The organism is Paraburkholderia sp. J69-1 (genome assembly GCF_905220255.1).
Classification (GTDB): domain Bacteria; phylum Pseudomonadota; class Gammaproteobacteria; order Burkholderiales; family Burkholderiaceae; genus Paraburkholderia.
Genome location: NZ_CAJMZG010000032.1, coordinates 1 through 57,671 on the forward strand (window position 1 = coordinate 1; position 57,671 = coordinate 57,671).

At 59.6% G+C, this 57,671-nt stretch carries 52 protein-coding genes and 3 pseudogenes (1 of these 55 running past the window's edge); 29 read left to right on the top strand and 26 right to left on the bottom strand.

Annotated features, from left to right (window positions below; translation table 11 throughout):
• Positions 1-249, bottom strand: a 249-nt coding sequence (locus U5A67_RS37320) for a transposase (protein WP_321818328.1), incomplete at its 3' end; no start/stop codon positions are given.
• Between the two features lie 699 nt (positions 250-948).
• Here U5A67_RS37320 and U5A67_RS37325 point away from each other — a divergent pair.
• Positions 949-1,227, top strand: coding sequence for a hypothetical protein (locus tag U5A67_RS37325; RefSeq protein ID WP_321818329.1), 279 nt, complete (start codon positions 949-951; stop codon positions 1,225-1,227).
• Positions 1,228-1,510: 283 nt separating this feature from the next.
• Here the strand turns inward: U5A67_RS37325 and istB are convergent, their stop codons facing one another.
• Together istB and istA are read right to left on the bottom strand one after the other, a co-directional pair.
• Positions 1,511-2,332: an IS21-like element helper ATPase IstB gene (gene istB / locus U5A67_RS37330; RefSeq protein ID WP_321818330.1), complete on the bottom strand. Its 822-nt coding sequence runs from the start codon at positions 2,330-2,332 to the stop codon at positions 1,511-1,513.
• Entirely contained in the window at positions 2,329-3,828 is a 1,500-nt protein-coding gene (gene istA / locus U5A67_RS37335; RefSeq protein ID WP_321818331.1) for an IS21 family transposase, read from the bottom strand. The genes istB and istA overlap by 4 nt, the downstream gene beginning before the upstream one ends.
• 887 nt (positions 3,829-4,715) lie before the next feature.
• On the opposite strand from istA, the pseudogene U5A67_RS40815 reads away from it, so the two are divergent.
• From U5A67_RS40815 to U5A67_RS37380, 9 genes and pseudogenes are all read left to right on the top strand, one after another.
• Positions 4,716-4,985 (top strand): annotated as a pseudogene (locus U5A67_RS40815) (DUF3592 domain-containing protein); the annotation flags it as partial.
• A gap of 351 nt (positions 4,986-5,336) precedes the next feature.
• Positions 5,337-5,771 carry a DUF3592 domain-containing protein gene (locus U5A67_RS37345; RefSeq protein WP_321818333.1) on the top strand — a complete coding sequence of 145 codons (435 nt, stop codon included), beginning with the start codon at positions 5,337-5,339 and terminating at the stop codon, positions 5,769-5,771.
• A complete protein-coding gene (locus tag U5A67_RS37350) occupies positions 5,771-6,346 on the top strand; it encodes a hypothetical protein (RefSeq protein ID WP_321818334.1) in 576 nt (191 codons plus the stop codon). The genes U5A67_RS37345 and U5A67_RS37350 overlap by 1 nt, the downstream gene beginning before the upstream one ends.
• A gap of 299 nt (positions 6,347-6,645) precedes the next feature.
• Positions 6,646-6,960, top strand: a complete 315-nt coding sequence (locus U5A67_RS37355) for a hypothetical protein (RefSeq protein WP_321959807.1) — start codon at positions 6,646-6,648, stop codon at positions 6,958-6,960.
• Between the two features lie 132 nt (positions 6,961-7,092).
• Positions 7,093-7,890, top strand: coding sequence for an ankyrin repeat domain-containing protein (locus tag U5A67_RS37360; protein ID WP_321818336.1), 798 nt, complete (start codon positions 7,093-7,095; stop codon positions 7,888-7,890).
• A gap of 15 nt (positions 7,891-7,905) precedes the next feature.
• Positions 7,906-8,226 carry a hypothetical protein gene (locus U5A67_RS37365; protein ID WP_321818337.1) on the top strand — a complete coding sequence of 107 codons (321 nt, stop codon included), beginning with the start codon at positions 7,906-7,908 and terminating at the stop codon, positions 8,224-8,226.
• 72 nt (positions 8,227-8,298) lie between these two features.
• Positions 8,299-8,829: a hypothetical protein gene (locus U5A67_RS37370; RefSeq protein WP_321818338.1), complete on the top strand. Its 531-nt coding sequence runs from the start codon at positions 8,299-8,301 to the stop codon at positions 8,827-8,829.
• Between the two features lie 16 nt (positions 8,830-8,845).
• Positions 8,846-9,004, top strand: coding sequence for a hypothetical protein (locus tag U5A67_RS37375; protein ID WP_321818339.1), 159 nt, complete (start codon positions 8,846-8,848; stop codon positions 9,002-9,004).
• 12 nt (positions 9,005-9,016) lie between these two features.
• Positions 9,017-9,478 carry a hypothetical protein gene (locus tag U5A67_RS37380; protein WP_321818340.1) on the top strand — a complete coding sequence of 154 codons (462 nt, stop codon included), beginning with the start codon at positions 9,017-9,019 and terminating at the stop codon, positions 9,476-9,478.
• A 547-nt stretch (positions 9,479-10,025) separates the two neighbouring features.
• Here the strand turns inward: U5A67_RS37380 and U5A67_RS37385 are convergent.
• Both U5A67_RS37385 and U5A67_RS37390 read right to left on the bottom strand, forming a co-directional pair.
• The gene (locus U5A67_RS37385; protein WP_321818341.1) at positions 10,026-10,643 is read right to left on the bottom strand and encodes a hypothetical protein; all 618 of its coding nucleotides are present in this window, start codon (positions 10,641-10,643) and stop codon (positions 10,026-10,028) included.
• Positions 10,644-10,803: 160 nt separating this feature from the next.
• Entirely contained in the window at positions 10,804-12,102 is a 1,299-nt protein-coding gene (locus U5A67_RS37390; RefSeq protein WP_321818342.1) for a tyrosine-type recombinase/integrase, read from the bottom strand.
• A 772-nt stretch (positions 12,103-12,874) separates the two neighbouring features.
• On the opposite strand from U5A67_RS37390, the gene U5A67_RS37395 reads away from it, so the two are divergent.
• Positions 12,875-13,693 (top strand): pentapeptide repeat-containing protein, encoded by an 819-nt coding sequence (locus U5A67_RS37395; protein WP_321818343.1) that lies wholly within the window; start codon positions 12,875-12,877, stop codon positions 13,691-13,693.
• Between the two features lie 80 nt (positions 13,694-13,773).
• On the opposite strand, the gene U5A67_RS37400 is transcribed toward U5A67_RS37395, so the two are convergent.
• Positions 13,774-15,228 carry a fatty acid desaturase gene (locus U5A67_RS37400; protein WP_321818344.1) on the bottom strand — a complete coding sequence of 485 codons (1,455 nt, stop codon included), beginning with the start codon at positions 15,226-15,228 and terminating at the stop codon, positions 13,774-13,776.
• Positions 15,229-15,333: 105 nt separating this feature from the next.
• Between U5A67_RS37400 and U5A67_RS37405 the strand changes: the two genes are divergently transcribed.
• Together U5A67_RS37405 and U5A67_RS37410 are read left to right on the top strand one after the other, a co-directional pair.
• Positions 15,334-16,044, top strand: a complete 711-nt coding sequence (locus U5A67_RS37405) for a hypothetical protein (protein ID WP_321959808.1) — start codon at positions 15,334-15,336, stop codon at positions 16,042-16,044.
• A 6-nt stretch (positions 16,045-16,050) separates the two neighbouring features.
• On the top strand, positions 16,051-17,178 hold the full coding sequence (locus tag U5A67_RS37410; RefSeq protein ID WP_321818346.1) for a hypothetical protein: 1,128 nt from the start codon (positions 16,051-16,053) through the stop codon (positions 17,176-17,178).
• Here the strand turns inward: U5A67_RS37410 and U5A67_RS37415 are convergent.
• Positions 17,166-18,083, bottom strand: coding sequence for a hypothetical protein (locus U5A67_RS37415; RefSeq protein ID WP_321818347.1), 918 nt, complete (start codon positions 18,081-18,083; stop codon positions 17,166-17,168). The two genes, U5A67_RS37410 and U5A67_RS37415, sit on opposite strands and share 13 nt — an antisense overlap.
• Before the next feature lie 125 nt (positions 18,084-18,208).
• On the opposite strand from U5A67_RS37415, the gene U5A67_RS37420 reads away from it, so the two are divergent.
• The 3 genes from U5A67_RS37420 to U5A67_RS37430 all read left to right on the top strand — a co-directional run bounded on the left by U5A67_RS37420 (position 18,209) and on the right by U5A67_RS37430 (position 21,917).
• Entirely contained in the window at positions 18,209-19,150 is a 942-nt protein-coding gene (locus U5A67_RS37420; RefSeq protein ID WP_321818348.1) for a fatty acid desaturase family protein, read from the top strand.
• A gap of 122 nt (positions 19,151-19,272) precedes the next feature.
• Positions 19,273-20,748 (top strand): GH3 family domain-containing protein, encoded by a 1,476-nt coding sequence (locus tag U5A67_RS37425; RefSeq protein WP_321818379.1) that lies wholly within the window; start codon positions 19,273-19,275, stop codon positions 20,746-20,748.
• A gap of 143 nt (positions 20,749-20,891) precedes the next feature.
• Positions 20,892-21,917, top strand: coding sequence for an aromatic ring-hydroxylating dioxygenase subunit alpha (locus U5A67_RS37430; RefSeq protein WP_321818349.1), 1,026 nt, complete (start codon positions 20,892-20,894; stop codon positions 21,915-21,917).
• A gap of 144 nt (positions 21,918-22,061) precedes the next feature.
• Here U5A67_RS37430 and U5A67_RS37435 read toward each other — a convergent pair whose 3' ends face one another.
• The 3 genes from U5A67_RS37435 to U5A67_RS37445 form a co-directional block, all read right to left on the bottom strand.
• Positions 22,062-22,550 (bottom strand): hypothetical protein, encoded by a 489-nt coding sequence (locus tag U5A67_RS37435; protein WP_321818350.1) that lies wholly within the window; start codon positions 22,548-22,550, stop codon positions 22,062-22,064.
• A 2-nt stretch (positions 22,551-22,552) separates the two neighbouring features.
• Positions 22,553-23,080: a hypothetical protein gene (locus tag U5A67_RS37440; RefSeq protein ID WP_321818351.1), complete on the bottom strand. Its 528-nt coding sequence runs from the start codon at positions 23,078-23,080 to the stop codon at positions 22,553-22,555.
• A gap of 93 nt (positions 23,081-23,173) precedes the next feature.
• Positions 23,174-23,374, bottom strand: coding sequence for a hypothetical protein (locus U5A67_RS37445; protein WP_321818352.1), 201 nt, complete (start codon positions 23,372-23,374; stop codon positions 23,174-23,176).
• Positions 23,375-23,572: 198 nt separating this feature from the next.
• On the opposite strand from U5A67_RS37445, the gene U5A67_RS37450 reads away from it, so the two are divergent.
• The 8 genes and pseudogenes from U5A67_RS37450 to U5A67_RS37485 all read left to right on the top strand — a co-directional run bounded on the left by U5A67_RS37450 (position 23,573) and on the right by U5A67_RS37485 (position 33,257).
• On the top strand, positions 23,573-24,997 hold the full coding sequence (locus U5A67_RS37450; RefSeq protein ID WP_321818353.1) for a cytochrome P450: 1,425 nt from the start codon (positions 23,573-23,575) through the stop codon (positions 24,995-24,997).
• Between the two features lie 177 nt (positions 24,998-25,174).
• Entirely contained in the window at positions 25,175-25,930 is a 756-nt protein-coding gene (locus tag U5A67_RS37455) for a lysozyme (RefSeq protein WP_321818354.1), read from the top strand.
• An 18-nt stretch (positions 25,931-25,948) separates the two neighbouring features.
• Positions 25,949-26,746 (top strand): hypothetical protein, encoded by a 798-nt coding sequence (locus U5A67_RS37460; RefSeq protein WP_321818355.1) that lies wholly within the window; start codon positions 25,949-25,951, stop codon positions 26,744-26,746.
• Positions 26,747-26,775: 29 nt separating this feature from the next.
• Positions 26,776-27,056, top strand: a pseudogene (locus U5A67_RS37465) (PAAR domain-containing protein).
• Between the two features lie 1,124 nt (positions 27,057-28,180).
• Positions 28,181-30,868 (top strand): type VI secretion system Vgr family protein, encoded by a 2,688-nt coding sequence (locus U5A67_RS37470; protein ID WP_321818356.1) that lies wholly within the window; start codon positions 28,181-28,183, stop codon positions 30,866-30,868.
• A gap of 16 nt (positions 30,869-30,884) precedes the next feature.
• Positions 30,885-32,060: a DUF2515 family protein gene (locus U5A67_RS37475; protein WP_321818357.1), complete on the top strand. Its 1,176-nt coding sequence runs from the start codon at positions 30,885-30,887 to the stop codon at positions 32,058-32,060.
• Positions 32,057-32,962, top strand: a complete 906-nt coding sequence (locus tag U5A67_RS37480) for a hypothetical protein (RefSeq protein ID WP_321818358.1) — start codon at positions 32,057-32,059, stop codon at positions 32,960-32,962. Before U5A67_RS37475 ends, U5A67_RS37480 begins: the two co-directional genes overlap by 4 nt.
• Before the next feature lie 10 nt (positions 32,963-32,972).
• Positions 32,973-33,257, top strand: coding sequence for a PAAR domain-containing protein (locus U5A67_RS37485; RefSeq protein ID WP_321818359.1), 285 nt, complete (start codon positions 32,973-32,975; stop codon positions 33,255-33,257).
• A gap of 33 nt (positions 33,258-33,290) precedes the next feature.
• On the opposite strand, the pseudogene U5A67_RS37490 reads toward U5A67_RS37485, so the two are convergent.
• The 12 genes and pseudogenes from U5A67_RS37490 to U5A67_RS37545 all read right to left on the bottom strand — a co-directional run.
• Positions 33,291-33,466: pseudogene (locus U5A67_RS37490) on the bottom strand (AraC family transcriptional regulator); the annotation flags it as partial.
• A 411-nt stretch (positions 33,467-33,877) separates the two neighbouring features.
• Positions 33,878-34,459: a hypothetical protein gene (locus U5A67_RS37495; RefSeq protein WP_321818360.1), complete on the bottom strand. Its 582-nt coding sequence runs from the start codon at positions 34,457-34,459 to the stop codon at positions 33,878-33,880.
• A gap of 25 nt (positions 34,460-34,484) precedes the next feature.
• The gene (locus tag U5A67_RS37500; protein WP_321818361.1) at positions 34,485-35,429 is read right to left on the bottom strand and encodes an amidohydrolase family protein; all 945 of its coding nucleotides are present in this window, start codon (positions 35,427-35,429) and stop codon (positions 34,485-34,487) included.
• A 1-nt stretch (position 35,430) separates the two neighbouring features.
• A complete protein-coding gene (locus U5A67_RS37505; RefSeq protein ID WP_321818380.1) occupies positions 35,431-36,744 on the bottom strand; it encodes an MFS transporter in 1,314 nt (437 codons plus the stop codon).
• A gap of 21 nt (positions 36,745-36,765) precedes the next feature.
• A complete protein-coding gene (locus tag U5A67_RS37510; RefSeq protein ID WP_321818362.1) occupies positions 36,766-38,028 on the bottom strand; it encodes an MFS transporter in 1,263 nt (420 codons plus the stop codon).
• A complete protein-coding gene (locus tag U5A67_RS37515; RefSeq protein ID WP_321818381.1) occupies positions 38,025-39,311 on the bottom strand; it encodes an MFS transporter in 1,287 nt (428 codons plus the stop codon). Before U5A67_RS37515 ends, U5A67_RS37510 begins: the two co-directional genes overlap by 4 nt.
• An 8-nt stretch (positions 39,312-39,319) precedes the next feature.
• Positions 39,320-40,369: an amidohydrolase family protein gene (locus U5A67_RS37520; protein WP_321818363.1), complete on the bottom strand. Its 1,050-nt coding sequence runs from the start codon at positions 40,367-40,369 to the stop codon at positions 39,320-39,322.
• Between the two features lie 11 nt (positions 40,370-40,380).
• Positions 40,381-41,544, bottom strand: a complete 1,164-nt coding sequence (locus U5A67_RS37525) for a porin (protein ID WP_415768214.1) — start codon at positions 41,542-41,544, stop codon at positions 40,381-40,383.
• A gap of 82 nt (positions 41,545-41,626) precedes the next feature.
• Positions 41,627-43,003, bottom strand: a complete 1,377-nt coding sequence (locus U5A67_RS37530) for an MFS transporter (RefSeq protein WP_321818364.1) — start codon at positions 43,001-43,003, stop codon at positions 41,627-41,629.
• A gap of 92 nt (positions 43,004-43,095) precedes the next feature.
• Complete coding sequence (locus U5A67_RS37535; protein ID WP_321818365.1) at positions 43,096-44,025, bottom strand: SMP-30/gluconolactonase/LRE family protein; 930 nt, start codon at positions 44,023-44,025, stop codon at positions 43,096-43,098.
• A 25-nt stretch (positions 44,026-44,050) separates the two neighbouring features.
• Positions 44,051-45,001: a hydroxyacid dehydrogenase gene (locus U5A67_RS37540; RefSeq protein ID WP_321818366.1), complete on the bottom strand. Its 951-nt coding sequence runs from the start codon at positions 44,999-45,001 to the stop codon at positions 44,051-44,053.
• Positions 45,001-45,702, bottom strand: a complete 702-nt coding sequence (locus U5A67_RS37545; RefSeq protein WP_321818367.1) for an RraA family protein — start codon at positions 45,700-45,702, stop codon at positions 45,001-45,003. The genes U5A67_RS37540 and U5A67_RS37545 overlap by 1 nt, the downstream gene beginning before the upstream one ends.
• A gap of 195 nt (positions 45,703-45,897) precedes the next feature.
• Here U5A67_RS37545 and U5A67_RS37550 point away from each other — a divergent pair, with 195 nt between their 5' ends.
• Positions 45,898-46,614, top strand: coding sequence for an IclR family transcriptional regulator (locus U5A67_RS37550; RefSeq protein ID WP_321818383.1), 717 nt, complete (start codon positions 45,898-45,900; stop codon positions 46,612-46,614).
• A 294-nt stretch (positions 46,615-46,908) separates the two neighbouring features.
• Here U5A67_RS37550 and U5A67_RS37555 read toward each other — a convergent pair whose 3' ends face one another.
• The 3 genes from U5A67_RS37555 to U5A67_RS37565 all read right to left on the bottom strand — a co-directional run bounded on the left by U5A67_RS37555 (position 46,909) and on the right by U5A67_RS37565 (position 50,668).
• Entirely contained in the window at positions 46,909-48,144 is a 1,236-nt protein-coding gene (locus U5A67_RS37555) for a porin (protein WP_321818368.1), read from the bottom strand.
• Positions 48,145-48,211: 67 nt separating this feature from the next.
• A complete protein-coding gene (locus U5A67_RS37560) occupies positions 48,212-49,540 on the bottom strand; it encodes an MFS transporter (RefSeq protein WP_321818369.1) in 1,329 nt (442 codons plus the stop codon).
• A 66-nt stretch (positions 49,541-49,606) separates the two neighbouring features.
• Positions 49,607-50,668, bottom strand: coding sequence for a lactonase family protein (locus tag U5A67_RS37565; RefSeq protein ID WP_321818370.1), 1,062 nt, complete (start codon positions 50,666-50,668; stop codon positions 49,607-49,609).
• Positions 50,669-50,924: 256 nt separating this feature from the next.
• Between U5A67_RS37565 and acnA the strand changes: the two genes are divergently transcribed.
• From acnA to U5A67_RS37580, 3 genes are read left to right on the top strand one after another with little or no spacing between them, the layout of a single operon-like run.
• On the top strand, positions 50,925-53,561 hold the full coding sequence (acnA, locus tag U5A67_RS37570) for an aconitate hydratase AcnA (RefSeq protein WP_321818371.1): 2,637 nt from the start codon (positions 50,925-50,927) through the stop codon (positions 53,559-53,561).
• Positions 53,562-53,595: 34 nt separating this feature from the next.
• Positions 53,596-54,489: a GntR family transcriptional regulator gene (locus U5A67_RS37575; protein ID WP_321818372.1), complete on the top strand. Its 894-nt coding sequence runs from the start codon at positions 53,596-53,598 to the stop codon at positions 54,487-54,489.
• 36 nt (positions 54,490-54,525) lie between these two features.
• Positions 54,526-55,260: an ABC transporter substrate-binding protein gene (locus U5A67_RS37580; protein ID WP_321818373.1), complete on the top strand. Its 735-nt coding sequence runs from the start codon at positions 54,526-54,528 to the stop codon at positions 55,258-55,260.
• Between the two features lie 612 nt (positions 55,261-55,872).
• Here U5A67_RS37580 and U5A67_RS37585 read toward each other — a convergent pair.
• Entirely contained in the window at positions 55,873-56,883 is a 1,011-nt protein-coding gene (locus tag U5A67_RS37585; protein WP_321818374.1) for a quinone oxidoreductase, read from the bottom strand.
• Positions 56,884-56,961: 78 nt separating this feature from the next.
• Between U5A67_RS37585 and U5A67_RS37590 the strand changes: the two genes are divergently transcribed.
• Positions 56,962-57,671, top strand: the 5' portion of a protein-coding gene (locus U5A67_RS37590) for a LysR family transcriptional regulator (protein ID WP_321818375.1). 220 nt of this gene lie beyond the right edge of the window; only the first 710 of its 930 coding nucleotides appear in the window; the start codon lies at positions 56,962-56,964; the stop codon falls past the right edge of the window.

Consider the following 57,671-nt stretch of genomic DNA (forward strand, 5'->3'; position numbering starts at 1 on the left):
ACCGTCCTTTCCGCCTGCTGGCGGCGACCGAAGGTCGAGGGCGGGGAGGATGTCAACCGGCGTGATTGCCTTGCTCTGCGGCGTGACGCGCTGGCGTTCCATCTGAAGTTGCGGCACCCAGCGGCGCAGCACCGCCTCGCTTACGCCGACCGAGCGGCTTGCTTCCATATGGCTATAACCCTGGTCGAGCGCCAGACATGCGGCTTGTTGTTTGAACTCCGGCGAAAACGTACGTCGTTGCTTGTTCATCAGACACCTCTTCATGGCGACCATTCTCGCCTTAAATCAGCGACCGAATTCATTAGACAATTAGACCACTACACCGTCTCTTTAGAGTGGTCGCGATGCCGCTTGGTTATTGAAGTCGTGTTCGCGCGTCCAGGCGCACAGCTCGATAGCTGTCAGTTGTCGAAGAGCTCGCGTGCCGCCAATAGGCTGCTTGTGTCGAGATTCCCCTGTTGGTGTGTACTACTAATGTATCGGCTGGAATCACGAACTTATCTTTTCAATCGTGCGTCGTAAGTCTGTTGGGCGAGATCGCCGGTCAGCGCAAGCCAAAGGAACGGACTCAAATACCCTGCCTGCTCATGGGCCGGTCTTCGACACTGCGTAAGTTTTAATCCATCAAAACATGCCCTAAACCCTGAAAAAGCGGACATTTGAACGTGGCCCCGAAGCGGACATCTGAAAATAGCCTGGACATTGTTTGTTGTGTGTAATAGCTGCACGGTAATGCCCGCTGGACATCTCAAAATGGCTTTGAAATTGTGGGTGACCCGTATCAGCAGATCTATGAGTGGCGGGGTGCCTTCAACGCGATGTCGCAGATTACGGCCCCTGAATGCGCGCTCACCGAATCAATCCGTTTCGGCGCGACCAACGCGGCGCTGGCGAGCCGACTGCTTGGGCGAGTCGGTGCCGCTTCGCGGGAAGGATGCCATCGGCTCAATGCTGGTCGAGGATTCTTCGCTCGCGCCGCCGGTCGACACGGTTCTGTGCCGAAAGAATGTGACGGCGATCTGGCAACTCGCAGCGGGGCTCGAAGCTGGCCACCGGCCGGCCATTCGCATGAGCCCGCTGGAAATTGCCGCTTTCGCCGATGGCGCGGATCTTCTACTCGCCGGGCAGCGCGCATTCAAGCCCGCGGCATTTTCCCTGTTCGAGAACTGGGCCGATGCCCTGGCGTTCTCGCGCACGCCGTTCGGGCGTGAGCTGCGCGCGCGCTGAGCATTCAAAACGCATGTCCAGGCCGGACGGAATGGAGCGTTTGCGCGAGGTAGCCCGCCTCCATGGTGGAAAGTGTCTGTCGATAGGCTATACGAAGCTAACGGAATGTTATCGCTTCCGGTGTGCTGAGGGGCATGAGTGGGAGACGATTGGTTCGGATGTTATGCGTGGCGCATGGTGCGGGGTTTGTGCAGACCAGAGGAAGGTTCATGTAGATTGTCAATTACGATGGCCGCCCGAACGACAACTATCTTGGCCGGTCGGCGGGGTTAGTTGTCGCTGTTCAGCTCGCCATAGTTGTCGTTCCTTCCGGTTCGGGTTGGGGTAATTGACGCCGCCGCGCGCGCTTGTTGTCGTCGGCGCTGCGGCGTCGGTAGCTTTCTACGTTCAGCTCGAAGATCGTCGAGTGATGGACCAGGCGATCGATGGCAGCCACCGTCATCGACGGATCGGGGAACACGTCGCTCCAGCCGGAGAACGGCTGATTGGCCGTGATCAGCAGACTGCGCCGCTCATAGCGTTCGGCAATGAGTTCGAATAGCACGCTGGTTTCCGCTTGATCCTTGCGCACGTATGACAGGTCATCGAGGATGATCAAGTCGAAGTGATCGAGCTTGGCAAGCATCGATGGCCATTGCAGGCTCTGGCGGGCCGCCTGCAGCTTCTGCACGATTTCGCCGGTGCGTGTGAACAGCACACGGTATCCGGCGTCGATCAACGCATGGCCGATGCCACAGCCCAAATGGCTCTTGCCGGCACCTGGTGGCCCGAACAGCAGGATCGTGGCGCTTTTCTCGAGCCACGAGTCGCCGCTGGCAAGCGCCATTACATGCGCCTTGGAGACCATCGGCACCAAGCCGAAGTCGAACGTCTCGAGTGTCTTGCTCGGATCCAGATGCGATTCGACACGGTGCCGCTCGATGCGTCGTTTCGCGCGTTCGGCCAGTTCATGCTCGAGCAGCGCGCCGAGCAGGCGCGTAGCCTGCCAGCCTTCCTTGTCGGAGCGCTGCGTGAACTCAGGCCATAGCCGCGCGATCGTCGGCAAGCGCAGCTCGGTGAGCATCAGCCCCATACGGGCGGCGTCGTAGGTTGCAGGCGCGTTCATACCGATACCTCCTCGCCGATCAGCGTGTCGTAAAGGGCCGCTGCCGGCATGTCGACCGCCACGTGCGGACACTGCGCCTGGCGCGGCGCAAATTCCTGCTGCAGTTGCTTCAGATCGGGCAACTCGCCTGCGGTGAACAACGCGTCGAGCCGCTCGGCAAGGACCGCCTCGACGCCATGATTGGCCGCCAGCTCAAGCAGCCCAACCATGGCCTTGCAGGCTTCGCGCTGAGTGAGCTGCGCCTCGAGCCGCTCCCATGTCCGGCGGTACGCCTCGCGCGGGAACAAGTCGTCGCGAAACGCCAGCCCTTTGAACGCCTGGGGCTTGCGCTTGAGCGCCTCGATGAAGTGCCGATAGTCGAGCTTGCGGCGGCGGCTATTGGCGGCATGCGAGCCTCGCGCGGTGCTATGCACGAGCGCGCCGGACAGATAGCAGTCGAGATGATCTGCGTAGACGCGAACCTTCAGACGGTGGCTGATCAGGCGTGACGGCGCGCTGTAGAGAATGCCGCGCACGGTGAAGGTGCCGCAGCGTGTCACGCGTGCTTCCTCTTCGATGAAGTCGGTCGTGCGATGCGCCGGCAGATCCTGCAAATGTTCGCGCTCGGCGTTGAACGCGGCCGCGTTGCGGCGGTTACGTCGCATGACGACCTCGCGAACAAACGCTTCATAGGCGGCCCGATCATCGAAGTCGCGATGGCCACGCAGCATCAGCGCTTGATCGACCGCCTCCTTCAGATGACGGTGCGAGGATTCCACGCTGCCGTTCTCGTGGGCCACGCCAACGTTGTTGCGTGTGCCGGCCATGCCGTAATGAACCAGCAGCGCGTCATAGCGAGCCGTGAAGTCCTCTTCTGTCTGCAGATTCTTGAACGCTGCCGATAGGCTGTCGGTGCGGTGCTCGTGAGGGCAGCCGCCAGCCTGCCACAGCGCGTTCTGCAAGCCCGTGGAGAGGGCCTCGAAGCTCTCGCCGCCTTCGACGACATAAGCGTATTCCCAGTGCGAGAACGCGAGCACGAAGTGATAGAGCCGGTGGTCCAGGGGCGCGCCGGCGATCGTCACGCGCAGATCCCGCATGTCGGTGAAGTCCGACAACCCCTGCACCCCCGGCAAGTGTTGCTGCGGGAAGAATATCTCCTTGCCGGGGCCCTCCAGGGCTCGCCATTGACTGACGCGCCGCTCGAGCGTGCGTCGTATGCTGTCAGGGAAGAGGCCGGGATGCGCTTCCTGCAGCTTGCACAGCAGCGTGATGGCCTTCAGCCGAGGAGCGTGGCGTAACAACGGCACGACCTCGCTCTCCCAAACATCGGCGAAAGGGTCAGTTCGAGTGCGCCACGTGCGCGGCGGCTTCTGCGACGGCAGACGCCCGTCATGCTCGATGCGCCGGGCCGTGCGAACGCTCATACCCGCCATGGCCGCGGCGACTTCCTGAGTGTGATGTTTGCGCTTGCTCATAAAGAGTCGGACCTGCTGGTCCGTCACGTAGGTTCCGGGCATGGCTGTTCGCTTCTTGTTGGACGCGATCAGCCATCGTAAAACCCCGCTACTCCGGCGCCGCCGGTAGCTCGTCGTCTTCGGCGGCTACGCCGCCTCCGACTCCTCACCACCGGCCAAGGTAAATGTCAAAGGACCGGCCAAGGTAATTGTCGTTCTCTAGGTTCATGCGTATCGCCACAAGGATGGGCTGGGACGGCTGCGCGCATGTGCTGAAAGTCACGGTGGCGTCTGTCTCTCCCTGACATACGAAGGCAGCAAGGGCCGCTACCGTTTCCGTTGCAATGCCGGCCACGAATGGGAAATGCGTGGCGCGAGAATCTTCAGGGGCGCGTGGTGTCTGGAGTGCCGGCACGAGGCAAAGCGCTTCGGAATAGATCGCATGCGCCAATTGGAAACCGTTCAGGGGGGCTGTGCCTCTCTGAAGTTTATCGGAATGCGGCAACCAGGCTGGAATGGGAGTGCAGGCAGGGCCATCGCTGGTGGGCGATACCGGCCGCGATTGCCCGTGGACACTGGTGCCCGGTCTGTAGCCATGAGACTGCGAAGCTGGGAATCGACCTCATGAAGAGCCTGGCGAGAGAGCGAGGCGGGAAGTCCATCTCAACGACGTACGTAAATAGTCCATCGCGCCTGGAATGGGAGTGCACAAAAGGCCATCGGTGGCTTGCAACGCCGAACACGATTCGCAGTGGGCACTGGTGTGCACGCTGTTTCTTCATTAGCATCACGACTACCGAGAGGACACGTCGCCAGCATCGACACGAAGCAGTCTGAATTCAACAGCGGAAACTTCAGATGTCAAATGAAATTGACCGTTCCAATTAAATGGCCACGTGGCAGAGTATGCTAGCGTGTTTGCTCTAGAATCTCGCCCAGTCTGGTGGTGTGCGGTCCCCGCACCTGGAGAGGTTGTCAGTTTGAATGCGGGTGGCAGTCATCCCCAGATTGAATTTGTCACGAAAGCAGGCGATCGTATCTCGTACGCGCAAGGCGGAATGATTTATGGAGCGAAGGTCGGTGACAAGGTCACGGTGTTGTATCGGCCGGAGGAACCATCGCGGGCCCCTACGATAGATCGCTTTGGGGCAGTGTGGAACTGGCCGCTGATGGCGTTGATTTTGGGTGCCGGTTTCAGCTTGTTTGCATCGCTGAACTTAACCGTATCTGGGTGCGGGCGGGCAGTGTCGATTCTATTTTGGCGTATTCGGGACAGCAAAATATTGCCCGTTTGTTTGGGCTGGAATTCACATGTACGGAGATGTTTGCTGGAGCGTAGGGCACAAAAACTGGTCTTTCACCCATGTAAACAATCGCAATTTTTGATGTGCTCGCCGACTTCACCCGATGCGAGTATTGGACTTGGAGTCGGTGCGAGGATGTATCCTTCCTCGATTAAGGCGCTCAATTTTCTCCCGCTCACAATGTTAAATAATGCAACGTGGGCAGGCGTATTTGATGCGTCCAGATATCCTGACGCCGGCACAGTTTGAATCTGGAGCGAGGGCATAGTGGCGGAAAATTTTGAAAAAACACGGAGCATATTTGGAGCTCTCATTGCATTTCTGGCAGCGGTGGTGTTCCTGTTTTCGGCGGTCAGCGCGACGTCTGACACGCTTGACTTTCTCCGGTCGTCTACTCTTGTTTCAGGCCGGGTGGTGGATCTTCCCCATGGGCCGAATCACCCAAAAATCACTTTCATTACGAAAGCAGGGGAGCAAGTGTCCTATACCCAAAACGGATTCGATTTTGATATGGGTGTCGGGGATGAAGTTCAGGTCCGCTATCTTCCGGAAGATCCCAAGTCAAGTGCAAGACTGGATAGGGTTGGCGCGATGTGGGAGAGTTCGATCGGTTGGGGCATCCTCAGTATCGGGTTTGCAATCTATGGGACAGTCTGTTTGTTGAAGCTTCGCCGTGACCGGTTCAAGGAGAACAGTCGGTGATGACATTGAGACCAAGCAAATGGGGTTACGACACAGGCTCGACAGGTGGGATTGGTGTTGGTGCATTGCTTGCGTCCGGGGGGAAGTTTTTCCTGACTGACCCTGCCGAGCAGGATCAGGAATTTTCTTATGCAGGCACAGGCATTGGATCGGGGAGGAGTGTCGTCGGCTTTTTGAAGATTTTTGATATCGGGCTTCCGAAATTTCTCCACCTTCCCCGTGAGGTTGCAGGCACTGGTTCGACGCTCGACTACACCAGTTCTGGATCTGTCTATATGACCAGCGCATTTCATGGCTCAGAGTTGAAGCGATCCGATTTTGTTGGTGGAACTATCTATATTGATGCGGGAGTCGGTGTTGTAGCAGACGGATACAGTGCGACGGTTATGTTGTTGGGGATGAACTCTGCCTTGATGATGATGGGTATTTCAATGCCGCAGTTGCCGTTTTTCAAGCTCGCGATCAGTCAGGCTCCAGCAGTTCTAGTGATGAGAGGATTCAAAACCGGCCTGCAATCCGGTGCGATGACGCCAGGAAAGCAGCAACTGGGAGCGGGTGCGGGGCCGGGATTCTGATCGGGCTTGTGCAATAAGCGAAGTCGATATTTCAGACGATCACTCGCTATCGTTGCGCGGGAACACGTTGCTCACGAGTTGCCCGAGCGCTTCACAAGTCGAGGCATCCTGCGCAGGAGCTGGCGGCGCCATTGATCATTGTCATCGCTGTCGACGCTATTGCTCAATGTGCATTTCGCCCGACGAAAGTGTTTAGGAATGCTTCGTTTGTTACGTGCGCTTGCCTGCGCTGACTAGACCAGTGAGTGCGTCCCCGACTGCGGAGCGCAGGTCAGCATGATCTTGCCCGTGGGTGCGGAGTGGAAAATCACCTGTACATAACTGTTCGCTGGAGCGTAGGGCGAAAAAAAACTGGTCAATTACCCGTGCAAACAGGCTCAGTGAAATGTTACGCATCGCACTTTCGTCGTGTCGACGGAGAAGTCCTGACGGGTCTTCAGGAAAGCCGCTTCCTCAAGAGTCAGATGCCGCAGGCGGTTGGTACACCGCATGTCGTTTCGGGAACAGGCTGGAATCCCGTCGGTCGTCACGGAATGAACCAGATGATCGACGGAATCGAGGAACAGAAAAAGCAGGATCAGGCAACGATCCTCAACGTGTTGATCCCGGGTTGATGCCAACTGGCACATGTGACCATGATTCGAACACCCAGCGCAGGTTGTGTCGGTGCGCGCACAACCAGATGTCTCTTTAGATCAATTTTAGTCGTGACGACTCTTGTGTCGCTCGCAATGACTGGATGCGATATGAACGCGAACGCAGCAAACAAATTCTTTTCTGGACGATATGTCGAGGCGGCCGAAGCTATCGATAAACATGATGCCGAGCGGCTGTCGACGGCCTTGAAGGGACTTGATCCAGACACGCCAGGTCGTGAGCACATGACGCTGATGTGGTATGCGATCCAGAAAAAAGACTATCAGGCGATCCAGAGGCTTGTACGTGCAGGTTCCCGGGTCGATCATCAGGCGGTTGAGAATCTCGGTACGCCGCTGCAGTTCGCGTTGATGGACAAGGATCTACAGTTGTTGGGCGCAATGCTGGATGGTGGTTTGTCGCCGGACTGCCAGGAAGCCGATGGTACCAACCTGCTTCAGCTGGCGATGAAGAGCGATCATGCTTTTGACGCGGTGAAGCTTCTGGTTGCTCACCACGCGAGCGTCAATGCGCGAGACGGAATTGGCGGATCGGCGCTAGATGAAGCCGTGGATACGATGCAGCCAGACATAGCGATCTATCTGCTCGAGCACGGCGCCGATGCCAACGGACACATGAACAACGGTTCCAGCACGGCCTGGGCAGTCCAGCAGACGATTTCGCGGCTGAATCCCGAAGCCGCTGGCACATCGGTCACCGATCTTTCGATGGACAAGAATGATCAGCCTGTCGCGACAAAACAGACGCAGCCTGCGCCCGGGGCAACAGCAGAAGGGCATAAGCAACTGCAAAAGTTCGAACAGCTTCGTGCGTTGATGATGGCGAAAGGTGTCCGGTTTCCGGCTGATCCGCCAGCAAAAGTCCGAGAGCAGATGCGTCAAAGATAAGCTGCGGAGCACATCGTGAGTGATCAAGGGAACACAGTCGGCAGGCTTTACGGGCAAACGGCCAGATTGGGTGCCCCTGCGTCGTCAGCGAACCCGCCTGTAAAGGCCGAAACTCCAGAGGAGGAAGGAGGGCTGTCCAAATGGTGGAGCAACACCAAGCACGAATTGAATGAGGCGGTAGATCATCCGTGGGAGGCGACGAAGGGTGCCGTCAAAGGGATCGCCAATATACCCTCGGATATTGGCGAAATGCTGATGAAGGGCGCAACGCTGCAAAGCGCCGGAGAGATGGAGCAAGCGGCAGCGATGCAAGGTGCTTTCGGCCAGGCACAATAGGCTGCTGAACTCTCGCAAGGCGCGCAAGAAGTTAGAGCGAGCGCGAACTCGATCGAGTTGCCTAAATTCAAGATGAGCAATGCCGCACAGGCTGGCGGGGACAAGATCGCGACGGCCGTATCGCTTGCTGCTGGAGGGGCGGGCTTAGTAAAGGGTGGGATTAGAGGTGTCGCAGCCTTGGGCAAGGCGGGTGCTGCAGAAGGCGCAGAGCTGAGTAAGACAGCCGTAGCTACTGGGAAAGCCATTGAGACTGAAGGAGCAATCGTCGAGGGAACGAAGACTGCGGATGTCTCAGCGAATGCAGGCAAAGTGGCCGACGTAAAAGATGGGGCCAAGGTGGTCAAGCCCGCGAAGCTAAAGCCCGGGTCTCTCGAGCACAAAGCGTCCAGGTGGGAAAAATACAAGGCAAGGGGTGGCAAGAAGGACTACGAGGCGTGGAGCAAGCAATACGACACGAATATGCGCAACTACCAATTTGGTGCTGCGCGTGAATCTGCATACCGCGACGCCATGGACGCCTCCGAAGGCACTCTGAAGACCCCACTCACGAATCGTCAGATTGACATTTTGAAGGCAGATGAAATGTACGCCGGACAGGCTTAAAACAGGACCGGTAAGCTTGACAAAAGAAAATATCATCGCGATTCAGAAGGGTGGTGAGTTGGTCAACCAAGGTTGGCAAGTCGAACAAATTCTTGAACAAGGCGCGTCGAAGCCGTATCTTGATGCTCTGGAAAAAGCAGGTGTGGATGCGCACATTGGTCCTAAAATTCCTTAAGTGGAACTTGATATGAAATTCGATAGAAAAGCTGCTGAAGAAACATTTGACGATTTCTTGGCAGAAATGGACGATCAACTGGATTGGTTGTCTGATGAAGCGAAACGTCAAGGAATTAGACTAAGCGTTGAATTGGATGATCTGTCGAAGTTAGAAAAATTATTCGACATTCTTTCCAATGGGAAGGATAGGGACTACGTGTCGGGACTTGTCGTCACATTTGCGCGCTTTCTCGGAGAGATTGTCAGGGAGAACTGCGGTGGAAAATGGACGCTACCTCTTGATGACGATAAAAATGTTAACTTCAATACCCCAGTTATTGTTGAACATACACCTATCGAAGGGCTTGAGTTTGCGCCGATTTCAGTAATGCGGGCCTATGCGCTTCGTCGAAAGCCAGGAACAATAAAGCGTGCAGTGGATGCTCAGATCAATCCCAAGCCAATCGACTTGAGTGGTTTCGCGGAAGAGTGAGAGAGGCGGTTTGGTGGCGACTAGTAAGGGTTCCGTCTGACCCGATCAAGTTCGGGAACACCATTGGTGGAAAATTAAATTGAGAGTTGAGGTCGTAAGCGCTGTAGTTGCGCTCGCCAAGGCCCGATGACGACGAAATCCGGTTGCTTTACGTGGCTATCACGCGCGTGCAGCATATCCTGGATAGACGAGCTGGTCCGGCAAACTCATCGTTGATACAGTGTTGCCGCGACACAAAATAGGGCGTAAAAAAGCCCCGTGAAAACGGGGCTTCATATGTTGCATACTAGCCGGACACAATAAACAGGGCCGGCGAGCGGCTTTGGTTACCTTGCATGAGTACGACGGCGCAACGGTCCGGCGAGGACCGTCACGTGTTCCGGGAACGGTACGTCAGACGATCGCGTCGCCTCTGCGCGCGTGAGCATAGCAAAGTGGCGCAGGCGAGCCCGAAGCTGCTCCGATGTTTCCGTCGGTGGCAACGCCAGGCGCTTTCGCTTAGTTAGCTTGGCTTGCATGGCCTTCTCCTTGATTTTAAACAGAATTATCACGTTTGACCACTTGCGTCAAGTCCTGCGGCGTGTAGCATGTCGTGCGGCAAATCCTGTTCGAGACGGATAAGGCGCGACCCTCTAGTCAATTCTCGCTTGTATCCCTTGTCGCGATAATATTCGACGAGTTCGGGGTGTGGTCGATTGATCGAGTAGATCGGGCATCGGGCCGCCGCAGCAAGGAACTGCATGTAGCGGCTGGTAGCATCCACGAATGCCCGGCCGGTCGCCTGACCGGGATCACGTTCGATGAAATGTATTGAAGCCACGACCCGGCTGTTGCTAATGCGCCCTAGAATCAGGCCCCATAAACGAGTGCCGATATCCGAGTTGATATAAAAGGCTGCATCAACCCGACGCGGCCGTCGGCGGTAGCGTCTCACCTGGTCTGTCCAGCTCCAGCCGGGCACGTGCTCTGAACGATCATCCTCGTAGTACCAACAACTGGCTTCGGCCGCGGCAGCGTCCGAAATTTCCGCAATGGATACGGCAAATCCGAGTTCGATCGTCAGCGTTTCCGAGGCCACTGTTGCAACGTCACGACGAAGTTGCGCGAAGCGGATCCTAGCGTCTTCAGGCACCAAGGTGGCTGGGACTGAACTGTTTCTATTCATGCATCGTTTCTCCTTGCCGCGGTGCGGCCAACATAAAGGAGGCGCAGACTCGTTTCGGAAGCAATCCTCGCGAAACGGGGCTGTCAAACGATGCGTAGTAAGTTCAGTTGGTATTGCCGATCTAACGGCTCATCCGATTGTACCCTGGCGAGTATGCCGTTCAACGCCAGTTCATGCGGTGACCCTGGGTCGTCTCGTCGTGGCGCTGATCATCTTCCTCGTGCGCATACCGGCTCGTGGTGTTGATCGACTCGTGACCGAGATTGTCGCGAACGGTCCGAAGATCGATCTGGCTGTCGAGCATGTGCGACGCCGCAGTGTGGCGCAGCCAGTGTGCTGACGCCTCTCGGATGTGGGCGGCGTGTTCGATGTGCTCGCCGCCCAGAGCCTCGGTCCAGTCCGCTGCCTTCATGAAGATTGCCTTGATGGCGTTGTGCACGGTCTTGCGGTCGACGCCTTCGCCAGCGAGATTGCCCTGGCGGCGCCGGTATGGCAGCAGCAGGGGCGTGAGCTCCCCGCGCGCAGGCAATGGCTCGCAGCCATGTGCCCGACGGTAGCGCATGAGTTCGCCCAGCAGTTCATCCGACACCGGAATGCGGCGGTATTTCAGGCCCTTGCCCGTGACCTCGAGCCACCAGCGTCGGGCGCCGTCGGCGGCCAGATCCCGGATGAAATGGCCCATTGTGCCGGCGGCGACTTCCGACAGGCGCATGCCCATCAGATAGAAGAGGGTGATCAGCCACCTTGCACGCGCTTTGTCGCGCTGCTGCAGTGGCCCGTCCTCGGGCATGGCAGCGACATAGTCCTTGACGTGCTGCCACATGACGGCAGGCAGATAACGTGTGACGCGCTGCGACGGCCGTCGCCGGCGCTGGCGCAGCAGGCTCAGTGGATTTGCGCGCAGCCAGCCCGCGTCGACGAGCCAGCCGAACAGGCTGTCGAGGATGACCATGGCCTGCTTGACGCTCGCTGGCTCGAGCCGGGCTGCGAACGGCCGCCAGCGGGCGTCGCTGGTTGCATAGCGGGCGCTGCCTTCGGTAATCCAGGTAGCCGCAGGCTGCGGGTCGGCGAGAAACGCCCGGTACCGTGTGAGGTCCTCGTGCGTGAGCGAGGCGACGGGCCGCAACTGCGCGATGACACTCCAGATGGGATCGGTGTGCTGCGGGTCGGCCAGGAAGGCGCGGAACGCACGCAGGTCGTCCTGACGGATCGTGGCCGGACCGTCGAGAGCGTCGGCGAGCGCCCAGAGCAGCAGCCGGTCGGCTTCCTTGCGGTAACTCGCGTAAGTCGCCGGGCTGTCCTGGTAATTCGCGAGCCACAGCGCGATGGCGTCGAGATCGGTCTCGGCGCGGATCTGGCAGCGCGCCGGCTCGGCCTGGTTGTAGCCGAGGCCACCGGGTGTTGCGGCACGAGTCTGGATGGCGGCTGATAGCCGCGCCGGCAGTTGCGGGGTCGTCACGGGGGCGTTCCGGGTTCATCTGGAGGTAGGTTCATTGTGCCAGACCCCAATTCTCTGTCAACTTCCCATAATGGGCATAATGTGAATTATGAAAATCAAATAGTTATTTTTGTTACGTATTACGTTGAATTATTGACTATTGATGGTCTGAGAGTTCTTGGTTGGAACTGATGCATCACGTACTCCTCGCCAGGTCGCTTCCGGTTGCGAGGCAAGGGGCCCTCTTTTGAATTGCCTGATTTCGTCGTTCAACAACAAGCCTTAGCCACCGACAGCTCTATCGGTTGCTTGTCCTGCAGTTCGACATTCCGCCGACAGCCAATGGCCTCTACCATCTGGCTACGCGAACCGCGTTGGAATGCCGACACACACAAGCTCGGCTGGACATACGAGAACACCACCATGGGCGGTACGGTGGATTGGTTCAGGAGGCTGCGGATCTCAATGCGATCTGGATGAGCCGGCCAAGTGCAGTGACGCTGCAAATCGAACTAGCCGGCGATCAGGATCGTGCGCGTACTGCCGTTGTTTGCGCTTGTCATGGCGGCGTGAGGGCGCCTGCAATCGAAGAAGCGCAAGCAGGAACAGAGCCCGGAGCAAATGCAGGAGCAGAAGCCAGAGTAGAGACGCGTCCTAACTAGAATGCCCGGGAGCAAATTGCGATTCCAGGCAGGACCAATCCTGAGCAGGTGTACGAAGCGGTCAGAATGGGCCGGGGTTTGAGGCCAGCCCGGCTGGAAAGGTGATCCGAAAAAAGTGATTGGGGATGGGTATGCAGATCAACGATGTCGAGTTGCAGGCATTGCGCGAGCGCTGGTGCGAAGGCAAATACAGGGCTATACAGCACTCGCTTGAACAAATCGTGCCACAGGCCGATTGGATGGATCTATGCGACGTCATCGATCATCCGGCCGGCAAACGGCTGGCAAATGACCTGCGGGGCGTGCAACTGCTTGCACAGGATTTGAAGAACCTCGATTTGGGCGACAGCTTGTTCGATTTTGCCGTATTCGATCACAGCAGGTTTGACGGCGCACAGTTCCAGTGGTCGATCATGAATGGCGCGTCGTTTCGCGAATGCACGTTGCGCCTGACGCAGATGATCATCGTTTTCGGCGAGGCCATCGACTTTCGTGGGGCGACGTTTGAGCGAGCCTATATCGAACATGCGCAGATTGAAAAATCGAACTTCTCGACAGTCGTGATGCAGGGGGGAACCCTGAGCAATTCGAACGTAAAGCACTGCGATTTTTCCGGCATGCAGTTCGCGAACGGGAAGTTTGAATCTAACGATGCGCGTCGCGGCAATTTCTCGGCAGCGCGTTTCGTCGACTGTAATTTTTCTCAGTCGCTGCTCAACGAGGCGCGCCTCGTTGGGACGTCGTTCGACGATTGCGATCTGAGCGGCGTCGACTTTCGCGGCGCGAATCTGGACGGCGTGGATTTTCGCGCCGGTACGTTCTGGAGCGCGCCAGACGGTACGTTGATGGACCGCACCCGATTCGACGATACCCCGGCGGCACGACGCGCGATTGAACGCAGCACGGCGTTGGGGATGGAAGATATCGAATGGTGCATAGCTGCCACATGAAAGTGGTGAACAAGGACGATGACTGGAAAGGCTCGCAGACCTTCGTAACCCGACGACTGACTGGCGTGTCGCCGCGGGCGTTATCTGTCCGGTTCGATCCAGAGGTGATCCTCGCTTTGGCGATTTCCTCGCGACCACAGCAAACGTAAAAGATCGCGCGCCGGTAGTTGAGTTGTATCTGCGCCTAGCGTCGACGGTAACGCATGCCACGGAATAGCAGGGCTACGATGATGTTGCTGATGCAGATTGATGTGATACGGCCAAAGGATTAGGCGACCGACCCAGCCCACACGCCAAGAATAGGTCCAGTCATCCCAGCCTTCCGTTACTTGCGGGCCGCCGCTATGCTCGGCCATGCTGCGGATCTTCTGGATCATCGCCGAAATTGTCAGCAAAGGCCCAAACCAGAGAGCCGCGATGATCGCGAGCGTGGGCGCGGAACAGAGGATCACGAGCACGGCGACAATGCCAGACCATACGAACGCGGCGGCATGAAATGGGCTGGACAGTCGAAGCGGCTTTGCGCCGGATCGGCGATAGGCGGCCATGTTGCGCACCATGTTCAGCACAAATAGATCCCCGAGTATTTGACGCGCGAGTGCAAACGCTCTCAGTGGTCGAAACTGCCATGGTTGGCCGACATACAGAAAGCGTCGCTCAGGATCGTCTGGCGTACCGACGTTGCGATGATGATCGAGATGCAGCGGACGATAAAATTCGATCGGCACAAGCCCCGGTACGCCAATCGCCGTATTGATCAGGAAATCGTTGAGGGCGCGCCGGCGAGTGAGGTTGTAGTGCGTCGCGTCGTGGTAGAGGATGAAGAGCGCGTGCTGGCGGCTCGCGACAACGAGCATGGCGGCCATATAGACGTACCATGCGTTGACGGCGATGGCGATGCGTATTGCAAATAGCAGGCAGACCCATTCGATCAGCAATGCGCCCATCGTGCGCAGATTTACGTCGAATCGCACGCATGCAAGCGTGGCGAACGCAGCGGCGAGCCCCACGACCGCGCCGGCTGCGACGTCCGCGAGATAATGTTGGCCCGTGGTGAGGACTGTGATGGCCAGCAAGGCGGTCCACACCGCGAACAATCCGGCCACGCGGCGACGCAGGCCGGCGAGCGTCGCGGCGATCGCCATCGGCAACGCGATATGTCCGCTGGGGGAGGCGGCCAGCGGTGAATCGGCACGCTGTAGCCAGTCAAGCCATGCATCGTGCGCGTTGGGCCGCGCGATCATCGTAGGATGGAAAAGATGGCAGACCAGGCAGCCGATTGCCGCAACCGAACCGGCGAAGAATGCGGGTAGTAGCCAGTCTTGTTCGCGCCCGACACCCACGAGCACCGGCATGATCAGCAGATAACTCAGATAGAGCGGTACGGTGGCGGGAATCACAGAGATGCGACGATCGGCCCAGCCGGGCTCAATCGTCTGGATCTGGCCGAGCGGGAAATGCGTAACGAATCCGTATAGCATGCCTGTCACGACCAGATAGGCGACGAGAAGCGCCCACGGGCGGTTGATTGGCAAGGCATTAGCGCCGGACCTTCGGAAGTCGTGTGTCATGGCTGGAAAGGCACGAATGACCGGCTATCATAGCAAGTTGTCTTGTTTCGTCCTGCAGGAGTGGTATCGATGGAACTGCGCGCCAGCGCTGCTGAACTTTCGACTTTGCTTCCGTCTGAGATAGAGCGCATGTATGCGCTCTATGCGGCGTCGTATCGCGACACCACGTACGCACGTTTTCGCGTGGATCTCGACGATAAAACGCATTGCATCGTACTGCGTGGCGTAGATGGCGCGATTCACGGGTTCACGACGCTCAAGCGCTACGCGACGCGCTGGCAGGAAACCGATATACGCGTCATTTTTTCGGGCGACACGATTATCGATCCGGCGCACTGGGGCTCGCAGCAACTGGCATTCGAATGGATTCGCCACGCAGGGCAGATGTGGCGTGAAGCGCCCGATTTGCCGCTCTTCTGGTTCCTCATCGTCAAGGGACACCGGACTTATCGTTATCTGCGCGCCTTCGCGCGCGATTACGCGCCGCGAGCTGGTGTCGCCGAGGCCGAGGGAACTCGCGCCTTGATGGATCATCTCGCGACGCAGCGCTACGGCGGCGCCTATGACCCGTCGACGGGCCTGCTCAAGTTTGAGGAACCGATGGGGCGTCTCGCACCTGCGCTTGCCGAAATTCCCGCTGCACATCGCCAGTTGCCGGAGGTGGATTTTTTCCTGAAACGCAACCCGCAATACGCACGTGGCGACGAACTTGTGTGCCTGTGCGAACTCAAGGCGTCCAATCTGCGGCCACTCGCGCGGCGTCTTTTTGATGCGTTCTGACTCGTCATGCTGATCCGCAAGGCCTCCCCCTCCGATAACGAGCGCATCCTTGCCTTTCACGCACAGCATGCGATGCGCGGAAAGCTGCCCTTGCGCTTCGATCGCACACCCGATTATTTTGCATTGCATCGCTGTCACAGCGATCAGCATGAAATCTGGATTGCTGAGGGCGGGCTCGAAGAGATCAAGGGTGTTGCCAGTCTTGTTGTGCGCAATGGGTATATCGGCGGTCGTGTGCGAAGGATCGCGTATCTCGGCGATCTGCGTCTCGTGCCTGACCGTCGTTTGTCACGCGAATGGACCGGCGTGGTGCGCAATCGTCTTGAAGCGCTGCGGCGCGAGCAGGGTGTCGAACATGCCTTCTGCTGCATGATTCGCGACAATGCGATCGCCGTGCAATCGCTCGCGCGCTCGCGGCGTCCTGATCGACTTCGCTTTGGGCATTGGCATGGTTACGACAATGTGTCGATCTATGCGCGCCGGGGATTTTCCCGCGGACAGGCGGCACCAGACGGCATTCGCATCGTCGAAGCGCGGCCTCAACATGCCGATGCGTTACGCGAGTTTCTCGACGCCATGTCGCGCGAGCAGGCATTGGGCTGCGTGTTTTCCGAACAGGAATTTGAACGGCGCTTGACGGCGTGGCCGGATTTTGGACTGTCGTCGTTTCTGCTTGCGATCGACACGCGCGGCGCGCTGGTGGGTTGTGTAGCGCCGTGGGATGCGGGGCGCATCAAACGCATTGTGATCGAGCGTCTGCCGCCTTCGTTGCAGGCGTTACGCATCGGCGTCAACGCGCTGGCCTCGGTGCTGCGTCGCCCGCCTGTTGCCGCGCCGGGAGAACCGCTGAGCGATCAATATCTGACTCATTTACAGGTACGCAACCGCAATCCGGCGGTGTTCAGCGCGCTTCTCGACGCTGCATGGTCGCGCGTGCGTTCGACCCATGCGCTGATGCAGCTGTGCCTCTACGACAACGATCCGCTGTGGGCTGCCATGCAAGGGTTTCGTTATACCCGCACGCCAATGGACCTCTACACCCTGCCCACGGATGCACGGGGAGTGGCCGATTCCCGCACTATCGACCTGGAGTTGAAGGGCCGGTTGCCAGGCTTCGAGATTTATCTGGTTTGAATCTGGTGCGGGCTGTGGCCGGATCGGGTGACGTGCAGTAGATCCGCGAGTGCTAGCCAGAACCGGCCCGCGTCGAAATTGAGGCCGCCAAGCACAGGCTGTCCGTGATCGAGCCGTGGCAGGCAGACCTGAGGCTTGCCGGGCAGAATCTGATGTTCGAGATAGAACTGTCCATCGTGTGCGCAATCTGGCCGGTTTGCATTGAGCTTCGCGTGATGCGAATCGAATCGTGTAGACGCTTCGATCGACCAACTGACCGCGTGCACGACATGGATCGACTCAGGAATGTTCTGTAACAGCGTGGCAACACGTGGATCGCGTCGGCTGCTGATGTCGCGCGTGCCGTCTGCCATCCAGCGCGAAGCCAGCATTGCGCGTGCAACGCGTTTGCGCAACGACCTGCGCGCTGAATGGCCAGGGGCGTTGAAGACTTCGTCGATGAAGGTCGACGGGCCGATTGGAGGTTGAACCAGAACGACGCCGTCACAGCACGCCATCAAGGCAGGGGTGTCGGCGAGCGCGGCGATCGTATCGAGACCGCCTTTGCTGTGTGTGAGCGCGACGAAGCTTTCGTGAGGCGCTAGCGTCTGACTCAACCAGGCAGCAATGTGCTTGCCCTGAGCGATCACGCCACGTGCGGAGCGCACGGGCACGGTGAGGACACGATAGCCGGCGGCCGCCAGCGTACGGTGCGCATCGCGATGGCAGCCAGGCAGGTATTCAGAGTAGAGCCCGGCAATGAGCACGATCGTCGTGCTGCGGGGCAGTCTGGCATGCCGTTGGCGCCAGCAATCGAGGAATTCCCCGGTCCAGTCAAGCGATCCAGCCTGACGGGCGAAACGGGTAGCGGGATAGTGCCGTTGCCAGTCATCGAAACCATCAGGTGTCCACGGGGCGTGCTTCATCAGCAAAGACTCGTCATATATGCGTGCAAAACCACCTGGCGCGTAGGCATACAAAATCCCGGAGCGATGCGCATGTGTTGTATCCTCCCGTGCATTCCAACGCCACTATGAGGCCCATGCGAGCCATGAATTCTTCGCGTGCAGCGTCTGCTATAGCAATAGAAACGCGACGTTACGATCGCGCCAATCTGCTTGTTCTTTGCCTGCAAAGCGTTGCTTGGGCCGGCACGCTCACCTGGCTTTCCCATACACAGTTGGGCCCGTTGAAATGGCTTGTGCTCGTGCCATTCTGCCTCGTCATGCAAGGCGTTTTTTCTATGATGCATGAGAGTTTTCACGGCTTTGCGCATCGGCATGCAGGGGCCAATTATATGATGATGGCGTGGGCTTCTACGATGTTCGGCGCTTCGGCCACACTGGTTCATGTGAATCATCTCGGCCATCATGTACGCAATCGCACGCGTGCGGAACGCGTCGATTTTGCAGCGCCAGGCGAATCGCTCGCACGCAAATACATCGAGTACTACCTGGGGATACTGGGCGGGATCTGGCTGGGTGCTTCGGTGGGTGGCATCGTGCTCGCGCTCCTGCCCATGCGTACTATTCTGTGGATCACGAAGCGCATCGGCGACAGCACCTATGCAGTGGCGTTCGCTGAGTTCACGGCGGCGGACTTTCGGCGCGTACGCTATGAGATCTTCGCTGCCGTCGTCATCTGGCTGACTGCGGCCTGCCTGCTGGGGTGGTCGCCGAAAGTCGTGTTGATCTCCTACGGTGCGTTTGCTTTTTCGTGGTCGTCGCTGCAGTGGGTCTATCACATGCGTACGCCACTGGATGTCGTCGAAGGAACCTACAACATGCGTGCGCCTTCGGTCGTGCGCTGGCTTTTCCTCAACTTCAACTACAACCTCACGCATCACAGACAGCCTGCCATGCGCTGGCAGGACATGCACGCGGCATCAGATCCGCGTGAGACGCGACCGCTCTGGTACGGCTGGCTCACCGTCTTCGCGCCGCCGCGCCGGTTGCCGGACGACCTCTCCACACTGGATAAGACCTACTTCTGATGACTGCAAGCACGGTTGATCCCGTTGTCACCTGGCGGGCATTCGAACAAGCTTCGCGGCCCGATGTCGAGCGCTGGATGCAACAGATCGAGGCGCCAGCGGCGACGCAGACAGAACGCTTGATGACCTTGCTCGAGGCGAATCGCGACTCGGATTTTGGGCGGCGCCACGGTTTTTCCAGCATCCGTACGCCGGAGCAGTATCGCGAGCGCGTGCCGGTACAGTCGGCCGCCGATTTTCTCCCATGGCTCGAGCGCGCCTCGAACGAAGTTCAAGCCGTGCTGACCAGCCAGCCGCCGCAGTTCTTCGAGCGCACCAGCGGTAGTACGGCGCGTCAAAAGCTGATCCCGTATACGCCATCGTTCCTGCATGAATTGCAGAAGGCGATGATCGTCTGGCTCGCGGACATGATTCGTGTCTACCCCGGTATCGCGCAGGGACGTGCTTATTGGTCGATGTCGCCATCGTTGCAGCTGGGCAGTATCGCCGCGAATGGCGTGCGTATCGGTTCTGCGAGCGATCTTGAATATCTCGGCGGCTGCAGCGCGCAGGCGCTGGCGTCCACGTTGATCGTACCGTCGTTCAGCGGCGATTTCAGCGGCGGTGCGAGTCGATGGCGATATGAAACGCTGCGCTCACTTGTTGCGGACGAAACGCTAACGCTGCTCAGCGTCTGGAGCCCGACTTTCCTCGCAACCTTGTTGCGGCCGCTATTCTCGCCCGCAAATGCGCAGAGCGCATATGAACTTGCGGCGCTGGAAGCCGAGTTACCTACCGCGCGTGCCGTGGCGTTGCGGCGTGCCGTGGAGGCCGGGCATTGCGGTGGCTTATGGCCGCGCCTCACCGCGGTGAGTTGCTGGCTCGACGGCCCGAGCCGGGTCTATGCGCAAGCGCTGCGCGAGCGTTTTCCTGGCGTGCAGTTGCTGGCGAAAGGGCTGTTTGCAACGGAGGGAGTCGTGAGTATCCCCTACGGTACGGAACCGGGCTGTGCTTTGGCGATCGGCAGCCACTATCTTGAGTTTTTGCGCGATGATGGTCGCGTTTGTGATGTTTCGGGACTTTCGACGGGTGACGAGGCACAGGTGGTGATGACGACCGGCGGCGGTCTCTATCGCTATGCGCTGGGCGACCGTGTGCGAGTGACGGGAAAAAGTGGGCGCACGCCGCGAGTCTCGTTTATTGGCCGCACGGCGTCCTGCTCCGACCTGGTCGGCGAGAAGCTCGACGAAGCGATCGTGAACGAAGCGCTGCAACCCCTGTTCGCGCGGGGTGTGAGTGCATGCATTGTGCCGGACTGGCTGGCCGACGTGCCGCACTACGTCTTGCTGCTGGCCGGTACGCAAGAGAACGAAGCCCATGCGTTGGGCAGGGAAGTTGAGTCGGCATTGCAGCGCGTCTTTCACTACGGGCATGCGCGTCGGCTCGGTCAACTGGGCGCGCTGCGCGTGGGGTTTGTGGGCACGGCGCCATCCGCCTTAGGCGAACGATTGCAGCTTGCCGCGGAAAGCACTGGATTGCGCGCGGGTGACGTCAAGGCGAGCGTACTGGTCAGTCGACAGTCGCTGGCTCAAACACTGTTGTCGATGGACGGTGAATGACGCGATGAGCCACAAGGTACGGGGAAGGCATGCGGGAAACTGATTCAATCGGAGTCGATCGCGGGGCGTCGTGCGCACATACATGTACGACAGCCGATGCGCTGGCTACGGCGCAGTTCGATGGCTTGCGCGAACAATGGTATGTGGCGTGCACCACAGAAGAGCTGCCGCACGACAAACCGCTGGGCGTCAGGGTTCTGGATGTGGGAGTCGTGTTGTTCCGCCAGCGCGATGGGGGCATTTGCGCGCTGATCGACCAATGTGTGCATCGGGGCACCCGGCTTTCGGCAGGCAAGGTACAGAACGACCGGCTCGTTTGCCCTTATCACGGCTGGCAGTACGATGTCGAAGGGCAGGTTGTATGCGTGCCGAGCATCGACGGCGTAGAGCCCGCATCGAAGCAAAATCGATATCCATTCCGGCAACGTGCATTGCCGGTACAGTCGCTCGACGGTCTAGTGTGGGTTTATATGGGCAATGGGGACGAGTCGGCGTGCCCGGTATTTCGTATGCCGATGCGCGACGTCAAGCCGTGGCAATCGTATTACATGGTGAACACATTCGACGGCGATATCGCCATGTTGGCGCAGAATTTCATGGACGTGCCGCACACCGTCTTCGTGCACGACGGCATTTTTCGCAGCGGCCGGGGCGAGCCGATGGAGGCGAGCGTCGTGACGACGCCGAATAGCGTTGACGTCACCTATCATGACGGTGGCGACCGCATCGGTTTTTGTCTCGATTGGCTCACGAATCCCGATGGCGTGCCGCTTGAGCACACCGATCGGTTCATCGCGCCCAACGTGACGCGTTGCGAATATCGTTGGGGCGAGCGCTCGGGTTTTTTGATCGTTAGCCAGATCACGCCGCTCGATGCGCGGCGCTCGCGCGTATACACCTACATCGCGTATCGTTTCAGGCTGCCGCGAGCGATTCTGCGTGCGCTGCGCCCGCTATTGCATCTCTATACCCACCTTGTGATCCAGCAGGATGTGCGCATCATGCGTGCGCATCGGGAAGGTTTGGACAATGCGCCGGGATTTCGGCCGCATAACGTGCGCGCCGATATTGTGCATGTGGCGATCGATCGCCTGATCGATACGGTCCGGCGTGGCGAGCCGCTGGATGCCGCGCAGATTGGCGAGAAGACCGTGCGTTTCGAAATGTAGCGGTGCAGCGCGGCAAACATCCGCTTCGGTGAATCAAATCAGCTCAACTTTCGTTCAATTAGCGATGAAGGCCGCGAGCTATGCTGCGAGCGTTGTTTAACAGACGGTCGTGGAGAACGGTCGCCGATACATAACGTTGCATCATTATTGCGATGCGCCACTTTTGGCGGAGTCGTGAAGGGGGAAATCTGGCTCGTAGCTTGGATCATGAAATTGATGTTGCATTGTTCTGGTATCAATAATGTCGATTCCGTAAGCCGTATCGACCTCGACATACTTCGCGTCCTCACTGAATCTGGCCGAGTAGATGCCCGATCCATACGATGCTGTCCCCAGGAACCGGGTTCGACGATTTATCTCGTAGAGCGTCAGGAGCGTTGCCTGTGGTGATCGACGATCGGCCTTTAGCGGCGGCCCATAAAGAACGACGTATTTATTATCGGCGCTGAAGTTTCCACCTGTCACCTCGTGCTTGATATTCCGTAACGTGGCGCTTCCGGTCAGAGAGACGAGCACGGGGCGGCCTTGCGTGCGCCTTTCAATCCGATAAGCTTCGTCGCAGGAAGTCACTGCGCCATAGGCGGTTGCAATGACGGGAAGCAGGAGCAAAAAGCAGAGCAATTTGATAAACAAGATCAGCGGCCGTTCTCGTTCAGCAGGGACTTTTCCCACGCCGGCGCGGAGTCGTCGACGTCGTGGTAGCAATCGAGGCTTGCCAGTTGTCGGCCGCTAGAGATATCGAACAAAACGCATGACATGTTGAAGTGAAGGGATCCGGTTTTGTAAGCCACCAGATTTCCGTGCTGCCAGAATATCCATCCCCACACAAACGGAGCGCCCTCAATTTGACGGATGCGGCGGGTGCCACGTGCAATAACGAGTGTGGTTGGGTAGCTCTGTCCGTCTGCGAATGAATGGCGCTCGATCCAGCCGTGCAAGCCATTGGGCGATACGTGATCCGTCAAATCAGCGGGCTTATTTTCTGCTGTATGGGCTGATACAGCGCCCGCCAGCAACACGCTGGCCATCGTCAGTTTTTTTCCTGTCCATCGCATCATTGAGCCAACGAATTGCGGTTGATAAGTGTAGTCAATATACTGTCGCGGGATTTTTCGAACGGGTGATCTGCAGTGAGAATTTCGCGCCACGGTATGAGTGGTCACTGGTTTTCCAGCGACTAGCCGTGCTCTATCGCGACTCGCGGATCATCGGGCGCGGTAGTCCCACGGCACGTCCCGGAATGTCCTGTGACGGTATCACGAATGCGAATTCTGGCTCTGATGCTGCGAGCGTTGCGCGTTATTGTGGTGATGCGGCTGCTTGCGAGCGGCCTTCCTGGCGTGGTGTGACTGTGGCGTGCTCTGGCCTTCGCCAAAATAATACGTTTGTGAGGTTTGCGCGTGACCGATTACGGGGAGTAGCAGGGCGGTCAATAACAGGATCTTGGGCGATTGCATGGGTTCTCCTTCTAACCGCGGCATGATTGCGCAGCGTGCTCTGATAACAGCATAGCCGATGGTTCTTGTTTGCGCCGTTCAGGCAGGCTGATGCGACCGCTTATGCCGTCTGAGTCTAAAGCCGTGGCAGCAACGGAGAGACGATTCTGACGCTACCATTTCGTATGACAATCAATCATCGCCCGATCTGGTGACACCATGGATTCTCCCCCAACGAATCGATGCCCATTCAATCGGACCTCGCGGTCCGGGACTTCTACGACGCGCCCCGCGGGTACATGGCCGCCCGGCCCGCGAGGCGGGATCACTGGTTGGCGCCTGCTTGGTGCGATGTCGCGCGATTTGCCAGGTGCACTGTCTGCATGGAAAGAGCAGTATGGCGACCTTGTGCATCTGCGCCTCTGGCCCGAACATGAAATCGTGGTTGCGGAACCGACGCTCGCACGAGAGTTGCTCGTCACCCATCACGATGCGCTGATTCGCTGGGAGCGTGGCATCCGCATATTTTCCGCAGTGCATGGGCAAAGCGTGCTGACTACCGAGGGTGAAACATGGCGCGCCCGTCGCCACGCGTTGCTACCTGATTTCTCCCCCAAAGCCATTCAGCGCCTTACGCCGTCAATCGTGGATGCCGTGTCGCAAGCGTTTTCGCAGTGGCCTGCAAATGCCTGCGACTGGCACGTAGAGCGCGCGCTTACGACGCTGACCATGGATGTAATTCTGAAGATGGTCTTTTCAGGCAGTATCGGCGATGACGTGCACGTGGCCGAGCATGCGATCCGCGTGATAAGTATGGCGACCAACGCCGAGTTTTTTTCTCCGGTCGTCCTGCCCGACTGGATGCCCTGGAAACACAACAAGCGCCGCGCGCTAGGAAGTTTGAAAGCGCTCATCGAGCGGCACTTGCAGGACCGCCTTGGTCTGGCTCGTGCCGCCTGGCCAGACGACCTGCTCACTCGCCTTCTGCAACCACGCGACGACGCGCCGACTTTGTCGCTCCAAGACGTGCGCGACGAGTGCATGACCAGTTTCCTCGCCGGACATGAGACTACGGCCGCGACACTGGTCTGGTGGGCGTGGTGTATGGCGTCGAACCCAGCTGCACAACGCCTTGCGCGCGATGAAGTGCAGCGTGTGCTGCGAGGCGCTGCGCCGAGCGTCGAAACGCTGCCGGCCCTGGATTACGTGGTTCAGACGATCAAGGAAACCTTGCGGCTCTATCCTGTGGTGCCCGTGCTGTTCAGCCGCCGGGCCAGGCGTGCCATTCAGCTGGGCGGCTGGACATTCCCCGCACGCACGCTATTTGTCATTCCCGCGAACGTGTTGCATCGTGATTCGCGTTGGTTTTCCGATCCTGAATCGTTTAAACCCGAGCGCTTCGCTTCCGGTGCGCCGGAAGTGCCACGTGGAGCCTATATCCCGTTTGGAGCAGGCCCACGCGTCTGCCTGGGACAGCATCTAGCGATGAGCGAGATGACCGTCATCGCCGCGATGTTGCTGCAGCGATTCGAGTTGTCCATCCCGCACGGATCGGAGCCGCCGCACGCGGTTTTGAACGTGACGCTGCGCCCGGATCAACCCATGCTGCTGAGAGTTTCACCTGTCAGTGCCACCGTCGCGTAGGTCGAGAACCATACCGAGATTGTCGCGGTCGCTGCCGGCGTCGTGATCAAATGCGAGCCGCTTTATTGCAAGACAAATCAGATCAGTATTCACCATACAACGACAGACGAACGACAGTTCATTGCACTCTATGGAGAAGTCGCTCCCTAGTCGATTCGGGTAAGTGTTGGGAACAGCGTGAACCCGGGCGACGTGCTAGCGAAAAGCGGTGTGTTGCTTCATCCGAACAATACGCCGCTTCTTATTGTTGGAAACCAGAATGTATCCATGCTGCACTTCGAAGCTTATTCTGGCCAAGGTGGATTCAGTCCGAATTCGACGATAAATTCGTCTTCACTACCCGGATCTTTTCACCGACGCTCCGATTTGATCGATTCGCTAGCGATGCTCCAGGAGGGATACCGCGCCACGTTTCTGGATGCTCCGGCGCTTACGCCTGTTGGTGATCGCATTCCGATTTTCCAGCTTGAGTTGTCCGATCGCGGCAAGGATTTCGTGAGATGCTGGGAATCTGTGAAGTATGATTCGAGCAAACAGAATATCTACTACTACAACGACTCAAACGGCTTTTGCATCGTGGGCAGGGGAAGCCTGGTCAACAGAAAAAGCTGCGCCAGTCTGGGATTTACGGAAAATGTGAGCAAGATCTCCGTCGAAGAAGCACAATCTCTGTTTGAGAAGGATATTGCTAAAAACGGAGGATACGTGAAGGATGCCATCAAGGTTCCTTTGTATCAGCACGAAGTCGACGCGCTCGTTTCACTCGCATTCAATGTCGGGCACATATCGATAGTCCCACCGAAGCTTTGCCAGAAGATCAATAATTGCGACTACACGGGAGCGCCGGTAGAGTTTCTGGATATGGAAATTCCAAAGCGCAGACAACGGGAACACGACATGTTCCGCAATGGACCTTGTGACGCAAGTCATTGAGTAATGAGAGGATTTTTCATGACAAGCAAGACAATTAAGTTGATTCTGACGCTACTGTTGGCGTTGAATTTCTGCACATCGGCATTCGCAGACGATTCTTATCGCCTGGTTGGCGCAGCAAGGGTATACAGCACAGGATCATCGCAGCCGAACCTGGAGTTGCCGGCAAACCCCGCATATTCCTCCGTTCTGAAGCTGAAAAATGGCTCGTTCTACCTGAACTACGATGGATCGACTCCTGACGATTGTGAAGTACCGGTAAAGAAGACGATACCGTTTTCGTTCGATTCGGCTCCACTTGGTACCGCTCAAAAGTTGAATCAGTTCCTCGAGGATAAATTTCGCACCAATGCAAATGGCTGGACCCAGATCTATCTTCTCGGCGATGCTGCGTCATCGAGTTGCACCGCGCTGCGATTTTCGAAGATTTATACATCGAACGACGAACTCGCACTGCTTGACGGATCATTCCTGTATTTGTTCAAAGTCGAGCGGAGTCACTTTCGCGATGTGAGCAAGGGTTTTGATTGCATGCTGGCCAAAACCAGCGTGGAACATTTGATTTGTGACGATCCACAGCTCAAAAAAATGGATGCTGACGTGAGCTATGGATATGTGCTGATGCAACGCAAGTACTCGAAGGAAATCTCTTATCAGGATCCTATCAAGATGGATCAGATCAAGTGGATTTCGACGGTCAGAAACAAATGTTCAACGGCCGACTGCCTGAAGAAGGCTTATTCTTCGAGAATCGATTACATCAAGGGGAGGGTAACCGATAATTACCCGTCGTATCCGAATCCTGAGGAAGACTGAGTTACTGAAATTTTGCGAGAAATATCAAGATGGCGCTGAAAATTATCGTGGTCGGCGATTCAACCTCACACGGTGGGCGTGTCATTAGCGGCTCGGGAACTCATACGATCAACAACAAGGCCATTGCCCGTCTGCACGATTTGGTGGATTGCCCTGAACAGTATCCCGACGGATGCCCCACGGGGTCAATAAAATCGTGGATGCACATCCCACATTGACGATTGGTGGAGAGCGTGTCGCACTGCACGGACATCGCGCTGAATGTGGTTGCACGTTGATCGGTAGCACCACGGCATGCGTCGGTGACTAGTACACCGAAACCGGCGATGTACGCCCAGTGAAATCGTCGGGAAATACGAGAAATTTCGAGGTCCATCCGGATCATTAGATGAACATTCAGTGCCACGTCGTCGCAGTTGAGCGCCAGTGGCGTGGCACGTTATCCGGCGCCGTTGCTTCGGCCTCGGGTGGCCAGTTCGACTCTTTTGAGCAAGTATCCGTTTTTGGTGGGGCAACGGCCTTCAGAATGTCGTTAGAGAGGGCGCGTCCAGTGTCGCTTCCTGGTCGGCTACGGCCCATGCGTTTCGCATGAGTTACGGACGCATCGGCGTAGGCCGACCGGCTGAGTGCGACCCATCACAGCCGTTCGTTGTTGCACGCGAGTAATGGCCGTTAGCGGAGACCTGCGGTCGTTCCAAAGACTGCTCCCCCTCGATGAACGACAGGTTGTTGCCGACTACTGACTCATGCGGTTTGCATCGACGGGCGAGCGAGCATCAACAGGTGAGTGGCTCAGAGCGACCCACAAGGGGCGGTCGGTGTCATACAAGCTGATTGTATCTTTACGAGGTAACTGCCGTTTGCCGGTGCGTCATCCGTTAATTGCCAGGCTAACTTGACGCTTGTGACATCAGAATGCGCAGGCGAGGCTCACTGCCGCGTTCGACGAATCACGGGCAGCGAAAACCCAGCTCGCGCTGCTATTCTTGTTCCGGCAGCGGGGCGTCGGTCAGAGACGAGTATCGGATTATCTAGATCGCCGCGCAGCCTGCCTTTGTGTCGCCGGTGCTTGAACCCGGTGAGATATGGCAGAAAACGACGGCCTACCGGCTAGGCCTGAAACGGTAGCAAAATATCTCTTATGCGTATTGAGATCGTAGAATCGAGAAAATTCTACATGCTTGTTCACGTAAGCTGGTATTTATCCGGTAGGTGGCTCGGACATTGTTACCTGATTTGAGTGTCGGATATTGTAAACATGCGATATGCCTCAGGTTAGTTGAGTTGATTGATGATTTTTTGTAAAATTAATCTATTATTCATGCATTTTCGCGTCCGATCGGGAAAATCGAGCGGCGGAAATGTTGAATCTGAGAGCAACAAATCCACTGTGCTTATTGGTGGAAAGCCGGTGAAAGAAAAAGAAGGTGTGAAATGAATGCGCAGGACATCGCTGGAGCGATTCGGGGTGGATTGCTCCAGCAAGATCGGCTTCTGAAGTTTGACACGCCGCTTGGCGAGAACGTGTTGTTGCCTCAACGTGCGGTGGGTTGCTCTCGCATAGGACGGCATTTCGATTTCACGCTTGATGTGCTCTCAATGCGCAGCGGTATCAAGCTCAAGGAACTTGTCGGGCAATCTGTTACGTTGTGGATTCAGCAGGGCGATAAGTCTTATCTGCCTTGGAATGGCTATGTCTATTCGGTGCGCAGGCAAGGATCGGAAGGCAGTTTGACCAGCTATCAGATCCGGTTTGCGTCGTGGATGCATTTCCTGCGGTTTCGCCGCGACCAACGTATCTGGCAGGATAAGACGGCTGACGAAATCATCACTGAAGTATTTAACTCCCATTCACACGCAAAAGGGCAGTTCAGCTTCGCGCTTGCGAATCCGCTGCCTGCAAGATCGTATTGCACCCAATACGACGACGACTGGAACTTCGTCCATCGATTAATGGAGGAGGAAGGTCTGTTCGGCGTCTGGACGCAGGCCGACGACGGAAAGTCGCATCGCTTGAGCATCACGGATCAACTGGATACGTGCGAGCCGATTACTGGCCGCACGGTCCAGTTTGCCCGCTACGGGGCGTATGGCGAGGTCGATGCGCTGGTCCAATGGTCGGATGTGCGCGAACTGCATAGCGCGGTGTTGACCACGCGCACTTTCGACTACAAGCATCCTTCGCCGCTGGCCAATCCCAAGGGCACGAATGTGCCCACGCTGTCGTCGGAGTTGCCCGAGCAACTTGAAGTCTATGAGTACACCGGTCCCTATACGTACCTCAAACAGACGCGCGGCGATCATCTCTCGAAGGTCCGGATGGAAGAGTGGGAATCGCGCGCGAAGCGATTCTACGGCGTTGGAGGGGTGCGGGCGATCGACGCTGGACGCTGGTTCGAACTGGTTGGACATCCCGAACTGGATGGGGATTCCAGTGAGCGGCGCCAGTTCGCGGTCATCGAAGTGACGTGGTTCATCCAGAACAACCTGCCCGAATCGAGCCATCACGCCAGCTTTGCCTATAGTCTGCGCGATCGCATTGCGAACGCGGTAGCGAACGATGCAGGAAACTCCGCGTCGCGAGTCACGCATGCGGATGGTTCCGAAGGCGTTTTTCTGGTCGAGATAGAAACACAGCGTAAATCCGTGCCATTCCGAAGCCAGTTCAAACATCAGCCGCCGGTCATGCAGATGCAGACGGCGACGGTGGTGGGAACAGAGGGCGCGCCGGTCTATACGGACGAAATGGGACGCGTCAAAGTGCAGTTCCATTGGGATCGCATCGGGCAGCGCAACGAACGAAGCTCGTGCTGGATACGCGTGAGCCATCCCTGGGCCGGGCAAGGGTTCGGGATGGTCCATATTCCGCGCATTGGCGACGAAGTGGTCGTTTCGTTTCTGGATGGCAGTTCCGACCGGCCGATCATTACGGGACGCGTGCCGAACAGCATCAACGTCATGCAATGGAAACTGCCGGAGAACCAGGCGCTTTCGGGGTTGCGCTCGCGCGACCTGGAAGGCACACAGGCCAATCAGGTGGTGGCGGACGACACACCCGGCAAACAACAGGTCCAGGTATCGAGCGATCACGCGCAATCTCGGCTCGTGGTTGGCTACAACACTCGCATCGACGGTCAAGCGGGGCGCACGGCAGCGCGCGGAGTGGGCTGGGAACTGGCGACGGACTCGTGGGGCGTCTTGCGCGCGAATGACGGAATGCTGGTCACGACCGAGACACGAGCCGGCGCTGGCGCAGCGGCCAAGGATATGGGCGAGACCGTCCTGCGCCTCGCGCAGGCGCACGATTTTCATCGGACACTGGCCACCGCTGCGACAAATGCGCAGGTGCAGGACAGCCAGGACCAGTTACTGGTCGCGGATGCAATCAAACAGCAGAACGACGAAATCAAGGGGCAAGGAAGCGGTGACTTCCCGGAGCTTTCGAAGGCTCACCTGGTTCTCGCGTCACCGGCGGGTCTGGAGGCTACCACGGCCGGAAGTGTGCATATTGCGAGCGGCGCGCATATCGCATTGACGGGCGGCACTCATGTGAGCGTGAGCAGCGGCACGAGTCTGCTGGCTTCGGCGCGTAGTGCGATTCGACTTTTCGCCTACAAACTGGGCGTGAGAATGGTTTCCTATGCCGAAGATATCGACATCAAGGCGCTACAGAAGAATCTCAATCTACTCGCGAAACTCGACATTACACAAACGGCCAATCGCATTACGATCCGCGCCGCCGAGGAAGTCATGCTACACGGCGGTGATAGCTATATCAGCTTGAAGCAAGGCCAGATTACGGTGGGTGGCGGGGTCTATGAGGTCAACGCACAGTCGAAGAATCAGCCGTCGAAACCGATGGGCGTGAATGGCAATGGCTTGCCAGACGTCCAGATGAACGACCAGCAGTTTCGTGTGTTATCGCCAACTGGCGTGCCGATGAGCGGCGTCGCGTACAGCGTGAAGACCGCGTCGGGCGCGCACGTGGCCTCGACAACAGCGGAAGGAAAATCTGCATTGGTCAATACCGAGAAGCCAGACAATGTCGCATTCGATCTGCATTTTGATGAGTTTGCTGCCGCGTCGGGGCGGCCATTCATCCCGGCATCAACCGAAGCTTGAACAAGAGTAATTAACAGTGGCTACTCCTTTAGTCGTCAACGGGCAGACCAACGACACGCCCAATACCCAGGTTGACCTGAAATGTGATTGGCCTGCTTTCTGGACGCTTGCGCAGCAATACGCTCTTAGTCAGATCGTTACGCATGTGCCGGTTTGCCAGGACAAGCCAGATTATCGCAACGGTAGTCCGGGTATTGCCAATGAGTCCGCGAACAAGTCCGTGCCGCGTTTTGTGAGCAATTTCGCGGTGCGTGCGCGACGTATCGCGGGGGCTTATGCGGCGGTGTTTCTGGAGGATTTTCCGTTTGGCAAGGCAGAATTGGTGGGGCGTTTTTACTGGCTCGGCCTGGGTGCATTTGCGGCGAAGCAGGTAGCAGTGACCCTGGAAAACCCTTTGCTTCGTGTATCGGGTCACACAGGGTGGCCTACCTATGCCCTGCTTGGTCAGGGTAATCTTTGGCTGTTCAACGATATTCTGCCCTGGTTTTACGGCTATGCTTGCGATCCCGCATCGTTCAAGGAATCGTCCAAGAAGCGTCACAGCAATGATTTCCTGAACCCCGTGAGCAAGCATTTCAGGTTTCAACTCGACTATAAAGATGTCATCGAGAATACGCCGATGGAGCGCAACAAATCAACCGGTGTAATTGAAAACGGAAAGCTTGGTTATCTGCAAGTCACTCAGCAGGTGACGGATGGGTTTGACTACGTAATGCAATGGGAAGCCGCGAGCGGAGACGAATTTAGCAGGCGAAAATCCGCGATGAATCATCTTTTCAGTATCGCGTATCACGAACAGGGCGAGGTGCTGCAGGGACTTATTTACGACAGAATATTGTTTGATATTGGTCTTGATGCCCAAAGCGTCATGCTGAGCGATAAGCCTACCGACAATATCATTGTGGCATCTGTTTTGGGGCTGGGAGGGATTACGGCTTACGGGTTGTCCAAGCTGGCACACGCGTATATTCCGGCTCTTGAGCTGGTACTGACGTCAGCGGACAAAACAGAAAATTCCGGGTATAAATCCGTTCCGAATGGTGCAATTGCCCTTCAGGACTATGTTCAGAGAATGGGGTGGATTACTAAGGCGGCTAAAAAGTACGATCAATTGATGATAACTCGCAAAGAGGAAATGCATTCTTATATTCGTGAAATTGCGAGCTTTGGTGATCTTCCGGATACTCCATGAGAAATAGAGTTACGCGCAAAATTGTAGCGACTGTCGTGATAGCAGCAGGAGCAGTAGTTGCGCTCTGGTTTGCAAAAACAATTTCAATTTCTAGTTCCCAAATGAACGAATCTGCTGCAACGCTTCAATTTGGAGCGCCGGGCCTTTCCCGGGTTGATGGTCTCAACACTGATAATCATCCTGCCGGGGTGTCCTTCTACGAAAGCCAGTTCACACAGGCAGATCACAAGAGGGTCACGTTCGAAGCGGGTAAGCATAGCTTTCAGGTTGACAAGGTAATTTCCCTGATGGGCATTGCAGACAACCGGGTTCCGGGCGGAATTTACGAGTGGCAAATTACATCCACCTTTTCGGATAACCAGGTTGAATCCCCGGAAGTGGCTCGAGACGGGATGATGCAGCTTCTCGCAAGGCTGCATGCGGCCGGGTGGCGACGGTTTATCGATAGCGGTTCACCCCGCCTGACCGGCGAGCAAGCGTGGCATTACGGCACATCCGCTGACGGCAAAGGCGTGTATCCCCTTGATCCCTCGTACAAGCCCGATCTGGATGAATGGAGCGCCGGTGAAGACTCGATGCCATCGTGGACGCTTTACGCGAATGGCACGTATATCGAAGTCTCTTTACAGGCGAGTGGCATGGCCGGGGTCGCGGGAAAGAAGACTTACCTCGTTAATATCGACGTGAAGAACGAGTATGCATTCTATGCGCTTGGATATTTCCCCGGAGACTCGGAGAAAATGCGTCACTGGGAAAAGTTCATTCCAGCTGTACTCGCTAAAGCCCACGCAAAGAGACTCGCAACCGAAGCAACTTTGAAAGCACAGGGCTATACGATCGATTCGAACTATGAGGATCCGCCAATCAGGGCATTGGAGGAAGCTGCGGGGAGACCGGAATGAGGCGCGGCACATGACACGAGCGACCGTGGGCGGTAAGGCACAAATTGTAGTGGGCGACAAGACCAGTCATGGCGGTCGTGTCATTTCTGGCAGTCCGTCTTCCACGTGGGGGCGACCCGGCATCCCGATCGCCCGCAAGGGTGATAAGGTGACGTGTCCGCAATGCGCGCCTCATCTCTTCGAAATTGTCGAGGGGTGCGAGGACAGTCTGGACTTTGGAGCACCGGTGGCGCTCGAAGGGCATAAGACTAGCTGCGGTGCTGTGTTGATTGCAGAAACCGATATTTGCGACTAGACAGCGTGCATGCCGTCGTTTTGTCTGTAGCGCTCAAAACAGATCTGGCCGAAGATCCCGAAATCCTCGCCCAAGCCTCTGGCGCAATGATGTGCGCGAGTAGCGCCATCGGCATAACCAGCTTCGGTAGCAATCGCTTCGATATTAAGGCGGCTGCCGTGCAAATGCGATTGCGCGCGCTCGACGCGCAGATCCTGAAAATGCGCCAGCGACTCTGCTGTGTCTTCCAATGAAAACCCGTTGGGCAACTGCTAGCGCACCCGTGTTGTTTGAAGCGGTCGATCTGCGCCAGATGCGCATGCGGCATCAGATACTCGAAGGCGGTTTCGTGAGCGGCCGTTTGCCGGCGAGATACGAATGCCGCAGCCGTGCGAGCAATGGCTGTTAGCGGAGTAGCGCAGTCGTTCCAACGGCAGCTTCGTTCGCTCGCGGAACGCCCGGTTTTGGCCGACTACTGCCTGATGCGTTTCGCATGAGACACGGACGCATCGGCGTAGGGCGACCGGTTGAATCCGCCACCCAAAGCAGCCGTCCGGCAGGCGTTTTCCGATGACCGATTGTGCTGAGACAGCAGGCATTTGGTGGATGCTGTGAGGCGAATGCAGGATCGGTTCGAACTGTCAGTGAATGCAAATGGCCATATTGTGGATCGCTAAAAGTACCGTGACGTAAGGCGCCACTTGAGCGCGGCGAAGTTTGCCTCTCCATGCCATACCGATACGGCGCGTAATCGCAAAAGCAGCCACTGCCGTTCCCGCCGATAGCAGCAGCAACGTGCCTGCGCTCAGCAGCACGTCGCCTTTCGATCGTGCCGCGAAGATAGAGAGATACGCGAGTGCATTATCAAAGCCACCGGAAGTGCAGGCGAGCCACAGGCCGAACAGATTTTGCCGAACCGGCCTAGGTGTATGCGTGTTGTGCTCGTCATGAGCGCGTGAATGGCGAAACTTCAGCAGTCCGATCACAAGCAGCGCGATTCCGGGCAGGTAACACGGCAGCGCGATTTGCGCGATGATGCCCAGTGCAAGCCCGGCCGCGATTGCCACGATCGTGGCGGTGGCGAGCAGCCGCGCCAACAGAACCTCTCTCGCGCGCACGTGTCGGTCCGCGAGCAGCGCCAACAGCAGGGCAAAATCGTCCGTGCTCGTTGTGCAGAAGGCGAGAGATGCCGCGCCGATGAGCTCAGCCGTGTCGGCGCTCATGATCTTGCGTGCGCGCTTTCAACAGCTAGACTGTGAAGCCATAGAGGCGCGCCGGATTGTCCGCAAAAATCATCCGTTGCCAGTCGGCGCGCCCGATCCAGGAGGCGATGACGTCGAGCAGCACGGCATCGTTGGGCTTGGTGATTTTTTCCGTTGGGTGCGGCCAGTCCGTGCCCCATAGCATGCGCTCGGGCGCCATTGCGATGAACGCCTTCGCCACGAGCGCGACATCGGCGTAAGCGGGTGCGCCGAGTTTTGAATCGACATACGGACCCGAGAGCGTGACCCAGGTTTTGCCGCCCTCGACTAGCCGTCGCGCGGTTTTCATCGCTTCGGAATTGAGTCCGTCCGGTTGCGGGACATGCGCGATATGGTCGAGCACGAGCGGACAGGGCAGCGCATTCAGATGCTTTTCCAGCGCGGGCAGCTTTGCTCCTTGCACCACCAGTTCAATATGCCAGCCGAGCGGCTCGATGCGCGCGGCCAGCGGCGCGAGCATATCAATGGTGGTCGCGCCCGGATAGCTAAGATTGAAGCGGATCGCACGCACGCCCGCACGGTTCATCTGCGCCAGATCGGCGTCGCTGACCGAGGTATCGACGACGGCCACGCCGCGTGCATTGGCGCCGAATTGCGCCAGCGCATCAAGCAGACAGCGATTGTCGGTGCCATACGTCGAGGGCGTCACGCACACGTTGCGACGCATGCCCAACCGCTCCTGCAAGGCGCGATACTGCGCAACGCTCGCGTTGGGCGGGCGCAGTTGCGTGCCGGGCGCGCTGGGAAAGCGGTCGTCGTAGATATGCATGTGGCAGTCCACAGCGCCTTCGGGCAGGCGAAACGCTGGCGCTTCGCTGCCGGTGGACCAGGTCTCCAGGGCGAGCGCACTCTGCGGCAACGCCGCCGCGAACGAGCTTGCGCCGAGTGCGCCCAGCGCGCCGAGAAAGGCGCGGCGATCGAATCGTTTCATCTCACGCCACCCCGACTTCGTTGTGGACGCGGCGGCCGGTGCGGCTTAGCAGCAGCAAGGTGACGACACTCACGAGCGTGAGGAGGCCCAGCGGCATCAGCGCAAGCGCATAGCTGCCCGTGGCTTCCTTGACCCAGCCGTAGACGTTCACCATCAGGCCGCCGCCCAGCAGATTGGCAATCGCGTTGATGGTCGCGAGCCCGGCCGCGGCCGTCGTGTTCGACAACATGCTGGAGGCAAGCGCCCAGAACGGCCCCTTGAACGCATAGGCACCTACGAGCACCGCGCACAGCATCGTCATGGTTGGGACAAGCGAGCCGCTCAGCGAAGTGCCGAATAGGCCCAGCCCGATAAAGAGCATGGGAATCACAGTATGCCAGCGGCGTTCCTGGCGGCGGTCCGAACGGCGGCCCCACCAGACCATCAGCACCGATGCCAGCGCATAAGGCACTGAATTGATCAGGCCGGTTTCCATCACGCTCAGCCCGTACGACTTGAGCAGTTGCGGCTGCCACACGGCGAGTGTGCTGCCCGCACCCGAAGCGCAGACATCGACCAGCGCAAGACACAGCACATAACGGTTGCGAAACAGCTTCGTGAGCGGCATCGATGCAACCTTTGCGGGCGCACGGGCTTCACCGGCGATTTCCGCTTTTAGCCATGCGCGTTCTTCGTCATCTAGCCAGCGCGCTTCATCGGGTTTGTTGGTCAGCAAGACGAGGCATACGAAGCCGAGCAGCACCGTCGGAATGCCTTCGAGGAGGAACAGCCATTGCCAGCCGCGCAGCCCGGCGAAGCCGTCCATCTGCAGCAGCGCCGCCGAAATGGGCGAACCGATAAAGCTCGCAGCTGGAATCGCCACCATGAAGGTCGCGACGATGCGCGCGCGATAGCGCGCAGGCACCCAGTACGAGAGATACAGTAGCACGCCAGGGAAGAATCCGGCTTCCGCCGCGCCGAGCAGAAAGCGCAGCACGTAGAAGGCCGTGGGCGTGCTGACGAGCGCGGTCGCCGCCGAGATCAGGCCCCACGTAATCATGATGCGGGCGATCCACAGACGCGCGCCGTAGCGTTGCAGCGCCATATTGCTCGGCACTTCGAAGAAGAAGTACGATACGAAGAACAGACTGCTGCCGAAGCCGAACACGCGCGCGGTGAGGCCAAGGTCGTGGTTCATCTGCAAGGACGCCATACCGACGTTGCCGCGGTCGATGAACGCGAGCAGATAGCAGATCATAAGAAAGGGCACGAGACGCCAGACCACCTTGCGGAGGGTGCGCTGTTCGAGCGCGTTGGCGTCGGGGCGGGATTGCATGTGCATGGATGTCTCCTGCGTTTATTGTGCGCCAGAGCGACGCTGTCTGATGTGATGGAAAACGTTGATGGCGATGGCGCATGCGGCCAGCACGAGCGCCATGGCGCTGAACGTGCTGCGCACGCCGAGCGCTTCGGAAGCGGTGCCCGCGAGCAGATAGCCGAACGGCATCGTGCCGTTGTAGGCCATGCCGTACATGCCGACGAGCCCGCCGCGCACGTGCTCGGGGCAGCGCTGCTGGATCGTCGCGTTGGTGGACGTCGCCGAAAAGGTGAGGCTGAAGCCGAGCAGACAAAAGGCCGGAATCGACAGCGCGACGGCGTGTGTCAACGCGAGCACGAGCAGCGCTGTCACGGCGCTCCACGGGCCGAGTGCGATGCAGCGCGCGCTCGCCTTTGGACCCCATGCCGAAGAAAGCAGGATTGCCGCGCTCAGCGAGCCGCCGCCGGCCGCGGCGAAGAAGAGGCCGGTGTAGTGGGCGGCGTCGTGAAAGGCGTGGTCGGCAAGCAGCGGCACGAGCGTTTGATAGCTGGCGGCGAACAGACCCATGCAGGCGAGCATGGGCAGATAGCGTGCGGAAAACGCGTCGGACATCACATAGCCCACGGCGTCGCGCAGGCTGCTGTCGCCGCGCGACGGGCGCGCTGTACCGACGGCTGGCATCGAGCGCACGCACAGCGCCATGACGGCCAGCGCGCTGGCATAGATGCCGAACGATGCGCCGGGACCGAATGCCGGATAGACAAAGCCCGCAATGCTCGGCCCCACCATGCGGCCGACGTTGTAGACGGTGGTGTTCATGGCGACGGCGTTCGAGGTCAGGCGCGGATCGCGCAGACTCGTTACCAGCAGCATCTGCCGCGCGGGTGTTTCGATCGCGCTCGAAATGCCGATCGCGAGCGCGTGCAGCAGGATCAGCTTCACGCTGAGCAGCCCGAGTATCCAGAGTGTGAGCAGGCTCAGCGTGAGCAGCGTGGACGTCGCGAGCACGCCGAGCGTGGCGCGCCGTGCGTTGCCCGAGCGGATGCGCGAGCCCGCGAGCGGCGCGACGACGAGCTGCGGCCCGTACAGCAGGAAGTTCAGCAGCGCGAGCACCGAGGCCATACCCGTGAGGTGATAGACGAGCAGGTTGAGCGTGATGTTCTGCGTCCAGCTGCCAAGCACCGACACCACCTGGCCGCACGCATAGCGGCGCAGCGCCGGTTCGGCGAGTGCGGGAAAGAGCCGGCCAGAGAGGGCTGCACCATTTGCCGTGCGCGGCGCGTTGTCTTGCGTCGCGCTCATGCCAGCGCCTTGCCGCGCGTTTCGGGGGCGAACAGCACGACGATGGCGGCCGCGATAAACGCGACGATCGTGGTGGCAAGGCCCATCGTGAAACCGCCCGAGGTCGAAGCCAGCGCGCCGATCACGAGCGGCGCGATAAAGCCGCCAAGCCGACCGCCGTTATAGGCAAGGCCCATAAGAAAGCCGCGCGAAGCCGTATCGCCGATGATCTCCGCGAGAAACGGCCCCGCACCCGCGAAGATCCCGTTCACGCCGAAGCCCGTGAGAAAGATCGCCGTCATCAGCAGCCACGCGTTCGCGCTGACGATATAGACACCTACGGCTGCCGCGCCCACCAGCAGATAGGCGATGAACATTGGCCGCCGCCCAAGGCGATCGACCAACGCCGAGAACAGCAGGAAACCCGTAATCGCGCCGAACTGGAGTGCGAGCACGAACTTGAGGCTGTGCACGAAGTCGAGATGCTTCACGGTCACGAGGAAGGTTGGCGTCCAGGTGAACACGCCCCAGTAGAGGTATTGCAGGAAGAAAATGAACGTGAAGGCCGTGAGCAGGCCGCGCACGTTGAGCTTCGATTTGTTCTGTGCGCTCTCGATGCTGGCCCGCGCGCCGGCACGCTGCAATGCAGCCTTGCGTTCGAGCCAGATCGGCGATTCGGGCGTCTTGCGTGCGACCCAGAACAGGATGAAAAAGGGCAACGCGCCGATCAGGAACAGCACGCGCCAGCCGTCGTGAGCGAGGCCGCCGTTGATGCCGCTGACAACGCCCGAAATCGTGATCGCGATGATCGCGCCAACGGGCAGACCCATTTGCATCAGCGCACCGCCTTTGCCGCGTCGGCTTGCGTGCCAGGTTTCCGCCACCAGCGCTGCGCCCGCCGTCCACATGCCGCCCATGCCGAGCGCGCCGCATAGTCGCGCCGCAGCGAACCAGTGTTCGTTGGGCGCAAATGCAAGCAGCCCTGAAAAAAGCGAGTAAATGCCGATGCATAGCAGCGCCGTGCGCACGCGTCCGAGCCGGTCTGAGACATAGCCGAACAGAATGCCGCCGATGATCTGCCCGGCCGCCGTGATGCTCGTGAACAGGCCGAGTTGCGCTTTCGTGAGGCCGAATTGCAAGGCGAGTGTCGGCAGCAGGAGCGAAAGCAGAAAGGAGTCGTAGCTTTCGAAGGTCCAGCCGAGACCGGCGAGCGACAGCGCGCGCCATTCGGCACGCGTGATGCGTGTTTGGGTCTGGGGCTGCGCTTGCGCGCGCTCGACCCTGCCGCTATCGGCGTTGAGAATGTCTGACTTCACGTGTTGTCTCCGGGGAGATCGAGGCCGTAGGTCGTGGCTGCGGTACGGCTGAAAAGCGCGGTGCGCTCGTCGGGCGATACGCCGCTTGCGGTGCGTTTGAAGGCGTTCCAGAGCACCGTGTAGCCAGTCGCGCCCTTATCGACGGGGAAATTGCTTTCGAACATGCAGCGCTGCGCGCCAAAAAGTTCGACGCAGGTTTCGACGAGCGGCTCCCACGCACTGGCCAACGTTTCGGACGATGGCGGCAGCCTCTGCGCGGCGAAATCGAAGCCGAACACGCCCATGCCCGCGCCGCCCAGCTTCATGCGCGTATTGGGCAGGCTGGCAAGGCGGCGCAGCGAAGCTGCCCACGCCGCGCGCGTCTGGGCGCTTTGGCCCGCGTGCGGACCCACGCCAAGCGGCCCGCCGAAGTGGTCGATCACGATCGTCACTTCGGGCGCGCTGGCCGCGAGTCCGTAAAGCGCATCGAGTTGCGTGTGATAGACCCAGACGTCGAGCACGAGGCCATAGCGCGCGAGCGTTCTCACGCCCGCGCGAAACGACTCGCGTTCCATCAGGTCGTGCGGCGGCACGACCGGACTCGAGCGCACCGCTTCGCTTGCGTGCCATGCCAGCGGATTGCGTATGCCGCGCAGGCGTCCGCCTGTTGTGGCGAGCATGGCTTCGATTACGGGCGCGACTTCGACGCCCAGCGAAAGATCGGCGCCGCCGACAATCGCTTCGCAGGCGCGCGTCGATCCATAAGCGCCGCTCGCAAACATCGCCGCGACGCCGCTGGCGAATTCAGCTTCGCCAACGGGCTTCATCGCTTCGGGACCGTTGGCACGCAGCATCGAGCGGCACTGCACGTACACCGTGGAAACGATGCGATGGCCGCTGCCGTCGATGTCGCGGCGCAGTTCATCGGCGAGATAGCGGCCCGTTTGCCGATCCCACAGATGATGATGCGCGTCGACAATCGGCAGGCCGGGCTGCAAGGCGGTTTCTTCGTGTAGCGCGAGCCAGTCGTCGCGAACGGGAAGGTGCGGGGCGTGGACGATCTGCATGGCGCTTGCGCTCAGAACTTCTTGCGCATGCCGATTACGAAACCGGTCTGGTCGTAGTTCGCGGCGACCGTGCCATAGCCGTTCACGCCCAATGCCGATCCGCCCTTGTTGCGCGCGAATGCGGCGGTAGCGTAGATGTCTGTGCTTTTGGAGAGCAGATAATCGGCACTGAGTACGCCCATCCACGGATCCGCACCGGTCGAGTGAACGTCCTGGTAGTAGGCCGCTGCCGTGACGAAGAATGCGGGCGTGAACATGTAGTTCGCGCCGGCCCAGTAGAGATTCGCCGAGCTCGATAGCGAGCCGCTATTCGCGACGAGGATCGGGCTGGCGGGCAGGAATGCGCGCGAAGCCTGCAGATAGCGATAGCCCGCAAAGGCCTTGAAACCGCCGATCACATAGGTTGCGGCGGCAGTCGCGCGCCGTTCCGTGCCGGTGTTGGTCGCCACGGTGTTACTGTTGCGCTGCTCGTACGAAAGACTCGCGGCGAACGGGCCGCCCGCGTACGTGAGCGAGCCGCCAAAGTAACGGCCGGTCAGTTCGGCGCCTGCCACTTCGCTGCCATAGCCGGTGTCGTAGCGCGTGCTGTACATCGCAGCAACGGTCACGGGGCCGAGCACGCCGACGTATTTTGCGGAATCGTCGATGCGGCCTGCCATGGCGTAGTCGACGGAAAGCGTGGAGTAGCGCGAGGACGCCCCCATCGGATCGAACACAACGGCCTGATCGTAGAGCACTGAATTCTGGCGCCCCAGGCTGAGCGTCTGGCCGCGCATCGTGAGGCCGACCCACGCCTGACGTCCAAACAGGCGCGAAGTGGTCGACGTATTCGAGCCGAGTCCTTTAGTCGATTGCGCGCTCGTGCCGTCGTTGACGTTGAAGCCATTTTCAAGGGTGAAAATCGCCTTCAGGCCGCCGCCGAGATCTTCTACGCCTTTAAGACCCCAACGCGATCCAGAAAGATTACCGGACGCTTCGCGCGTGATTGCACCGCCGCTCTGTGTGTTGTTGATATGTTCGATGCCCACATCGACGATGCCATAGAGGGTGACGCTGCTTTGAGCGTGAGCGACGTGCGGCGCGAGGGCGAGTGTAGCCGTGGCGGCCGCTGCCGTGACCGTCGCGCTCGACATGCGCTTGATGTTATTCGACGATTGGAAAACGCGTTCCTGCATGATGTCTCCGTTGATGTGTTTATGTTTGTATTGGCGAGAAGTGACAGCGATAAAACGTGATGTGATACGGCGTGAAGCGGGTTCAGGCGTGCGGCTCTTCTCCCACGCCAGCGCTGGGGTCGCCAAGCCAGGCGATCGTCAGCGCGCCAGCCAGCAGCACAGCGGCCACGGCGAGCAGCGCGGCGGTAAAGCCGCCCGAGAGATCCTTGATTGCGCCGATCATCGACGGTCCGACAAAACCGCCCAGATTGCCGATGGAAACGATCAGCGCGATGCCGCCCGCTGCGGCCCGGCCAGTCAGAAATCCAGATGGAATGGCCCAGTAAGTGGCCTGAAACGCGAGAATGCCGCTCACCGTGAAGCACAGGGCAATGAGTTTGGGCAGTGGGGTATCGAACATCGTGCTGATCGCCAGTGCGACGGCAGCGATGAAAAGCGCGCCCGCCACATACGGAATGCGATGCGTCGAGCGATTCGCAAAGCGTGCCCACACGAGCATCACCACGGCGCCAATCGCATAAGGAATCGCCGTGAGCCAGCCGATCACTGCATGGTCGACGCCGAACTGCTTGATGATCTGCGGCATCCAGAGGCCCACGCCAATCGAGCCGACAATGCCGCAGAAGTTGACGAGCGCGAGCACGAACACGCGCCAGTTGGTCATGGCGTCGCGCAGGCTGGAGCCGTGTTTGCCAGCGATACTGCGCTGTTCCAGCGCGAGACGCTGCGCGAGCACGTCCTTTTCGTCGCGGTTCAGCCAGCGTGCCTTTTCCGGACGATCGGCGAGAATGAAGAGGCAGGCGACGCCCAGTGCAATCGCGGGCAGTCCTTCGATGAGCAGCAACCACTGCCAGCTACGCAGCCCATGCACGCCGCCGAGTTGCAGCAGCGAACCCGATACCGGAGAGCCGATCATGTTTGCCACCGGAATACCGACGAGAAATGCGGCTGTCACTTTCGCGCGCCACTTGCCCGGAAACCATTGCGTGAAATAGAGGTAGATGCCCGGCGTAAAACCGGCTTCGGCAACGCCCAGCATGAAGCGCGCAGCGGCGAAACTTTTCGGACCGGCAACGAAGGCCGTCGCCATCGAAATCACGCCCCAGGTGATCATGATGCGCGCGATCCACATGCGCGCGCCGACCTTCTGCATGATCAGATTGCTGGGGATTTCAAACAGAAAATAGCCGATAAAGAACAGCCCCGCGCCCAACCCGAATTGCTGCGCGGTGAGGCCGAGATCCTTGTTCATCGTCAGCGCAGCGAAGCCGACGTTGGTGCGATCCAGATAGCTGATGACGTAGCAGATGAAAATGAACGGCAGGATGCGGCGGAACGCTTTTTCGAGCGTGCGCTCGCTGGCGGCGAATTGATCCGCCGACATGGGTGTGCCGGTTGGTTCGTGCGTGCGAGGTACAGCAGGCGCATTTGCCGTGCTGACGGGCTGGGAAATCTGCATGTGCGCTCCTGCGTTGCATCTCAGTCGGATGCAGCTTGTTGTCTTGTGGCCGGCAGGCGCGGGCGCGCGCTGCCGGTGTTCGCCGTTGCGCCTCAGCGCGTGGTGTGCGCCTGGCTGGGCAGCGGCCCGGCAATATCCAGTTCGGCCTTGAGCACAGTGCCGGTTACGGACTCGGTCATGAACAGTGTCTTCATGGCCGGGCCGCCGAAACAGAGGTTCGTCAGCGATGCGCCCGCCGGGCTGAGCAAAACCAGTTCGGGTTCGGCGAGGTGGTTGAGCGCCCACGCGCGGCCCAGACCTGGATTGGCGACGAACAGGCGTCCGGCGCTGTCGATGGTCAGGCCGTCCGGACCGCTCGGGCCATACGACGTGAAAAACTGGCCCACCTTGCTGACTGAACCATCGGCCTGCAACGGCACGCGCCACACGCAGTTGCCGCGCGTCATCGCGACGTACAGCACTTTTTCGTCGGGCGAGAGCACGAGACCATTCGGGCTAGGGCAGTTGCCGAGCAGCATGTCCAGCTTGCCTTCGGGCGAAAGCCGGTAGACGCGGCCAGTTGGATCGTGCAGACCCGTTTGCCCCTGATCCGTGAAGTACAGGTTGCCCTTCGAATCGAAGGTCAGGTCGTTGACGCCGCGAAATCGCTCGGTGTTGCGGCGTTCGAGATACGGCGTGACTACACCGCGCGCGATGTCGAGCAACATCAGGCCGTTGCGGTAATCCGTGATGAGCAGATGACCGTCATCGACGAGCTTCATGCCGTTCGGCTCGCCGTCGTATTCGACGACGAGTTCCCAGGCACCATCGGCCGAAATTCGAAACACGCGGCCGTGGGGAATGTCGGTCACATACAGATGCCCCGCAGGACTCCAGACCGGGCCTTCGAGAAAGGAGTCGGTCGGCTGGCCGCCACGATTCGCACGTGACCAGTCCGTCTGCACGTGCGCCTTGCGGAAATGTTCGGGCATGCGCGTGAACACGTCGGCGTGGCGTACTTCAGGCTGCTTGAGATAGAACATATCGAACCTGCAATTTCGCTTAGGACTACGCAGCGCTGCGCGCATGCGAATCGACGACGTCGATCACATTGGCGGCGGCGCCTTTGCCCATGTTCACGTAGGCCGCGTCGCTGACACCGCCGATGTGCGGCGACAGGATCACGTTCGGAATACCCTGGAAAACGTGCGGCGAGGGCATCGGTTCGACGTCGAAGCTGTCGAGGCCAGCGGCGAGCAGTTGGCCGCTCGATAGCGCTTGAGCGAGCGCGGGTTCGTCGATCAGGCCGCCACGCGCGGTGTTGACGAGAATGGCGCCCGGTTTGAACGTATCGAGTGTTTGCGCGTTGATCATGCGACGGTTTTCGTCGGTCAGCGGGCAGTGAAGCGAAACGATGTCGGACGACGAAAAGAGTTCGGCGAGGCCGACCAGTGTGACGCCTGCGGGCGCTTCTTTCGCATAGGGGTCGAACGCAAGAACACGCATATCGAAAGCCTGCGCCGCTGCCGCGACGCGTCGGCCGATCGCACCCAGCCCGACGAGCCCGATGGTGCGGCCCGCGAGTTCGAGCGACTTGTGCGTGGACTTGTCCCAGTGCCCCGCACGCATACGCACGTCGAGTTGCGGAACCGAATTTGCACACGCGAGAATCAGCGCCCACGTGTGTTCCGCGACTGCTGCCGCGTTGGCGCCCACGGCGGCGCGCACTGCGACGCCGCGCTCGGCGGCGGCTTTCTGGTCGATCACGTCGATACCGCTGCCGTGCTTCGAAATGACCTGAAGATGGCCGCCGCAAGCGTCCATCACGGCTGCGTTGATTTTGCCGTAGCGCACGATGATGGCCGTGGGCTGATGCGTGGAGCAGAGCGCGATCATGTCGCTTTCGGTCGGCGTTCGGCCGGCATATACGACTTCGAAATCGCGCAGCATGTCGAGCGCTTCAGATGCGAGATCGGTGCCGGTGACGATAAGAACCGGCTTCTGTGTTGCGACCTTCATTACAGAACCTCGCCTTCGGCCAGCATGCCCACGGCGCGCAGTTCCTTGTCGAGCCATGCCGGACGCAGGGCTTCGCGCTTGCGGATGGCGGCGATACGCGCGGTTTCGGCATCGACCTTTTTCTGCGCCAGCACGAGAATGCGCTCGACGTCTTCGCGCGGAATCACCACGACGCCATCGGCATCGCCGACGATCAGATCGCCCGGGTTGATGGTCGCGCCGCCGGCGGAAATCTGATAGTTGACGCGCCCGGCCACGCTCTTGGTTGGACCGCACGGATTGAGGCCCGCGGCAAACACCGGAAAGCCGTTCCGTGCCAGCTCGGCAGAGTCGCGTACGGCGGCGTCGAGCACCAGACCGCCAAGGCCAGATTCCTGCGCCTGTGTACTCATGATTTCGCCGATGAGCGCGCATGCCAGATCGCCCTTACCGTCGACCACAATGACGTCACCGGGCTGGGCGATGGCTAGCGCTGCGTGGATCGCCAGGTTGTCGCCTTGCCGCACTTCGACGGTGATGGCCGGGCCGGCCACTTTCATGCCTGGGGCAACCGGCTTGACGCGTCCGTGCAGCGTGCCGCGACGGCCCGCGACATCGGCGAGAATGGCCGCCTGGAATTGCGCTGCGGCCTGCACGAGTTCGGGCGAGACGCGCGTGATTTCACGGACGATGGACGGCGTGGCGTTGGGAGATGCGCTCATGTTCAATCAACCTCTCTTGTTGTGTTGTACCTAGTACAACAGTGGTGTACAAAGTGAAATCACTATAACGGCGCATAGGATTGGCTTGCCATTCAGGTTTACCCTCCGCTCTGTACAACTGCGTTGTACAGAGCAAAACTAAAAGAGCGAAAAGTTGTACGATGTACAATCGCAGAACGGAAAATGGAGGAGATGATGGGGAACGACGGGGTGCAGTCGGTCGAGAAGGCGTTATCGCTGCTCGACATCTTCAAGCCGGGCGCGGAGTCGCTTTCGCTCGCCGCGCTGTCGCAGGCGTCGGGGATGCACAAGACGACCGTGTACCGGCTGATGAATTCGCTGGAGCGAATGAACTACGTGATCCGCTCGGATAGCGGCTCGTATTCGCTTGGGCCGCGCGTGCTCTATCTGGGCAAGCTCTACGAGCAGTCGTTTCATCTGTCGTCGGTGGTCGAGCCGGCGCTGCATGCGCTTGCGACATCGACGAAAGAGAGCGCATCGTACTACGTCATCGATCATGCACAGCGGCTTTGCCTGTTTCGCGCGGAGCCATCGGAAGGGCTGCGCGAGACGCGGCTTCCCGGCACGGTGTTTCCGCTCGACGACACGGCGATCAGTCTGGTACTGCGGTTCTGGGGACTGGGTGAAGCGGTGTTCGATACGACGCCGGAGTTGCCGCTTTTCACGTCGGGCGCGCGCGACCAGCATACGGCGGCTTTTGCAGCGCCGATCTTTGGAGCTGGCGACAAGTTCATGGCGGCGCTGACGCTCTCGGGTCCGGCTTCCCGGCTCGATGCGACGCGCACGTCCGGGGATGTCGCGGCGCAGATGCTGCGAAGCGCCTCAGAATTGTCGAGAAAGCTGGGCACCAGCGTGGGTTTGTGCGAGCGGATGTACGGCGGTCGCCTCTGAGTGACGATTGCTCGTCGAAGCCGGGACACAACCACGGTCTCGAGCGATGCCTCCAACCTGCCGCCAAACAGTCGTTCGAGCTGACATTGGCGGCGGGCTGGTATTGGCCGCACTGCGTCCCACGGTCGGGCGCGCTGCTTGCCCCGGGTCCACGTCTCATGCAACGGTCATAACCGACCCGTTACGGCCAATCGCTGCTGTACGTGCTCAATGGCTGTTAGCAGAGTAGTACAGCCGCTCGAAGGACAGATTCGTCCGCCCCCAGAACGGTAGATTGGAGAATCATGTACTGACCTAGAACTTATGGCGGATGCCAACGCGTAGCGCCAACTGCCGGTCGGTCGATGACGGAGTCAACCCGGTGATCTGGGCAACCGCGTGGCTGCCGGTCGAGTCAATGCCACTGGCCTTTTCAAAAACGGCAATTGTGTAAAGATCGGTTCGCTTGGAGAGGAACCAGTCGAGCCCGGCGCTGAAGAGATGATAATCGGCGCCTTCCTTGCCACCAGCGCCCCCGTTGCGCGTGTAGTCGTACGCAACGCCTCCGAGCAAGGACGGCGTGATCTGATATTGCAGGTTCACTTCGATGTTGTTGAACGCGGCGGTATCCGCGTAGTGCAACGGGTTGGGGCCCGCCGATGACCCCAGATTGTCGAAGCGGGTATTTGAATACGCCACGTTCGTATTGAGCGCGCCCAGCGTCAATCCAACACCGGCAGCGGTAATCTCCAGGCGACCGGCCGATGCATAGCCCGCGAAAACGGGATTCGATTCGGGGCTGGTTGCACTGCCGAAACTGCCGAGATTGTTGCTCGTCGCAGGTCCGGCATTCGGATTCGCGCCGAAGAACGAGGTGTTCGGGTTGCTTACGTTGAGGTAAGCCGCGCCTGCTGAAAATGGCCCGGCCGCATACGATGCACCCGCGCCCCAGATCGAGTTCTGTGCCAAAGAGCCAGCTACGCCGCCAAGCCCCAGGATGGCTTCGACAGTGAGTCCGTTCCAGGTGCCGCTGCGGAACTTGATCGAATTGTTGATGCGTCGCGTGTTCTGGGCGTTATCGAGGTCGCCGGGGTGAGCGCTCATGTAGCCACCCCATTGCGGCGAAGCCAGATAAGGCCGGAAAAGATCGACGACGGGATCATACTGGCGACCCAGCGTGACCGTCCCGACATCGCTTTTAATGCCGACATAGGCCTGGCGTCCAAACAATGCACCTCCCTGATTGAGCGCGCCATTATTGCTGTAGAAGCCGTTTTCAAGCAGGAAAATCGCTTTCATGCCCGCGCCCAGATCTTCGCTTCCAATGAGCCCCCATCGACTTCCCTGAAGACCCGCTGACCCGCCCTCGATCATGGCGATCTGATGGCCGCCAGTGAAGCCCGTCGCAGTCTTGCCCTTCTGGATGTTGTTCGTATAGTTGATGCCGCTGTCGATGACCCCGTAAAGCGTCACGCTGCTTTGTGCACGACTGGTCGTCGTTAATGTCGAGCATGTAATAAGGATGCCAAAATAAATAGCCGACTTCTTCATTCGCGATGTCTCCAGAACGCAGATTGTTATTGATCGGCGCTTCACGCAGAAGCGCCGGAGCTACTGATTAGTGATGTGAGTTGGCCATCGAAGCCGCCGCGTCGGGTTCCGGGTGTTCGTTGAGGCGCAATAGCAAGGTCATCAGAAACGCGAGCACCAGCAGCCCGGAGAGAAACAGCAGCCCAGGCGTTGCGCTGGCGCCCGTACCCTTGATATAGCCAATCGCAAACGGCCCGACAAAGCCACCCAGATTTCCGATGGAATTGATCACTGCAATGGAGATCGCCGCCGTGGAGCGAGACAGAAACAACGTGGGGAGCGCCCAGAACGGTGACTTGAACGCATAAAGTCCGGCCAGGCTCAGGCTGATCATCGCGATCGACAGATACGGGTTGTTCGAAAGACCAGCACCCAGAAGCGCCACTGCGGCAACGCCAAGCGGAATCGCCGAATGCAGCCGCCGCTCGTTGCGCCGGTCGGAACGTCGGGACCACAGCACCATAACGATGGTCGCGAAGAGGTACGGGATCATCGCAATCAGGCCGATCTGCGTATGGCTGAGCGCGGTCGAAAATCCCTTGATGATCTGCGGCATCCAGTAGCCCACGCCCAGGCTGCCGCACTGATACACGAAGTAGATGAACGCCAGGTAGAGCACTTTCGGATTGCCCATTGCCCGGAACGACCCGAAATGCCGCGCGTTCGGCCGTGCCCGCGCATCCGCAGCAAGCTGTCCTTGCAGCCATTCGCGCTCGGCGGGCGAGAGCCATTTTGCGTCGGCGGGGCGGTCGCTCAGGAACAGGAAGCAGACAATGCCGCCGATCACGGCAGGCGCGCCCTCCAGCACGAGCATCCAGCGCCAGCCGCTCCACGCGAACCACTGGACGTGATCCATGATCCACGTGCTCAGCGGCGCGCCCACGATATACGAAACCGGAATTGCCGCGGTGAAAAGCGCGACCGTGGTGGCCAGTTCCTTCGCGCGAAACCAGTAGGTGAGGTAGACGATGATGCCGGGAAAGAAACCTGCCTCGGCGACACCCAGTAAAAAGCGCACAACGTAAAGCTGGGTCGCGGTGTGAACGAACGCCGATGCGACCGAGATCGCGCCCCACGTCACGAGAATCCGGGCGATCCAGACCCGTGCGCCGAACTTTGCCAGCATGGCATTGCTGGGCACTTCGAAAAGGAAGTAGCCGATGAAGAAAATGCCGGAAACGAAGCCGAACGCTTCGCTGCTCAGCGCCAGCTCCTTGTTCATCTGCAACGCCGCATAGCCGATGTTGGCGCGATCGAGATAGGAAATGATGTAGAGAACGAACACGAACGGGATGATGCGCCAGGCGATCTTGCGCACGACCGCCCGTTCGTCGAGGGGTGTGATGGGGGAATGCATATGTCTCCTGCGGCGGGGGACGCCCGCCGCGTGCCTCTGAAATGCGAGTGATGTGATGCGGGCGGATCAGGCCCGATGGGTCGAAAACAGCATGCAGACCGGGCTGCTCGATTTTTCGACGAAGCCGGTGGGCGCGAGGCGGCCGGTCTGGGCGTCGATTGCAAACGCGACGATGGTGTCGCTGTCTTCGTTGAGCGCGTACATGAAGCGGCCGTCGGGCGTGCTCGTCATGAAGCGCGGAGTCTCGCCGAGCGTCGGCTCCGCACTAACGAACCGCAGATGGCCGTTCGTCTGATCGACGCTAAAGACGGCGATGCTGTCGTCGCCGCGATTCGAGGCGTAGACGAAGCGTCCGCTGCGATCCACTTCGATTTCCGATGCGCGGCTGTTGCCCGTAAAGGTGTCGGGCAGGCTGGACAGCACCTGCAATGGCGTGAGCGATCCGGTGGCTGCGTCGTATCGATACGCGGTGACGGTGGAGTCGAGTTCGTTGACAACCCACGCGTACTGGCCGCCTGGATGGAACGCGATATGACGCGGACCGGCGCCTTCGCGCGATTCGACAAAAGGTTGAGCGGCGGGCGTGAGCGTGCCGTTTTCGAAACGGAATGAGAACGTGCGGTCGAGTCCCTTGTCCGGGACGATCACGAACTGGCCGCCAGGTCCAAACGGGTTGAAATGCGGCTTCGACTGCTTCTGCTCGATGCGATGCGGGCCGATGGGGCCGTCCAGATGCACGAGTTGCGTGAGCGGTTCGAGCGAACCGTCGGTGGCGATGGGCAGCACGGCAAGACTCGCGCCGATGTGATTCGACACGACCACGTAACGCCCGCTCGGGTCGATCGCGAGGTGCACGGGGTTCTTGCCCTCGGTGCTCTGGCGATTCAGAAACGTCAGCTTGCCGCTCGTCTTGTCGACCTTGAACGCGCTGATGTCGCTCAGATCGCCATGCACGGTATAAAGCCGTTCGCCATCGTGCGAAAGCGCAAGGAACGACGGGTTGACGAGGTCTTTCACGAGTTGGACGAAGGTGAGCGCGCCGGTCTGGGTATCGACCTGATACACGCTGATGCCATCGCCGCGGGCGTTACGTTCACGCGTGGTGCGCGAGCCGACATAAGCAAACATGGGGTTCATTCCTTTTAAATCTCGTTGGCCAGAGGCCGTTTCTGCGGCAAAGACCGGCGGGCGCGCAAAGCCGGTAAGTCCCGAAAGGGCCAGCGCACCCAGCGAAGCGCCCGCCTGCATGAGCTTGCGGCGCCGCGAATCGAAGGGCGCGCGCCATGCGTCGCCGCCGCTCTTTTCCATGGTTGTCTCCGGATTGTTATGTTTGGGGTTTTCACTATGATTGCATTTTTGCCTGGAAAAGTGCAAAAATACAGTCATGGAAAACACTGACACCCTACTGACCGGTCACCTCGACGTTGCTGGTGCCCGCCTGCGATACGTCGACCTGCCGGCGATGTTCGGCGCGCAACTTGCCGAACTGCCCGTCGTGCTGCGTCTGCTGCTCGAAAACGTGATCCGCAACACGGAAGGCGACGAGCGCCGCGCGGCCATCGACGCGATCCTTGCGTGGCGCACGCAGGGCACGAGCGAGCACGAAATCGCCTATCAGCCCAATCGTGTGCTGATGCACGACACGACGAGCACGCCCGCACTGGTCGATATCGCCGCGATGCGCGATGCGCTTGCCGAAGCAGGCGCGGATCCGGCCGCGCTCAATCCGGTGCTGCCGGTGGATTCGTCGGTGGATCATTCGCTTGCGGTCGAGTATTTCGGCGAACGCGAGGCCGCGCCGAAAAATCTCGCGCTGGAACTGCGCCGCAACGGCGAGCGTTATCGTTTCCTGCGCTGGGCGTCGCAATCGCTCACGGGCGTGCGCATTCATCCGCCGGGCACGGGCATCATGCACACGATAAATCTGGAGCAACTGGCGACCGTCGTGACTCGGGTCGAGCGCGATGGTGGCGGTGAGCGTGAAAGCTGGGCCGTGCCCGACACAATGATCGGCACTGACAGCCACACGCCGATGATCAACGGCATCGGCGTGCTGGGTTGGGGCGTGGGAGGACTCGAAGCGCAGACGGTGATGTTCGGCATGCCGGTGATGCAGCGCATTCCCGACGTGATCGGCGTGCATCTTACGGGCGCGCTCAAGCCGGGCGCGCTGGCTACGGATCTGGCGCTGACGGTCACGCAACGCCTGCGTGCGATTGGCGTCGCGGGTGAGTTCGTCGAATTCTTTGGTCCCGGTGTCGAAACGCTCAGTGCGGGCGAGCGCGCGGTCGTTGCGAACATGGCGCCGGAATATGGCGCGTCAACCGGCTTTTTCCCCGTCGATAGCCACACGCTGGACTATCTGCGCACGACGAATCGCAGCGAAGAATCCATCGCGCTGGTCGAGGCGTTCACGCGCGCGGCGGGTCTCTGGTTCGACCCGCACGCCACGCCGCGCTACACGCGCACGATCGAGATCGATCTTGCGAGCATCGGCATGCATGTGGCCGGTCCGCGTCGGCCGCAGGATCTGCTCGATTACACGGCGCTGCCTGCCGCGCTGGCGAAATTGGAATTTACGCCTAAAACGCCCGACGCCGATATGCCGCGACATCCGGTGGCGATCGCCGCGATCACGAGTTGCACAAATACGTCCGATCCCGCTTTGCTGATCGCGGCGGGGCTGGTCGCACGCAAGGCGCGCTTGAAAGGCCTGAGCGTGCCCGCGTGGATCAAGACGTCGCTGGCGCCAGGATCGCCCGCCGCCGCGAACTATCTGGCGCGCGTGGGCCTGACCGACGATCTGGCGGCCGTGGGCTTCGATATCGTCGGCTATGGTTGCACGACCTGCATCGGCAATTCCGGGCCGCTCACGCAAAGTGTGCGCGCGGCGCAGGCCGAAGGGCGCATCTATCCGGTCGCCATGTTGTCCGGCAACCGCAATTTCGCAGGCCGTATCCATCCGGATCTCGACTTGGGTTTCATCATGTCGCCGCCGCTCGTAATCGCGTTCGCGCTGGCAGGCAATGCCGAAATCGATCTGAGCCGCGAGCCGGTCCAGATTGCCGCCGATGGCACGCCGGTCTTTCTGCGCGATCTGTGGCCCACGCGTGAGGAGGTGGCCGCGCTGGTGGCGCAATCGGCTGAACCGCAGGACTATCCGCGCGCGTTTGCGGTGGCCAGCCGCAATCCCGCGTGGCACGATCTGGAAGCGCCTTCGTCCGCGCGCTTTCCGTGGGATGAGCAATCGACGGCCTTGCGTCGTCCGCCCTTTGCCGCCGCTGATCAGGGCAGCCAGCTCGGGCACTATCGCGCCTATCCGCTGCTGGTGCTCGGCGACGACATCACGACCGATCATATTTCCCCGGCGAGTGCGATCCCGAAAGACAGCTTCGTCGCCGATTTCCTCGTCTCGCGCGGCGATGATCGCGACGATCTGAACGTGTTCGCGTCGCGGCGCGGCAACTGGGAAGTGATGATGCGGGCGGCGTTCTACAGCAAGACGCTGGTCAACCGCCTGAAAGCGGGCATGCCGGTCGCACACACCCTGCATGTGCCGAGCGGCGACGTGCTGCCGATCTTCGAAGCCGCGCAGCGTTATGCCGATGCGGGCGACGCGGTCGTGCTGGTCGCGGGCGAGCGCTACGGTACCGGCTCATCGCGCGACTGGGCCGCGAAGGGCCAGCGCCTGCTGGGTATTCGCGCCGTGCTGGCTGCGAGCTTCGAGCGCATCCATCGCTCGAACCTCATCGGCATGGGGATTCTGCCGCTGCGCTTCGCGCCTGGCACGCATCCGGATACGCTCGCCCTTGGGCCGGGTGATATGCTCGACGTCCAGGCGGATGCCGCGACGATCTCCCCGCGCTGCGCGGTGCCGGTCAGGATCGTGCGCGCCGACGGCCGCATCGAATCGATCGCGGTGCGCGCGGCCGTGGAAACGCAGCTTGAATGCCGATTGCTGCGCTCGGGCGGCGTGATTCCGCTGATCCTGCAAAACACACTCGCAACCGGGAGCCATTGAGCGACGCCCCGCGTTGCGGGAATAGCTGAATGAAATGATCGACCAATCCATTGCGACCCAGATACTCGACCTGATCCGCACCGAAGGCATGGAGGCCGGCGCGCATCTGCCCGCGCAGATGCTCGCCGACCGCCTGCGCGTGTCGCGCTCGCCCGTGAATGAAGCGCTCGCGCTGCTGCACGAGAAAGGCGTGCTCAGGCGCGAGAAGAATCGCGGGTTTTTCGTGGCGCGTCCGGTGATCGAGTCATTGTCCGACGTAGTGGAAGAGCTGGGTCTTTCCGAAACCGATCTCGTCACCCGCGTGTATTTCCAGATCGCGGATGACCGGCTCAAAGGTCAGTTGCCCGATACGTTTTCCGAGCAACTGATCCGTACGCGCTATAGCCTGACGACGGGACAGTTGACGGCCGTGCTCGGGCGCATTGCGCAGGAGGGATGGGCCGAACGCAAACCCGGTTACGGCTGGGAGTTTTCGCCGATGCTCACAACGCCAGACAGTCTGCTGAAGTCGTACCGCCTGCGTCTTGCGCTGGAGCCGGCGGCATTGCTTGAACCGGGTTACAAGCTTGATCGCAAGGTGCTCGAACGCTGCCGGGAGGTCGAAAAGCACCTGCTGGCAGGCGGCATCGAGACCGATACTGCAGATCAACTCCACGAACGCGGCGTGCGATTTCACGAATCGCTGGTCGAGGCTTCGGGAAACAGCTTTTTCATCGACACGATCCGGCGCGTGAATCGTGTGCGGCGCCTGCTGTCCTATCGTTCGATGCAGCATCGCGAACGTTACGTCGAGCATGCGAAGCAGCATCTTTACGTGCTCGAACTGCTCGAACAGGAACGCAACGAGGACGCCTCCGAGGAACTGCGTCAGCATTTGCTGCATACGCTCGATGCGCTGTCGAATATCCGCGAAATTTTTGAACCGTAATAGACGCCCGGCACGTGGCGTCGCACACATCAATCCATGAATATCGATTCCGCTGTCATCAAAGCCTTTGCACCCACGGGCGTCCTGCGCGCTTCCATCAATCTCGGCAATCCGATTCTTGCTAATCGCGATTCCGCCACGGGCGAGCCGTTTGGCGTATCTGTGGATCTCGCGCGTGATTTTGCGGCGTATCTGGGTTTGCCGCTCGAACTCGTGGTGTTCGATGCGGCCGGCAAGTCCGTCGAGGCAGTGAGCGACGAACGCGCGGATTTCGGTTTTTTCGCGGTGGATCCCAAGCGTGGTGAGACGATCGCGTTCACCGCGCCTTACGTGCTGATCGAAGGGTTCTATCTCGTGCGCGAGGATTCGCCCGTTCGCACCAACGCCGACGTGGATACGGCCAATCATCGCGTGGCCGTTGGCAAGGGAAGCGCCTATGACCTCTTCCTCACGCGCGAATTGAAGGCGGCGCAGATCGTGCGCGCGCCAACGTCGCCAGCAGTGGTGCAGACCTTCATTCAGCAAGGGCTGGAGGTGGCTGCAGGGGTCAAACAGCAACTGCAGGCCGATGCGAGCAAGGTGGTTGGTTTGCGTCTTCTGGACCAGCGTTTCATGGTGATTCGTCAGGCGATGGGCGTCGCTAGGAGCCGGGGTGAGCAGGCTGCCGCTTTGCTCGCGGATTTCGTGGAGCAAAAGAAAGCATCGGGATTCGTCGCCGACGCGCTTGCGCGACATGGCATCGAAGGCGCTTCGGTGGCCCCGGCGGCTTGAATGCCTATGCGAGGCCCCGGAGTGTGACAGCTTTCACCCGGCGAAGCGGCCGTTCGAATGTCACCCGTTTCCGAGACATGCCCGGCTGTTTCTGGCCGGCTACCGACCCACGACCAGACACGTCGATCGCCTCGGGTGCAGGCCTTCATGCGAAAGGCATAAAACGACCCGGAGCAGCCAATGGGGGAACCGGTTTCCCATGACCGTTGATGAGTTGGAAGTAGGGACCGTGGCCACAGCCATCAAGTCCACTACTTCCTAAAGGGAGCGGGGCCGTGTAGAGGCACGGCTGGCGCGCTGAGGTGGCCGAAGGGGCAATCTACGCGCTCGCGCACTGCGAGATCCACCGACTGTATGACGGGCTCGACGACTACCGCGCCGAAGCGTTCATCGTGCGCATCGATGACCCGGGCGGCGGAGTGTCGCCGCTCGTGCCGGCTTTGGCCATGGTGCATGTCGCCCAACGCATCGATGGCGCCGTCGAGACTACACAGCCCGACTCCATACCATACTCACGGCATTGGGACTCTCAACTTCGCACTTGCCCCGGATCTGAGTCGGCGCTGTCACGAACCCGGCTTAGTATCAAGTCCCCACTCTGCGCACAGAGCATCATGGGCGCAAAATGATCGAGCCGTTTGCTTTGCCTGCTTCCAACTGACGCTGCGCTTCGCCTGCTTCGGCCAGCGGTAGAACGGTCCCGATCTGCGCTCTCAGACCGCTTTGCACGCGTTGGAATGTGGCCAGTCCCGCTTTGCGATAACGCGACGGATCGGCAATGAAGCGGAACACGCTCGGACGCGAAAGCGCAATCGAACGGGCGGGGCCGAGCAGAGACAGGTCGATCGGCCCGGGATCACCGTCGACCTGACCGACGCTGGCGACCATTCCAAATGGACGCACGGCCCCGAGCGTCTCGATGAGCGTCTTTCCCCCGATACCGTCGATGGCGTAATCAACGCCACGGCCACCGGTCAATGCGTGAACGGCGGTAGTGAAGTTCTGTTGGCGGTAAAGAATCACATCGTCCAGACCAAACTCCTTCGCCAGTTCCGCCTTCTCTTTCGAGCCCGCGGTGCCGATGACACGCGCGCCCAATGCTTTCGCCCATTGCGTCACAACAAGTCCGAGTCCGCCGGCGGCGGCATGGACCAAAACCGTGTCGCCGGCTCTGACGCTATAGACGAGGGAAGTCAGCATGTGCGCGGTAATACCTCGCAGCAGCAGACTGGCGGCCGTGTCGTCGTCAATGTCGTCAGGCAACGGGAGCACGCGAGCCGCAGAAATATTGCGCGCGCTGGCATAGCTGCCGACTGGCGGACCGGCGTAGGCGACGCGCTGGCCAGTGTGCAGCGATTCGACGCCTTCGCCAATCGCGTCGATGACGCCCGCGGCTTCAACGCCCAGCACGGCGGGAAGTGCTGGCAGCGGGTAGAGGCCCGAGCGGTGGTAGATATCGACGAAATTGACACCGATAGCCGTCTGGCGGATGCGCACCTCGCCGGGTGCGGGCGCTGGGAGCGTGGTCTCGTGCAGCTTTAGCGCCGACGCGTCGCCGTGCTGCGTAATGGCGAGTTCGACCGCAGGAAGCGGCGATGTCCCGGGTATGGCTATGGAAGGCATGCTTTCCTCGTGATGTTTGATCTGGCAAGCTCATGGTGCACTGAGAGGAAGCTCCGAACAATTCCGCATAAATCGACAATGAGTGTGCAAAAAAACACAGGCAAGGCCGGGCTTGAAAGCCCGCGTCTGCAATGGGACGACATCCGCTATTTCCTCGAACTGGCGCGAACCGGAAGTCTCTCGGGGGCGGCGCGTAAGCTCTGCGTAGAGCATTCGACAGTTGCCCGCAGGGTCGAGGCGCTAGAGCAGTCACTGGGCCTCAGGCTGTTTGATCGTTTGCCGAAAGGCTGGACGCTTACCGCAGAGGGAGACGCGCTCGCCCGGCAAGCAACGTGTCTTGACGCCGAAGCGCAGGCATTTTCCCGCGCTGCCGCGGGCATATCGTCCTTGAGCGGAACAGTTCGATTGTCTGCGCCGCCTGTGCTGGCGAGTCATCTTCTGGTGCCACGTCTATCCGCAATGCGTGCCCAATGGCCAAACATCGATCTCGAGGTGATGGGAGAGTCACGTGATGCGAGTCTGTCTCGCGGAGAGGCGGATCTGGCGATTCGCATGTCCAGGCCAACAGCCTCAGGTCTGGCCGCGAGACGCGTCGGCGAAATGGGTTATGGCCTCTACGCCGTGAGCGGGTATCAAGAACGGCCTGAGTCGGAATGGGAGTTCCTTGGCTATGACGAGCATCTCAGTCAGGTACCCCAGCAGCGCTGGCTCAAACAGTTCGCCGGAGAACGCCGATTCGTATTCCGAAGCAATGATCTTGCCGCTTTATTGCCTGCGGCCAAAGCGGG

Excerpts from the sequence above, each read along its gene's own strand:
- U5A67_RS37325 (WP_321818329.1), top strand. The coding sequence starts at position 949 with ATGCTGGTCGAGGATTCTTCGCTCGCGCCGCCGGTCGACACGGTTCTG.
- istB (WP_321818330.1), bottom strand. The coding sequence starts at position 2,332 with ATGAACGCGCCTGCAACCTACGACGCCGCCCGTATGGGGCTGATGCTC.
- istA (WP_321818331.1), bottom strand. The coding sequence starts at position 3,828 with ATGCCCGGAACCTACGTGACGGACCAGCAGGTCCGACTCTTTATGAGC.
- U5A67_RS37350 (WP_321818334.1), top strand. The coding sequence starts at position 5,771 with ATGACATTGAGACCAAGCAAATGGGGTTACGACACAGGCTCGACAGGT.
- U5A67_RS37360 (WP_321818336.1), top strand. The coding sequence starts at position 7,093 with ATGAACGCGAACGCAGCAAACAAATTCTTTTCTGGACGATATGTCGAG.
- U5A67_RS37370 (WP_321818338.1), top strand. The coding sequence starts at position 8,299 with ATGAGCAATGCCGCACAGGCTGGCGGGGACAAGATCGCGACGGCCGTA.
- U5A67_RS37380 (WP_321818340.1), top strand. The coding sequence starts at position 9,017 with ATGAAATTCGATAGAAAAGCTGCTGAAGAAACATTTGACGATTTCTTG.
- U5A67_RS37385 (WP_321818341.1), bottom strand. The coding sequence starts at position 10,643 with ATGAATAGAAACAGTTCAGTCCCAGCCACCTTGGTGCCTGAAGACGCT.
- U5A67_RS37395 (WP_321818343.1), top strand. The coding sequence starts at position 12,875 with ATGCAGATCAACGATGTCGAGTTGCAGGCATTGCGCGAGCGCTGGTGC.
- U5A67_RS37405 (WP_321959808.1), top strand. The coding sequence starts at position 15,334 with ATGGAACTGCGCGCCAGCGCTGCTGAACTTTCGACTTTGCTTCCGTCT.
- U5A67_RS37410 (WP_321818346.1), top strand. The coding sequence starts at position 16,051 with ATGCTGATCCGCAAGGCCTCCCCCTCCGATAACGAGCGCATCCTTGCC.
- U5A67_RS37415 (WP_321818347.1), bottom strand. The coding sequence starts at position 18,083 with ATGAAGCACGCCCCGTGGACACCTGATGGTTTCGATGACTGGCAACGG.
- U5A67_RS37420 (WP_321818348.1), top strand. The coding sequence starts at position 18,209 with ATGAATTCTTCGCGTGCAGCGTCTGCTATAGCAATAGAAACGCGACGT.
- U5A67_RS37425 (WP_321818379.1), top strand. The coding sequence starts at position 19,273 with ATGACCTTGCTCGAGGCGAATCGCGACTCGGATTTTGGGCGGCGCCAC.
- U5A67_RS37445 (WP_321818352.1), bottom strand. The coding sequence starts at position 23,374 with ATGCAATCGCCCAAGATCCTGTTATTGACCGCCCTGCTACTCCCCGTA.
- U5A67_RS37450 (WP_321818353.1), top strand. The coding sequence starts at position 23,573 with ATGGATTCTCCCCCAACGAATCGATGCCCATTCAATCGGACCTCGCGG.
- U5A67_RS37460 (WP_321818355.1), top strand. The coding sequence starts at position 25,949 with ATGACAAGCAAGACAATTAAGTTGATTCTGACGCTACTGTTGGCGTTG.
- U5A67_RS37470 (WP_321818356.1), top strand. The coding sequence starts at position 28,181 with ATGAATGCGCAGGACATCGCTGGAGCGATTCGGGGTGGATTGCTCCAG.
- U5A67_RS37480 (WP_321818358.1), top strand. The coding sequence starts at position 32,057 with ATGAGAAATAGAGTTACGCGCAAAATTGTAGCGACTGTCGTGATAGCA.
- U5A67_RS37485 (WP_321818359.1), top strand. The coding sequence starts at position 32,973 with ATGACACGAGCGACCGTGGGCGGTAAGGCACAAATTGTAGTGGGCGAC.
- U5A67_RS37495 (WP_321818360.1), bottom strand. The coding sequence starts at position 34,459 with ATGAGCGCCGACACGGCTGAGCTCATCGGCGCGGCATCTCTCGCCTTC.
- U5A67_RS37500 (WP_321818361.1), bottom strand. The coding sequence starts at position 35,429 with ATGAAACGATTCGATCGCCGCGCCTTTCTCGGCGCGCTGGGCGCACTC.
- U5A67_RS37505 (WP_321818380.1), bottom strand. The coding sequence starts at position 36,744 with ATGCAATCCCGCCCCGACGCCAACGCGCTCGAACAGCGCACCCTCCGC.
- U5A67_RS37510 (WP_321818362.1), bottom strand. The coding sequence starts at position 38,028 with ATGAGCGCGACGCAAGACAACGCGCCGCGCACGGCAAATGGTGCAGCC.
- U5A67_RS37520 (WP_321818363.1), bottom strand. The coding sequence starts at position 40,369 with ATGCAGATCGTCCACGCCCCGCACCTTCCCGTTCGCGACGACTGGCTC.
- U5A67_RS37525 (WP_415768214.1), bottom strand. The coding sequence starts at position 41,544 with ATGCAGGAACGCGTTTTCCAATCGTCGAATAACATCAAGCGCATGTCG.
- U5A67_RS37530 (WP_321818364.1), bottom strand. The coding sequence starts at position 43,003 with ATGCAGATTTCCCAGCCCGTCAGCACGGCAAATGCGCCTGCTGTACCT.
- U5A67_RS37535 (WP_321818365.1), bottom strand. The coding sequence starts at position 44,025 with ATGTTCTATCTCAAGCAGCCTGAAGTACGCCACGCCGACGTGTTCACG.
- U5A67_RS37540 (WP_321818366.1), bottom strand. The coding sequence starts at position 45,001 with ATGAAGGTCGCAACACAGAAGCCGGTTCTTATCGTCACCGGCACCGAT.
- U5A67_RS37545 (WP_321818367.1), bottom strand. The coding sequence starts at position 45,702 with ATGAGCGCATCTCCCAACGCCACGCCGTCCATCGTCCGTGAAATCACG.
- U5A67_RS37550 (WP_321818383.1), top strand. The coding sequence starts at position 45,898 with ATGGGGAACGACGGGGTGCAGTCGGTCGAGAAGGCGTTATCGCTGCTC.
- U5A67_RS37555 (WP_321818368.1), bottom strand. The coding sequence starts at position 48,144 with ATGAAGAAGTCGGCTATTTATTTTGGCATCCTTATTACATGCTCGACA.
- U5A67_RS37560 (WP_321818369.1), bottom strand. The coding sequence starts at position 49,540 with ATGCATTCCCCCATCACACCCCTCGACGAACGGGCGGTCGTGCGCAAG.
- U5A67_RS37565 (WP_321818370.1), bottom strand. The coding sequence starts at position 50,668 with ATGTTTGCTTATGTCGGCTCGCGCACCACGCGTGAACGTAACGCCCGC.
- acnA (WP_321818371.1), top strand. The coding sequence starts at position 50,925 with ATGGAAAACACTGACACCCTACTGACCGGTCACCTCGACGTTGCTGGT.
- U5A67_RS37575 (WP_321818372.1), top strand. The coding sequence starts at position 53,596 with ATGATCGACCAATCCATTGCGACCCAGATACTCGACCTGATCCGCACC.
- U5A67_RS37580 (WP_321818373.1), top strand. The coding sequence starts at position 54,526 with ATGAATATCGATTCCGCTGTCATCAAAGCCTTTGCACCCACGGGCGTC.
- U5A67_RS37585 (WP_321818374.1), bottom strand. The coding sequence starts at position 56,883 with ATGCCTTCCATAGCCATACCCGGGACATCGCCGCTTCCTGCGGTCGAA.